The sequence below is a fragment of the Halosimplex yunnanense genome (assembly GCF_054504345.1).
In genome coordinates this window covers 57,672-115,342 of sequence record NZ_JBTJEL010000030.1, presented here as the reverse complement: position 1 = coordinate 115,342, position 57,671 = coordinate 57,672, and the positions used below count along the sequence as shown (strand labels likewise).

Below are 57,671 nucleotides of genomic sequence, written 5' to 3'. Positions count from 1 at the left end.
ACCCGAGAAGGGCCCCCTGCCCGTGTTCCGGTCGGGTCGTCTACCGTCGTTCGACATCGACCCGGCCCTCGTCGACCGCGAGGGCGAACCCCGCGTCGTCGAGCCACGCGCGGGCCGCCCCGTCGCCGTGCAGGAGTACCTCGACCAGATCCGCGGGCTCGTCGACGTCGGTCGAGAGCCGGAAGGAGTCGACGGTTGCGAGGTCGGCGCCGACCTCGCGAGCGATCTCGCGATGATCCCGAACGGAGGCGCCGTGGTAGTCGACGCGGAACTCGGGGTGGCGCGCGACCAGCGCGTTCGTCCCGCCGCCGCGACCGGGTGCGAGCACCACGTCGGCGCCGGGGGCGAACAGCCGAGCGAGCGCGTCGGGCGTCGCCAGCGCGAGGTCGGCCATAACGACCGCGACCGGCTCGTCGGTCGGGTCGGCAGGGAGTTCAGCGTTGACGGCCGCGGTGAGCGAGCGGTCGTCGACGGTCACCGGCACGTCGCAGTCGACCGGAGCCGTCGCGAGAACGAGGGGATCGATAGAGTGCGACCGCTCGGCGTCGAACGTCGAAAGAACGGAGAGTACGTCGTCCAGCATCGCCCGCGCGAACGCGGCCCGCTCGGCCTCCTCGAGCACCGGGGAAAGTCGCGTTTTCGGGTGCTCGGGCGCGAACGGGACGACAACGCGCATCTACTGGAGCTTCGTCGGCTCGTCCTGGTTCGCGCGCCAGTAGTAGATGCCGCCCGCGATGAGACCGAGGACGATCAGCGCACCGACGGCCATCAGGATGGTCTGGTTGCGCTGCTCTGACTGCTCGGCCTGTTCGGCCGCGTCGATCGCGTCCTGCGCGTTGGACTCGGCGTTGTCGAAGACTCCGTTTTCGTAGGAGGCGATCGCCTGGTCCAGGTCGTTCTGGCCCGTCCCGGACCCGTTGACCGCGGCGGCCGCCTCGTCGATGGCCTGGCGAGCGCTCTTGCTCGCGTTCGTGTAGTGGTGGACCGACGTGGCGTTCAGGCCGCTCGTCGAGCTTCCTTCGACGGCGTCGAAGTCGTAGAGCGTGTACGTCTCACGCGGCTCGTACGTGTAGTTCTGGATGGCCGGCGTGGTGCCGGTGAGCTCGACTTCGACGGTGTCGCCGCCGTTGCTGGCGTTCAGTCCCTGTTCGAAGGACTGGTCGCCGGAGTTGTACTGGTCGACTCGCTCGCCCTGCTGCAGGACGGTGATCGTCCAGCTGACGTTCTCCAGCTCGGTGTTGCCCTGCAGCGTCCACTGGTCGTTCATGTCGACGAACGGGTCCTCGATGGTGACCGTCGTCGTCACTGTCTCGCCGACGCGCGACTCCTGTGGGACGTCGCCGGCCTGGACGGAGATAGCACCGGCTGTCCCGGCCGCCGCCAGCGAAAGGGCGAGCAGTGCGATCAACGCGGCGCTCTTAGAAGAGCGGGTCCAACTCATCTTCGTCATCTTCCACCAACTCCTCTAAGTTATCTTCGCTTTGCTGCCGGATGTCGTCGATGTTGTCCTGGGCCTCGATGGCGACCTGCTGCAGTTCCTTGATCCGCGGAACGTTGTGGACGCCCGACAGCAGGATGGATGCGGCGACGTTGTTCTCGCGAACGGGGTAGTCGCCGCCGCGGACTTCCATCGAACCGGTCTGCTCCTCGAGCCACTTGCGGCCGCGCTCGATGCCTTTCCGGTTGAGGTGGTTCGAGGGGCCGCTCATGACGAGCAGCGCCCGCTCGGCGCCGTCGATCTCACAGGGCAGGGTCAGCCGCCCCAGCGCCGCCTTCCGCACCAGCGAGGTGATGCGGTTGGTGGTGTTGGCGGTGTCCATACCGCTGTCGTCGAGGCCGTCGTCGTCGCCCTTGAACCGCGAGAGCAGCCCGCCGGAGTCCTGCTCCTCGACGGTCTCGGCGGCGTACCCCACGGTGGAGACGCCCCCGCCGGAGAGCGTGTTGATGATCTCCGATGAGTCGACGACGGACTCGGCGACCTCGTCGCCGGTGCCGACCTCGCCGGCACCGAAGAGGACGCCGAACCGTCGGACGATCTCGTCGTTGATCTGCTCGTAGCCGCCCTCCATCGACTCGCCGGACTTGCGCCAGGCATCGTTGTCGAACACGAGGAGGTTGTCGACCTCGCGGACGAACGTCTGGAACGACCGGGCCGCGTTGAGCGTGTAGATGCCACCCTCGTCGCCGCCGGGCAGCACGCCAAGGCCGTACACCGGTTCGGTGTAGATGCGCTTGAGGTGCTTGGCCAGCACGGGCGAGCCGCCCGATCCGGTCCCGCCGCCGAGCCCGGCCACGATCATGAACGCGTCGATCTCGTGGACGGGGATGTTGTCGATGGCCCCCTGGATCTCGTCGATGTCTTCCTCGGCGATCTCCGCGCCGAGCTCGTTGTCGGCGCCCACGCCGTGACCTTTCACGCGCGCTTGGCCGATCAGTACTCGATTCTCCTCCGGTATTCGTTCTAGCCCGAGCAGGTCCGCCTTGGCAGTGTTGACCGCGACCGCAGAGCGGACGATACCGCTCTGGGTAGCCTCGTCGTATTCGAGGAACTTGTCAACGATCTTCCCGCCGGCCTGCCCGAAGCCGATCATCGCCAATTTCATAGCTGCCGTGTCCGTTGAGAAATAAACAGTCCCATCGCGGATATAAGCTTTTTGCCCAGCTATCGAACGTGAAAAAGTCAATCGCGTAACTTCTTTGGCCGAGATCGCCAGACAGCAGACCGGTAAGCGCTCCTTTCTCCCGGCTGTCGCCAGAGAGATGAAAACCGTATGAAACATGTCGCTGCCCGGGTTTTTCCACCAATCGATCGCCAAGAACCGACAGCGATCAAATCGAGGAAGCGCCAAAATTCAGCGCTTCAGGGGCGTTCGAAAACGGATCGGGACGTAGCCGGCCCGACCGATCGAGTGCGGGCTCGATCGGTCGGCGGCGGCCCAGTCACGCCGGGTCCGCGATGGTCGCGACTGGGACGCGGTCAGGCCGGCAGTCCGAGGTACGATCCGAACGTGGTCAACTCGCGCTCGTCGACGCCGAACGCATCGACATCGTTCGAATCGACCGTGTTGTCGAGGCGAAGCGACCGGGACTGGTCGCCGCCCATGGGGAACCCGACGGATCCGAGGACGGTGAGGCCGACGTTCGCTAGCGCCATCGGGAGCGGGACGATAGAGATCGACCGCCCCTCGGATTCGTAGACGAGTTCGGTCACTTCCCGCAGGGTCAGCACCTCCGGGCCGCCGATCTCGTAGGTCTCGCCGACGTGGTCGTCGTCCTCGACGGCGTCGGCGAGCATCGGGACGAACTCCTCGACCCAGATGGGCTGGAAGCGGGTCCGCTTCCCGCCGCCCGGGAGCGGATACACCGGCAGCCCGGGCGCGAACCACGACTTCAGCTTCTTCGTGAACTCGACGAACTCCCCGCCGTCGCCGAAGATGATCGACGGGCGGACGATCACCCACTCGCGGTCGGAGTCGCGGACGAGGTCCTCGGCGTGGCCCTTCGCACGCAGGTAGTGAGTCGGCCCGTTCGGGTCCGCGCCGAGCGCGCTCTGCTGGACGAACCGGTCGACGTCGTGCTCGGAGGCGGCGCGCAGACAGTGCTCGGTTCCGCCGCGGTGGACCCGATCGTGCATCTCGTCGCCGCCGGACGGCTTGAACAGCGGCGACAGCGCGACGAGGTTGACGACGGCGTCCTGCCCCTCGAAGGCGTCTTCGATGGTGTCGTACTCGGTAACGTCCCCCGCGTAGGTGTCCACTCCGGCAGGCAGGTCGCCGTCTTCGGGGTCGCGGGCGAGCACGGTCACGTCGTGCCCTCGCTCGACCAGCTCCCCACACAGGTGCGACCCGACGAAACCGTTCCCGCCGACGACGAGCACGTTCATGTCAGAACTGTTGGACGCCAACGCCCTAAACGTTCGCACCCGACTGGTGTGGATCCGGCCCCTGACACCGTCGAGGTTCGGATCGTCTCAACCTCCTGTCGTCTGTCGACCGTCTCCGACTCCGCCGGACTCAGTCGCCCGCGAGCTGGACAACCTGCGAGTCGCCCGCGGTGGTCGAGCGATTCGTCTGCGAGTCCCGAGGTCCGTCGACAAGCGCTCTTTCCATTCAATCGGCGTCGACGTCGTACCGACGACACGCGCCGCTCGTCGCCGTTGTGCGGTGGAAAAGTGGGCCGGCGCGACTCACAGGAAACCGCGATACCGCGTGCGGGAGTGCTGTCTTCCGGGCGATTCGACTGGTCGGATTTACTCGTCGTCATCATTGGTAACAGGCAGGTCGTTGACCAAGCCGCGGCGGCGGTCCTCCATCCGGTCGCGGAGCCGCTGGCGGCGCTCTTCGGTGTCGGCTTTGTCGTAGTGATTCTCGATCGTCTTGACGCTCGAATTGACTCGTTCGGCAACGTCCTCGGGCGGCCACCCGAGATTCAGGAGCCAGGTGATCGTCCCTGTTCGAATCCGGTGGGGCGACCGACTCGACGGGCATTTACTCGCGTGCTGGTACTCCGTCCAGTCGCACTTCTCCCGGTCCTTCCCGTGCGGACAGTCCGAATGCTGACACGGGAGCGTCGCGGTGTACGACCACACCCGGAGAGTGTTCGTGCTGGGTCGCCCGCGCATACTTGCCAGGAGTGGCTGACGGCCGTGGTCATCGTGTACGTCGAAGCGGTACTCATTGATGTACTCCTGTACCGCGTCGGCCGTCTCAGGAGGGAGCGCAACCGGGCGCTCGCCCCCGCGCTTGTTCTTCAGCGGGGTACCGGTATCCGATCGGTGGCGGAACTCGACATACGGATTCTCACCGAGTTCCACGTCCCGCAAGTCCAGCGCGCGGAGTCCCCCGATTCGCGCTCCGGTGATCCACGCCAGTTCGAGCAGCGCGTGTCGGCGTGAACCGTAGGCGACGGGGTCGTTCCGGTAGTATTCGAGTAGTGCTTTCGCGTCGTCGGTATCGAGCTTCTCGTCGTTCGCTCGCTCCTCGGCATCGAGGTCCGGGACCCGTACCGCGTTGGATAGTCCGTCTTCGACGGCACCCAGGTCTTCGAGGAACTCACAGAGGCTCTTGAGGGTGTGCATCTCGCCCTCAAGCGTAACGGGTTCGACCTTGGCGCTCCGCACCTCGTAGAACTCGTCAATGTCGTACGGCTGGAAGTCACCGACTTCGGTAATGCCGACCGACTCACACCACTCGACGAATATCTTCAGGCGATACTCCCAGCCGCTCACACTACTCTCCGTCGAGTCCGCACGGCGTCGGCGGAGATACCGGCGAGCGGCGTCACGGGGAGCCAATTCACTCGGGTCTTCGCGTCGTCTATTCCTATTGCTCATCGTTGGAGGAATCGAGTAGCCCAACGCGCAGGCTATCGGTCAGAAAACGGTACGCTTGGCTCGTACACCCTTGCTTTTCCCGGTGCGTGTCGTCTCCCACTGTACGGTCACCTTCCCGACCGACACGACACCCGTGCTGGTCCCACGGGCGTCGGCCATCGTTTTCCAGATGAACCACCCTGGAGAGCGTCGCGTCGGTCTTTCTGTCCAAATCTTTTCCCACGTGCATTATAATTTGGGGTAAAGATTGTACACACAGTCTAAGAAGATGGACACAATGGCGCACACCGAAGAGGGTTTTAGATGGCTCTTCGGGAGTGAATTCATGCCCAGGCACCGAGCGGAGTGGATGACTGGAAGCGACGATGTCATCCTGGAATTCTTGGAGGATTCGGGTGCTGGGCACAATCTGCAGGGAATCGCGAATAATTTCGAGGACAGAGGAATCTCGATTTCCTACAAGACTGTTACCCGAAGACTCCCGAAACTCTACGAGGCGGGGCTTGTCGATACCCTCCCTGGGAAGGGGAAATACTACGCTATCACCGAGAAGGGAGAAGCGTATCTGGAAGGGAACGCCGATCTCCGGGACGAACCGGAACCGGACGCTTGACTCAAGCATAGTAGACTCCCGGTGTCTCGAAGTCAAGCTCCACGTCTTCGCGGCTCAGTCGCTCACCAGTCTTCTTGTCGATGGCTTCCTCTATCTCCGGAGTAGCTTCGTTGTCCCATCTGCGGGCACACTGGCGGCAGTACCAGTGATTATTCGTCGGAGCGACCTTGTGCCCATTCGGGCAGCGGAGTCGCCAACTATCCTCCTGCGTCTCAATCGTCAACTTCGACATAGCCAGTCGGCGAATTTCGGGGGGTATGTAAAAGAGCCGAGTCTGAGGGTCAGAGTGAAAGTGAAGTTTCGAAAATGCGTATCATAGTCCAGTTCAGATAGCGGAACCCACAGTACAGTAGTAGTGAAAGTAATGAAACTGGTTAGTTAGCATAGTCACACTGCAGTGTCCATGAACCATTGAATATATTTATCAACCGAACTCTGACATTATCAGATATGCAGTCTGTTACAAGTTTATTTGACAGATTGATGGGATCTATTTGGAATTATTGGAAGAAGGTGTCAGATTGGATGGGGCGGCAAATGTTAAACATATTTGATGTAATTACCGACGATAGTAAAAAAGATGGTGAGCCTGATGAGGAAGCGGAGGAGATGTTTCTTACAGCCTTTCGCCACCGATCCTGGAAATATCTAATAGCAGCAGTTTTCTCACCGCTACTGATAATTGCGTATTTCGATGTCCAATCTTGTGGTACTCTGTCAAATCAAACATATGGACTTGGTTTAGATTTAGCAGGCGCAATTATTCTAGGGCGAGGCCTCATCAAAGGGAGATATAGTATTCAATCGGAGTCAGCGATGAAGATTGGCCAAAATGTAGCCCTGAAGAGATCTATGGCAAGAGATTCTGTAGACGGCGTCTGGGGTATCTCATTACTATTTGTGGGAATCCTTCTTCAATTCATGGCTGTATCTTCGGTGAGGTGGACAGCACCTTTAACGGCATCAGACATATGCACAAATCCTCCCTTTGGGAGTTCAGATCTTCTACTGGGAATTTCATTCGCGATCATTGGCGGACTCTATCTACTTCGAAGGAGAGAGAAGGTGATCAAAGCACAATATCACATCCGTAGACACACATTTGATGCTCTCTTCCCTATGCCCGACTTTTACACTAGTTCTACAGTTGATATCGCGTTGGACTCTACTGACTGGCCACTTTATAGAAAAGATCCTCAAAGGACTGGAAATCAGCAAGAGGAATCCGCCCCTCAAACATCTCTAGTTTCGAAGTGGAACAAAAACGTCGGAAATCTATCTTACTCCCCCATCGCAATTGATGATAGACTCTTTGTTGGAACCGCGGATCAGCGAGTTCTTTGTTTGGATTCATCAAGTGGAAATGTTAGAAACGAGTATCAGATAGATCATAAGCTACGTACGACACCGGCTGTGATTTCTGAAATCCAATCTCAACGTGGCGATAGCTATGATTCCGGATACCTGATTGTTGGAGCCAGTGATATAGAAAAGCAGTCCGGAAATGTAACTTGCTTTAATGTATCTTCTGGTGTTCGAATTTGGAGATTTACTACCGAGAACCCTATCAGAGGATCTCCAAATATACTCGGCCAAGAAGTAATAATCTCTGACACAGGGACGGTCTACGGATTAGACCCACTAACTGGAAAATGTACTAATTCAATAGACTTTGACGGCATAATTAGTGATTCTGTAGCTGTGCATGAAAGTCAGATAATCGTTCCGGTCGGTGGTAATCCAGCCAAAATCAAAGCAATTTCTTTCTACAATGAGAATAAACAATGGGAGATATCCCAATCAGATGGTCGGTTTTTCACACCAGCAATCTACGATGAAGTAACATATATCTCTTCACGGAACGGAACTGGACACATCTATGCAATTAATGTTGCTACCGGTACTGAGATTTGGAGTAGAGAATTAAAAAGGAGAGTCTTTACTGCTCCTGCCGTCAGTGATAATGCTGTTTTTGTAGGTACGGGAGGAGAAACCAATGGCTGCTTATATGCTCTTGATCGGGAAGATGGTACAATACTTTGGAAATTTGAATCTTCAGACACAATCAAGACATCACCAGTTATTATAGATGAAGCGGTCAGCTTCGGGTGCGATGATGGCTCTATTTACCTATTAGACATTCAGTCTGGTGCTGTTATTGACCGATTTGACACCAACGATCAGATCATCCACTCCGCTGCCTTAGATAATGAATCATTGTATTTCTGTAACAACAACTGTGTGTACTCATTAACGGAAGGAGCAAAATGAGGCATAATATATCTCTTCCTATGGGAGAGTATATGCCCATTTATTATTTTGTATTAATAATTTTATCAGTACTGGGATCTACTGGGATCCCCACCTTTCGCCCAAGTTCGAACGCACCGTCTTGGTACATCTTTCGGGCTGGATAGTTGACCGGACACATGAACGTGAACGCCAGTGTGCCGTCGTAGCAGAACAAATTCGTGAACGCGAAGTCGCCGAAGACGTACTCTTCGCGGTCGTCCGGGAACTCCGGCAGGTCGGCCATCAGGCAGATGACTTCGAGGAGATCCTTCTCCAGTGCCGCGTAGTCCTCGCCCAGCTCCGCGAGCGTCGAGAGCGGTTCCCCACTCTCGTGGTGGGGGCAGTCTATCGGCTCGTCGGTGACGAACGTCATTCCGTCCGGGTGGTCCACGAATAGGTCGAATTCGAGGATGTATTCCGGTGCGTACGAGATGTTGAGTTGATTTACTTCCAGCGGAAGGTCCTCGGTCAGTTCTTCGAGGTCGTCCTGCGGTTCCTTCAGAGTGAGAAGGCCCCGGATTGCGGACTTGATTCGCGCTCGCGTCTCGTCGTTTAGGACTCTCTCACCCGTCCACGTTTCGCCGATCTCGACGGCCTGGTTCGTTGCCATCGTCGCTCGAAGCCAGGGAAGGGTGGAAAAAAGAGGCCAGCCTAGTCCGGAGTGGAAGTGAAATATCCCTTTTAATTGGTTGGTCCGGTAAACAGAACTGAGAGATACTCCGATTTGGTGGTTTCCTCACCGGAATATTCTCGATATGCTTGCGGACGAAATGTCGCAACGAGATCTGATGGGCTGACACTGATAGACGCGGTAGAACTGCTGGTGAGTAGGTAGAGTTTCCACGGATCAATCTGTGTTGCAACCTCCCCTATAGCCAAGAAGATTCCTGTAGCGCTATTGATAGAGAATTCAGGGACATCTATCCAGAGGAGAGTGAGTAGGGTAACGAGGCCCCAAACAATATGCGGCGAGATGCCGCAAACACGGACACCAATATTGGGCATATTAGGGAGATTCTGATAGGACACCGCATATGGACGCGGAAGCGGACCAACTCGGTCGTAATGAACAATCGGCGACCCGTTGAACAGATATCCAGAAATGTAGTGAGTGTACTCGTGTAGGTAGAAGTAGGTGTAGCCACCTAAGAGTAGCACAACGATTGCTTCCGTAGCTGATCCCATTGTCTGTAACACTACCGACGAGATATAAGAAAGACTGGTTGGATTTGAATGATACTACGGTCCACTCGTGAACACAAGGCCGATATCGGGGCTTGATAGGGTAACTCGCTGGTCAATTCCTTTTATAGAAGCCCATGACCCACAGCCCACAGCGGCGGACATCTTCCACTCTGTGGGTCGATACCAGTTGAATATGCACACGGTCGGGATCGACTCGTGTGCATATCGTGTCGAACGGTTCTCTCGACGTACAACCGCCAGGGGTCCAGATTAAACTTGCACGCAGAGGTATCTAATCTCGATCCTCGGCAAATTGAAGCCGATAATGTGAACCAAGAACTCCAAGAGCCAGTAAACCCGCAATGAAGTAACTCCCGCCAACAAAAAGGGGTGAACTAATCATCTCGATCGAATTGGGGACATCAACTGTATCGACAACCGCGAATCCCGCAAACGAACTAATGATGTAAGCCGCTAAGAAAAATAACCCCAATGCGATATTTGGCATTGTTAAGCCAAACGGGTGGTCATCTGCGTGAAATCCATATTTTTGTTCGTAATTGAAGCCGTCCACATTCAGTTCTCTCTGTATATCTATAATATGACCCTCAATCCGGACAATCCAGTTCATCGATTGGATCTGTCTCACGAATAACACCCAGATTATGAACGGAATAATTGCAACCAGAACGAGAGCCTGTTTACTTACGAATATCGAGCCAATGACCACGGCGATCGCAGCCATGCCCCGAGTGAACCGCCGAGACTGGAACTGGTTCAACAAACGAGTTTCCTGGCGCATCTGTTCATAATGCGAGATCAGGACATCAGTCTTCTGTGCTTGATCCTTTGTATTCTCAGTCTCGTCTGAATTTGAGTCTGCCATATCCGGGTAGATGACACTGATTCTGATAGAGGTTGGTGAAGTGGTTTATTGAGAAAGAACTGTACAAGAAACCAAGTATCGGGCCAGGAGGAATGGTTTTCAACGAGTGTCGAATCAAATATCGGCGAAACCCTCGAATATCCGGTATAGAAGCTCTGTTTTGTATGGAGTGGAGCAAAAATTGATTCAGTTTCTCTGCTACTCGTCAAATCACTTTACAGTGTATTCCTCAAAATCGCAAGACTGCGGTACGATGGAAAGATGTAAACGGAAACCTCCCCCCTATAGTATACAGTGGACAGCCCATCGCGCCCGCTCGCCGTCGAGGCGAGTGATGCACGCCATGGGCCGCGTCGCGAAAGCGGCCGGAGAAGTGTATATATAAGACGCGCGTATCGAGTAGTCAGTTAGTGGAATAAATGATTGTCTTCCAATCTATAGACTTTAGAAGTGCTATAATGCTATCTCTGTGATCTTCAAATATCACAATAACATCAGCTAATAATAGTATAGCAAGCCAGACCAATGCTCCAAGTCTCACTGAAGCAGCTACTGATTGCGTAATTTCAGTTTCAGTGAAAACGAACACACCTGTATCGTTAACTTGCCATATGCGGACTAAAATCCCACAGATGATTGCGAGAGGGAGAATCCGAAATATCTGGAACCTCCAATATGGTAGTATCCCATCTTCAAGAATTGATGGTTTATTTTCTGATATTTTACCATCGATCCAATCAACTAGACCACTCGCGATTGCACCACCAATAGCGAAGGATACAATTTGCAGTAGATATCCGATCGCGGGCCTGACCTCAAGACTAATTGCTAAGAATGAGACGGCTAAGGCGGTGAACGGCACAACGAATAGTAGCAGTTCGTAGCTTCCATCCGTTCTATTAAGAACGCGTTCCAGAAATCCTGCTGGCCCTCCCACTGATTGACCAAGTCGTTTCACCAACGCCCAGAATGTAAGTAGAAATAACAAAACGGAAGCTGCGATTCCGAGTCTCAAGACTCGTGGCTGAGAATTGACTTCTAGATTTGAGAGGTAGACTATAAACGCTCCAAAAATGCTTAAAAGAGTGAATAGCTTGGAGTTTTCTTCAAAGAATTCTCCAATAACGAATGTCGAATCCTCAACAAATACCAGTTTATGATCTTCATTCATTCTACGGTTGGATGGTTGATATTGTCGGCTTGGCTTCCCTCTTGGCATGGGTTTCAGATATCCTTCTTAGTAGACTATTCTTTCGACCTAGGGATCGAGATGCGGTGCGGTGTATTTTGATGATGTGGCCTTAGCCACACCCCTAAGTGGAAACGCGACCCCCGCGGTCGCGTTTCCGCTCGGGCGGTGGTCTAAGCCCATCGCCCATAGCCCATCGCGCCCAGCTCGACGTCCTCGATCTCCCACCTCACCGTGGGGTGAAACCCGCGATAGAGACGAAAATACCCGGAAAATAGCGTGAACCGAGAGTGTCGCCACTACCCGCGGACCGGGATACTCCCAGCCCGCGGGCAGGCGACCGCTACGCCAGCAGCCTCCAGGCGTCCACCCGGCAGCGTTCGCCGTCCGGTCGTGACCACTTCACGACCGCAGAGCGGAACCGCTCGGCATCCTGTTTCGCGTCAGTCCACATCGAGAAAGCCCGCTTCGCCAGGAACGACGGCGACGGGTCCGCGTCCGGGTCGAGTTCGCCGAACCGCATTTTCATCCGTGCATCGCCCTTGTCCCGATAGTCGATGTTGTAGCGGTCGCAGAACGCCAACAGCGCGCTCGTCCGTTCATCCAGGCCGCGCTCGGCCGCCTCCAATGCCTTCGCACTCGCTGACGCGGCATCTCTCACCGCCTCCTCGGCGCGCTGTACAGCGTCGTGGACCAATTCAGCAACGTACGTAGAGCGGAGCGACACACTCCCGTACTCCCGCTGTACGAGATCGTCCATCCGGCGGAGCGCGTCGCGGACGCTATCGACGTGCCGGCCCTTCTCTTCCGCTATATCGGCCGGGGCTACGTCGCCCCCGTCGGTGACCAATACCTCCAGAGATTCCCACTCGACGGGCGAGAGACCGTCTTTGACGTGCTTGAGAACGACGCTCTCTTGTTCGTGGTGGATGTGCGCTATGTCCAGCGTCGGTGGCTCCTCGAAGCCCTCGGCTACCTCTGCCTCGAAGTACGCATCCTCGACGAACGGGCCGCTCCCGTGGTCTGGCGCTACGTCCAGGCCGGCGTCGATGAGTACCGCATGAAGTACCCGATCCAACTCGCGTTGCAGCTGGGCGAGCGCCTCCTGGTCAGCCCCGAGCGTGTCGTCCCATCGACTCACCTGATAGGACACACCAACCTTCGGATGCGCCAGCGGGTCATCCGGGTCCCTCGAAAGCGCCTCGCGGGAGTAGTAGTGCTTCACCTCCACGGGTAGCTCGTGCGAAGGGAACGCCTCACGGACGCGCTCAGGGCCAAGAGTAACCGTGTGGTAATAGCCCGGCAAGTTCCGACCGTGTTCGTCGTCGTCGTTCTGCACTACCTTCCGGTAGCCCGTCCGGTCGTCTTCGAGCAAGTGCCCCATCGTTGCCACCGGGCCGTCCCGAGCGTGAACAGGGCCGCTCTCGTCCTTGTGGACGCGGACGTACCGCTCGGCGTCCTGCGTATTCGAAAACTCCAGCGGGTTCTCGAAGTACCCCATCGAGATACCGACCGCCTCCGCAGCGCGCTTGAGCAGGCGAGCGTACCGAAGCGCGTTGATGTTGCTCCCCTGGATACGGACGTTGATCCCTTCGTCCATCTCCTCGGGAACGTCCATCTCGAAGCGCTGGCCGTCATCACTCTCGACCTCCATGCCCTGCCATCGGGGTGCTAAGTGCGCGTTGAAGCTTTGCTCCCCGACCGGGTCCTCGTCGCTGGCCCGCGAGACGTGCAGCCGGAACTCGCGGATCTCGTCCAGGCGGAACTCGGTTCCCGTGGGCGTAGATGGGCCGGGGTGGACGATGCCGGAATCTTGATAATAGAGCTTCACGACCCAACACTCGCCGGCAACTTCGAAGCGGGCTTGTTGGCTACCGCCACCCGCTTTCACCTGCGAATCCGCCGCGAAGTACGGCGCTAAGCCGTCTTCGGCGAACAGGAGATTCGCCGCGTACTCGTGCCAGGCCGGTTCGATTGCGCGCACCTTCACCCCTCCTGGTCGACTTCAGCGACGGCGCGCTGGACCCGCGCCTCGCTTTCTGCGACCGGTTGCTGACCACTCCAGTCCCAGCGGATGCGCTCGCCCGTCTCTATGTCGTAGAGACGGGACGCACGGACGAAGGTCACTGGAACACCTCCTGGCGCTCCACACGGTCAGAGCGCGCTATCAGGAACGACGCGAGACGGAGGCAAGAGTGACCTGCCAGCGCGATCGAAGCGGCCAACAGTACCCACTCGACGGGGGTCACGTCGCCCCACCTCCGTTCAGCCGGCGGCGCGCCCGGCGTAGCAGGTTCCCGACCGTGCCCGGCGAGCGGCCGGTCTTGCGGGCGTACTCCCGCATCCCGTAGCCGTCCTGTTCGACCGCCTCGTAGACTTCCCGCTCCGCCTCAGAGAGCGCCGACAGGTCCTCCTCGTACTCGAAGAGCGACGATTGGAACGTCACCACCACTCACTCCCGAAGCACTCCGGATTCTCGCAGAGCTTGTAGTGCGGGTACGCCGCTACCGGTACGTCGGTGAAATCAGCGTCACCGCGGTAGTCCGCCTCGACGCACGCCGGCTGCGGCTCGTCACTGTCCGGGTCCGGGCGATGAAGGGTGTCGGCGTACTGCGAGCGATTCCGCACGGCCGTCTCCGGCACGTCACGACCGTCCGCATCGGGATGCGAACGGCTCACAGCGACCACCCCGCATAGCGGCCGCTAAGTATCAGAGAACCCTGGAAAAAGGGTATAAGGGTAGTGGGCCGGCGCGAATTCGAATCGCGGTTACGGCCACCCGAAGGCCGAAGGATACCAAGCTACCCCACCGGCCCGTGCTGGTAGCAAGTGAACGAAGACACTGGCTGGTTTTAATCCTTCCGAACCGAGGTCATCGCCGGACTGCGGGCGGGACGGGGCGGCGGTAACTGATCAGTACCGCCCGAAACCGTCGGTGTCGAGGTAGTTATGTGCCACCGTGATCGCGTGGTCTGCGTGGAGCCGCTCCGGCCCGAGCCGGACGCGTTCGTCGGCTGCCTCGGCCAGTAGATCGGCTTCCGACGCCGCGAAGTCGTTGTGGTCCGAGAGGACGAAGACGGGGTCCTCGGGCGGTTCAACATCGACGACGGGGTCGCCGGCCTCGTGGAGCTGGACGACGGTGCCGTCGCGGGCGGCGTCGTCGAGCGTCGGCTCGAACCCGCGGCGGGTGAGCGAGACGCCGGGCGAGGTCTCGACGGGCTGGTGACCGATGGCCTCCTCGCGCTCGGCGAGGGCGTTGCGCACGAGCGCGGCCGTCGAGCGCTCGTCGGGATTGAGCCGACGGAGTCGGTCGCCGTCGAAGGTCACGGTGAACTCGTCGGCGAGGACGAGGTGAACCCGGACGTCCTCGCGGATGTCGTGTGAGAGGAAGAACGCGGAGGTGACGCAGCGACAGAGAACGTCGAGGCGGCCGGCGCCGCCGGCGATGTCGTCGAGCGCGAAGTCGTCCGTCGTCGGCGCTTCGTGCCCGAGGACGATGAACTGACGCATAGCCGGTCGGACGGTCGGTCGCGGTAAACCTCCGTCGAAGCCGGCCCGAGCGCGAAACCGTTATTTCGGCGGACCGCTCACACCGGAGCGTGCATCCGCTGGTACGAGTCGTCGGCGTCGTCGCGCTCCTCGGCGCGGTGGTCGGCCTCTGTGTCCACTACGACGCGACGGAGAGCGACAACGTCCCGTATCCGACGGAGGAAGAACTCGCGACCGACTACGAGACCCACGTCGGTGAGGTGGGGTTTCTGTCTGGGACGGTCGAGGGGAGCGACGCGGACGCCGACCGAGCGACGGTCACTGTTGAATCCGACGAGGGTGACTTCCGAATGACAGTGGACGGATTCACAGCGCAGGTTCGACCCGGCGGGGTCGTGCAGGTCCACGGGACGCTCGAAGCGGACCGGACGATCGCCGCCGAGAACGTCGCGGTCGTCAATCCGGCCGGCGGGTCGAAACCGTACAAGTACGCGGTCTCCGCCGTCGGGGCAACGCTCGCGGTCGCACTCTTCTTCAGGGAGTGGCGGTTCGACGCCGATTCGCTCGCCTTCGAGACGAGACCCAGCGAAGCGGGAACCGACGAGGTGAGTACAGATGGCTGACCTGCTGACGCACGTCCTCGCGGTGTACGTCCTGCTGACGGTGGCGAGTTGGCGCATCGAGGCGATCACGCCGCAGTGGGTCGCCGTCGGGATGTGCGGCGGCGCGATCCCGGACCTCGTGAAGACGGAACTCGTCCTCGATTCCGCGGTCGTCGAGGGTGTGTTGGGCACGCCTTTCGCCTATGACCCGGTGAGTACGCTGGGCGGAGTATTGGTGATCGCCGCGGCGATCACGCTCGCGTTCGCCCGCCGATACTGGTCCCGCGCCTACGCGTTTCTGGTTGCAGGTGGCATCACGTCGCTTGTCCTCGACGGCCTCCGTGTTTACGCGGACAGCCGTGCGGGGCCGTGGCTCTACCCGTTCTCGTGGTGGCGCCCCCCGACGCCGAGCCTCTACGTCACCTCCGACCCGCGAATTCTCGTCGTCGCACTCGCCGCCGCGAGTGCGGTGTTCGTCGTCGATCGGAAACTGGTAGGGCCGACGACCGCGGAAGCGGGAACAGCGCAGAGGTAGATCGCGGGTTAGTCGCTACTCACCACGTCAGACCTTCGTAGGTGATCCCTTCGCGGCGCTCGATGATGTGCCGGCCGTCGACGACGACTGGGTCGGCCATCGCGTCGAACTCCGTATCGAGCGCGGCGAACTCGTCCCAGTCGGTGACCGCGACCGCCGCGTGGGCGCCGTCGAGTGCCGCTGCGGCCGAGTCGGCGTACGCGATCTCGACGTCCTCGTAGTACTCGTCGAAGCTCTCGGTCGCCACGGGGTCGTAGGCGACGACCTCCGCGCCGCGGTCCTGCAGGCCCTCGATAACCGGGACTGCGCGCGTCCCGCGAACGTCGTCGGTCCCGGGCTTGAACGACAGGCCGAGGACGGCGACGCGCTTGCCGGCCACGTCGACGTGGTCGTCGAGCAGCGATAGGAGGCGCTCGGGTTGGCCGTCGTTCACCTCGACGGCAGCCTCCAGGACCGGGGGCTCGTACCCCGCGTCGCGGGCGGCGGCGATGATCGCGTTCGTATCCTTCGGGAAGCAGTTGTGAACTACCAGCCCGTCAGTCGTCACAAACGTGTGGTTGTCTTCGACCTCCAGCGAATAGACCTCCGTAGAAGTGTCTTCGACGGAGATATCGTTGACTTTGACCGATGTATGGGTACCTCCGTCAGCGTGACCAGTCGGTTTGACATCTCTGTCATAGCCGTCGAGTCGCTCCTGAATCTTTGCCTGTTCTGCCGGGAGGAACATCTCCTTCAAGAGAGCGATCTGTCGTTTCGAGCTTACTCGGAGGAAATGTGCTGGTTGAGTCGATTTGGCCGACTGTGATGTTTTGTAACTCGGAACGATCCCGAGACTGTGAAGGAGGAACTGCATACCCTGTATCAGTTCTTCGCTCACGGACCCGTAGTCGTACACGACAGCGTTGGAGTGGTTCGTGTATTCGATGTAACCGTCCCCTCGGAACAGCCCGGATAGGAGCGCCTTCCTGTGTTCCGGTGGTTCCTGAAACGCGAGATCAGGGATCCGGGCAGTATACGATCCTGTTCCACAGTCGAGCCAGTCGAGAAGATAGGCGAACACGCGGCTCGAAACCCCGATCTGGGTAGAGGTCTCCTGCGTCTCTGTTCGGTATCGAATTCCGAGGCGCTCGAAGTACGATTCGACCTCGGAGACGTATTCCTGCTCGTCGCTCGGATGGAAGCTCAAGAAGACGCGCTTTCGGATATTCGACCCGTGTCCCGAGTCGTCTTCATTGATGTGCCCTTCGCTGAGATAATATCCGATGAACCGCCAGAACTCTTCGTCGGCTTCGATAATTGCGGGGATATATGTCTGTCCGCCGCCGACGGTCGTGTAGAGTGAGAGGTCAGTGCGATCGATCGGCAATTCGTCTTCATATTTGAGAAAGACATCCAGCGGGAGGTAGTTACTTCGGACGAGATCGTGGAGCTTGGAGTAGCTAAACTGGCGATTGTATTCAGCCAGTACTTCGCGGAGTTCATCGTCAATGGCTTCCAGTTCGAACGACGGTTTCAGATAGACGCTCGAATTGTCGAATTGGTCCGAGGAATCGACGAGATCGATAAGGTCGATTTCACCGATCGGGTTTGCCGGCAGATCCGTCTGCACCGGGAGCTGATGGCCCGGAGATAATGTTTTTGCCTCACGGATGACTACATCACCGCGTTCAACGGTCACCATCGGATGGTCCGCAGTGACAGTGACCTCCTTGTTCATCTTCGTTTGAACGGTGTAGAGGTCGCCATCGTACGGACGTCGCGTCGCTGCCTGTACGGATTTGAACTCAAACTCTCCCTGTTCATCACAACTGAGAACGGACACATCGTCCACGATCCCATCGTGGACGTACCGGTCGAAAAACTCGGCTAGCGTCAAGAGTTTCGTCCCTTCTCCGTCTTTCGCCATCACTCGCTGGTCACCAGTTAGACATGACCCGCCCCATCCGAGACCGGAGCGGAGGAACTTCCCGCCGATGCGGTCGTCCAGTGCGATGGCGTCGGCCACCTCGTAGGCGTCGACGTCGAACTCCTTGCAGATATTCCCGATATCGTTGATCAGGGAAACCTTCGAAGCGAGGAAGCCGTTGTTGGCGTACTTGATCATCTCGGCCTCGCGGACGCCGGTCTCGACGACTGCCGCGTCGCTCGATTCGACCAGCGGCGCGAACAGGTCGCCGAGGGTCTCGTAGGCGTCGTCCTCGCGGGCGCCGAAGACGATCTTCTGGGGGCCCATGAAGTCCGCGACGGCGGTCCCCATCCGGAGGAATTCGGGGTTCATCGCCACGTGGAAGCCCTCGCCGGCCGCCTTCCCGGAGGTCTCCTCGATGGCCGGTGCGACGACATCCTCGGTCGATCCGGGGACGACCGTGCTCTTGACGACGACGAGGTGGTCGCCGTCCTTCTCGGCGAGCGCCTCACCGAGCGAAGCGGCGCCGGCCTCCATGTAGGTGAGGTCGATCGCGCCGTCGTCCTCGGAGGGAGTCGGGAGCGCGAGGAACGTCACGTCGGTTTCGCGGACGGCGTCGTAGTCGGTCGTCGCCCGGAGGCGCTCGCCGGCGTGTTCGGCGATTAACTCCGCCAATCCGGGTTCGTGGATCGGCGTGTCGCCGTCGTTGATGGTCGCGACGACGTCCTCGTCGACGTCGACGTTCGTCACGTCGTGCCCCAGGTCCGCAAGACAGGCGGCGACTGTCGTCCCGACGTAGCCGCTGCCCACGATGCTGACGTGCATTGACAGGACGGTTGGCGACCACCGGCCTTCAGGATTCGGATCACCTCGGAACAGCTGGGTAGGTCTCGGGTCAGTCGTCCTCCGGAGATCGGTCAGTCCCGTCCGGGCCGGCATCGCGGACGTCCGGCCCGCTGTTGCTCTCGCCCGACACGGATCCGTCGTCACCCGGGGCGGTGCCGCTCTTGCCCGCCTGATCGGTTGGAACCGGACCCTCGTCCTGCGGGTCGGCACCGACCGACTCGGCCATGGTAGCAGTATTCGTCAGCCGTTCGCCGTGGAGGAGTTCCGGCAGGGCGATCCGCACGGCTTCCAGCATCGCGATGAGGACGATCGGGAGCAGGAAAAAGCCGTACCAGCCGAACAGGATCGGTCCGAGGAGATAGGCGAACATGAGCATCATCCCGTCGAGTTTCCGTCCGGAGATGTACGGCTGCAGGAACGTCTGCGGGAGGAAATCGAGGACGAGGAAATACGAGACCGCGACGGCGGCGACGAGCGTCAACGACAGCTCTCCGACTCGCGTCGCCTGGTACGCGAGATACCCCAGGACCGGGACGTAGATGATCTTGCTGACGACGACCGGGATCAGGCTGGCGACGCCGCTGAGAAAGCCGAGGACGAGGACCATCGGGATCGCGGCCTCGGGCGGAACCAGCCAGTTCGTCACCGCGTACGCCGCGCTCGCGAGGACGAACATGACGGCGACGAACAGGAAGTTCCCGAAGAAGACCGACTCGAGGTCGGCGTCGAGTGCGGTCGCGTATGCGTAGGCCGTCGTGTCGCGGCCGCCGAACAGTCGCTCGAGCGCCGCCGACAGCGTGTCGTCGTTCTCCAGCAGGAAAAACGACAGCGTGATCGACATCGCGACGAACAACAGCGTCTGCGCGACCAGAGTGATCACCGTCGTCCCCCGCTGGAAGATGGTCCGCGCCGTCTGCTGGGGGTTCTCGACGAACTCGTCTGGGTTCTGTAACGCGGTCCGCAGTGCCTCCTGTTCGTCGACGGGGATCTCGCCGAGACCGACGTACCGCGCGGCCATCGAGAGTGGGTCGACACTGTCACCGAGCAGTCCCGCCAGTCCCGTGACGAACTGGAATCCGGCGTAGAGCGTGAGGGCCACGATGGGGACCAGTACGATCAGGACCGTGATCCCGGCCGCGACGGCGTCGGCGTCTATCACCTGATCAGCGCGGTCGTTTATCGGACGCGTCGCGTAGTAGCCGAACACGCCCGCGACTAGGAGGCCGACGAACGCGTAGGCGAGATAGGCCGCTGCGATGCCGAGCAGACCGATGAACAGCCACCATCCGACTCGCGCGCGATCGGTCGGCCACAGGCGGTCGGAATCAGCCATGCGTAACAACCGACGGTTTCGCCACCGAAACGGTTGGTGCCGGCAACTTCCAGCGTAGCACGATCAGCGGCCCCAAGATCCGGCCGGCTCCTATCGACAGGGCCTCGAAACCACGCGCCTGCTGACACCATACGAACGGGGATCGACGACCTTCGACAAGAGTTATACCTCAGGGTACACGATTCGGACGTATGCAAGCCGTCGTACTCGCCGCCGGTGAGGGGACCCGGCTACGGCCCCTCACCGAGGACAAGCCGAAGGGGATGGTCGAAGTCGCAGGCAAGCCCATCCTCACGCACTGCTTCGAGCAACTGGTCGAGCTGGGTGCCGACGAACTGCTGGTCGTCGTCGGCTACAAGAAACAGGCGATCATCAACCACTTCGAGGACGAATTCGAAGGCGTCCCGATCACCTACGCGCACCAGCGCGAGCAGAAGGGGCTGGCACACGCACTGTTGACCGTCGAGGAGCACATCGACGACGACTTCATGCTGATGCTCGGCGACAACATCTTCCAGGCGAACCTGGAGGACGTCGTCAACCGACAGGCCGAGTCCCGTGCCGACGCCGCCTTCCTCGTTGAGGAAGTCCCCTGGGAAGAGGCGAGCCGCTACGGCGTCTGTAACACCAACAAGTACGGCGAGATCACCGAAGTCGTCGAGAAGCCCGACGACCCGCCGTCGAACCTCGTGATGACCGGCTTCTACACGTTCACCCCGGAGATCCTCCACGCTTGCCACCTCGTCCAGCCGTCTAACCGCGGCGAGTACGAGATCAGCGACGCCATCGACCTGCTCATCCACTCCGGCCGCACCATCGACGCCATCCGTATGGACGGCTGGCGCACCGACGTCGGCTATCCCGAGGACCGAGACGCCGCCGAACAGCGGCTCCAGGAAGCGGGCGTCGTCGACGTGGACGACGAGGCCGACCAGGCCGACGCGACTGCGGAATAACACTCCGATCGGCATCCCGCGTCCGGGCGACGGACGTACCGTTGCGATGGCTTTTTCTCCCGTTGGGTAAGTGATACGATTAATGGATATTCTGGTCACGGGTGGCGCCGGGTTCATCGGCGGCCACCTCGCGGAGACGTTCGCCCGCGACGGCCACGACGTGGTCGTGCTGGATAACTTCGATCCGTACTACGACCAGCGGATCAAAGAGCACAACGTCGAGGCCGGTCGTGCGGCCGCAGAGAGCAGTGACGGGAGCTACGAACTCGTCGAGGGCGACGTGCGCGATGCCGACCTCGTCGACGAACTCGTCGCGAACGCCGACTACGTGTACCACCAGGCCGCCCAGGCCGGCGTGCGGGCGGACATCAGCCCCCGCAAGTACGACGAGGTCAACGTCGACGGGACGCTAAACGCCCTCGACGCCGCCCGCGAACACGGCGTCGAGCGGTTCGTCCTCGCGAGTTCGTCGTCGGTGTACGGCAAACCCCGCTATCTCCCCTACGACGAGGACCACCTGACCACGCCGGTCAGTCCCTACGGTGCCTCGAAGCTCGCCTCCGAGCGCTATACGATGGTCTACGGCGAGCGATACGACATCCCGGCGGTCGCCCTCCGCTATTTCACCGTGTACGGACCGCGGATGCGGCCGAACATGGCCATCTCGAACTTCGTTTCGCGGTGTATCAACGGCGAGCCGCCGGTCATCTACGGCGACGGCCAGCAGACGCGCGATTTCACCTTCGTCGAGGACATCCTCGCGGCGAACCGGACGCTACTCGATACGGACGCCGCGGACGGCGAAGTGATGAACGTCGGGAGCACGGACAACATCGCCATCGAGACGCTGGCCGAGGAGATCCGCGACCAGCTCGCTCCCGACCTCGAACTGGAGTACACCGAAGGCTACGATGTCGACGCCGACCACACCCACGCCAGTATCGAGAAGGCGGCCGAACTGATCGACTACGAACCGACCTACACTATCCGCGAGGGAGTCAGTGCGTTCATCGAGTGGTACCGTGAGAACCGCGAGTGGTACGAACCGCTCGTTCGCGAGTAACGGCTGCCGCAGCGAGCCGACGGACGGAGCAGTCGCTGTTTCTGCAGTCGGTCGCGGAGAAAGATTCGGTAGACAGAACCGGAAGCGGTAGACCCGCCGATCAGACCCAGAGATAGAACGCGACGCCCGCGAGCGCGGCGCCGACGACGACGACACCGAGGACGACCAGCGGGAAGCCACCCCCGCTCGCGCCGTCGGTATCGGTCGTGTCATTCATGTTTTCCTCCTGGAAACCGGGTGCAGTCGTCGCCGGCGGTTCGGTCGCAGGAGTGTCCGTCTCATCGTCCGGTGCGTCCGTCAGCGTCGCCGTCCCGTCGTCCGACACGTCGTCGGTGTCAGTCTGCACCGAAGCGTCGGTCGACGTGGGCGTCGGACTGACGTCCGTAGACTCGGGCGTCGTCGTCACGGTCGGCGTCTCGGTATCGTCTGCTGCGCCGCCATCGCCGACCCCGCTCGCGTTGTTCTCGTTGTCGTCGGCATCGTCTCCGTTGTCATCGTCGGCATCGTCTCCGTTGTCATCGCCGGCATCGTCTCCGTTGTCATCGCCAGCGTCGTCTCCGTTGTCGCCGTCGTTACCGTCGTCGCCGTTCTCACCGTCTTTACCGTCCTTCCCGTCGTCACCGTCTTTGCTGTCTTTGCCGTCGTCACCTTCGTCACCGTCTTTACCGTCCTTCCCGTCGTCACCGTCTTTACCGTCTTTGCCGTCGTCGCCCTTGTCCTTGCCTTTCTTGGTGATCTCCAGGTTGCCGGTCTGCATGGCCATCTCCTGGCTACCGTTGCCGACGGCGACGTACGTCCAGCGGTAGTCACCGGTCGACCAGTTCTTGAACGTCTGGACCTCGATGGTCGTGTCCCCGTTCGCCCGGCTCACCGCCGTCATGGACGCGTCGAGAACCACGTCGTCGCTCGAGATGTCGACCGTCTCCGCGGACCCAGAACCGGCTTCTTCGCCGACGAAGTCCATCACCGACTCGACGCTAGCCGTCCGCGCGACCTGTCCGTCGCCGATCGAGACGCCCATCACGCTGATGGAGTCTTCGAGGGAAGCGACCCCGTTGACCCCGTCGATGGTCGTCTCCAGAGCGGTGTCCGAATTGACGTCGAAATCCGAGCCGACGTTGTCCTCGACGTCGACGACGAAGCTCTGCCTGACGAACTTCTCCTCGTCGTAGAGGACGATGGCCTGTCGCACCGTCTCCCCCTCGATGGACGTGGCGTTGACGTCGAAGGTCACCGTCTTCCCGCGTTTCACCTTCTTGGGGTGGGAGACGGATCCCGCCGACTTCCGGACCGCAACGTGCTCCATCCCGACGACGGTCACGTTGCCGTCGACCGTCAGCTCGCCGTTCGCGCCGTCGCTCACCGTGAACCCGTCGCCCGAGTTCTTCAGCGCGACGACGTAGAAGTAGTGACCGCTCTCGGAAGTCGTGTCTTCGAAGGAGAGGTCACCGTTCGCGTCGAGGGTCGCCGAGTCGTCGATCTCCGTGAAATCCGCGTTCTCGCTCGCGTTCTCCCGCGTGATCGTATCGAGCGCGTCCGAGAAAGTGTTCGGAACGGACTGGTCGCGGTCCTCGTCGAGGTGCACGCGCAGTATCTCCACCTCCTGGTTCCCGAACGTCTCCGAGTTGCCGTTGGCGTCCGAGAGGTCGAACGTCAGGGCGACCGACGATCCGGGCTCGTAGACCCCGATCGGGTCGCGGTTGAGGTTGGTTTCCTGTCCGTCGGGCGAGCGCGCACGCCAGTCGGCGTTCGGGATCGTCTCAACTGCGTCTTCGGTGTCGGCCCGGAGCGGGAGGAACGAACGCTCCCACGCACTCACCTGATCGGTGACTTCGAACGTCTCGTCTTCCGGGGGCGGTGCTTGCTGGCCACTCGCCGCTGCGAGGGGCACTTGGAATAACGAGACGACAACTAACAGCGCCAGGATGCTGGCACCGAGTCGTTGTCTGTTTCTCGATATCATAGTTCCCAATTCATGTAACAGTAACTTAATTTTTCGGCCGGCATCTGAGATCAGCAGTTTTGTTACGGCAAGGCAAGCGAAAATACGGTGTTCGTTACAACGGTACTGGCGAGCACAGATCGAGGTACAATGAGAGCCAACCCGACACATTCGACGAGTTCGATCGAGTCGCAGACCAAGTCGCTTCGCCCGTGTCTCGAAACATGAAGCAGTTGATTGGGACGATATCGGTCTTCGTCGCGTTCGCCGTTGCGCTCCTGTTCATCAACGTCTGGTTCGTCGCCTCTTCCGGCGCGTGTAACATCGGGTTCACCGTGAACGCGTTCGGCGAACAGTGGCTCGAGTACATCCTGTGGCTCTTCGTTACGCCCCTCCTCGTACTCGGGTTTCATTACACGCTCGAAGCGGCCGGGTACATGAACTCGTAACGGCGACTGTAACTACCGAATAGACGCCACCACCGATCGTTTCCTTCCGCTCATTCGTCCGGTTATCCGTTCGAACGGCAGTTTACGGGGAGTCGATTGATCGTCCCGACAGCACCGTGGCGGGGTTGTGACTGCTACCCCACTCGTTACACCGTGTAACAGCGACGGTGCAACGACCGACGGCAGCGCTTCAAGAGCGACGGAGTAATTGCAAAGGCGATGGCTGCCCACGTCGGCGCGCTCCCGGTTTGAAACGGGTATCAATCCGACGCACGCCGACACCAAACAGACGTAACTGGCACGTAAAACGATACAAGGCTATTCAGTTGGTAATTAATACATTCCAGTTGGTACGAAAGACGTATACGGACAGCGGGAGCACAGACGCCAATCCATGGCTGAGCCGGACGCGAGCAGGACCGAGGTGGCCGGACCAGCCGCCGTCGTCCGGGGAGTCGACCTCGTCCGGGAGTACGACCGGGGAGGCGGAGGGCTCCTGAGTCGCGGGGTGACCCCGACCGTGCGAGCGCTCGACGGCGTCTCTATCGAGATCCAGCCCGGCGAGTTCGTGGGGATCGCCGGGCCGAGCGGGAGCGGGAAGTCGACGCTGTTGCACCTGCTTGCGGGCCTCGACGTCCCGACGGCCGGCACGGTCGAACTCGCCGGCGAGGACGTCGAGTCGTACGGCGAGCGGGGCCGAGCGCGACTCCGGCTCGAACACGTCGGCATCGTCTTCCAGCGCTTTCACCTGTTGCCGGCGCTCTCTGCACGGGCGAACGTCGCGCTACCGCTCGTCGAGGTCGGTCGCCCGAAATCCGAGCGCCGCGAGCGGGCGAGCGCGCTCCTAGCGGAGGTCGGACTCGGCGACCGGACGACCCACAAGCCCGGACAGCTCTCCGGGGGCGAACAGCAACGGGTCGCCATCGCACGCGCGCTCGTGACCGAACCCGAACTCCTCATCGCCGACGAACCCACGGGCGAACTGGACTCGGAGACGAGTTCGCAGGTCCTCTCGGCGCTCAGCGAGCTCGCCGACGAGCGGGCGGTCGTACTGGCTTCTCACGACCCGCAGGCGCTGGAAACCTGTGATCGACTGGTCCGCCTCCACGACGGGAGCCGGCGCCGCGAACGGGCGGAAACGGAGTTACGCTGACGGATGGCCGCGATCCGCCGCACACTGGCGCTCTCTGGCCTCGCCGTCCGTCGGACGGTCGGACGGTTTCGAACGTCGCCCCAACGGCTGGTGTTGAGCGTACTCGGTGTCGTCCTCGCGGTCGGGCTGATGGTCGCGGTGACCGGGATCGCCGTCGGACTCGCCTCGGAGTCGGTCATCGCGAGCGACGAGACGGACTACTGGATCGTCCCCGAGGAGTCGAACGTGCAGTCGGTCGTCGTCTCGACCGGGGGCGTCCAGCTGAGCGAGGTCCACGACACGAGCGGACGGATCGCGACCGACGAGCGAGTCGACCATTCGATCCCCGTCTTACTCGAGTTGCTGCCCGTTCGGGACCCGGCCACCGGAGAGCGAACGTACGTCCTCGCGGTCGGCGTCGTCGCGAACCCCGACGCGGAGATCCTCGGGCTGTCGACGGACGGGCTGACGCCGGGCGACCCGCATTACGCCAACGGAAGTTACGACGGCCCGTGGACCGGGGAAGCGGTGCTGAACGACGCCGCAATCCAGACGCTCAACGTCTCGACGGGGGCGACGCTCGACTCGGGGCGGACGAGGGACAACCAGTCACTGACGGTTGCGAACGTGACGAGCGGCGACTCCGCGACCGCGTTCGGGCAGGTTCCGGTCGCCGTCGTCCACCTGAGTGAACTGCAGGCGATCACGGGTGCCCAGAACGGCGACCAGGCCGACCAGATCCTCGTCTCGACGAACGACCCGGCCGTGAAAGAGCGGCTACAGGGGATCTACCCGCGGACGACCGTCGTCGAGCGAAACGGGCTGGCCGCCCAGCAGGTGTCCACGTCGAACCTGCCGCTCGCGATCGCCGTGAGCGCGGTCGTGACGGCCGTCGTCGTCGGCGTGCTCTTCGTCACGACGCTGATGGGGCTGGAGGTGACCGCCGACCGCGAACACCTCGGGACGCTCGCCGCCATCGGCGTCAGTCGGCGCTCGCAGTCTGTCATCGTCGCCGTCGAGACGGTCACTGTCGCCGTCGTCGGCGGCCTCGGCGGACTGCTCCTCGGACTGGCCGGAATCGCCGGTCTCAACGCCGCCGGTCAGGAGTTCCTCGGTATCGACGACATCGCGGCGTTCGACCCGCTACTGGTCGGCTACGCGCTGGTGATCGCCGTCGTGATCGGGTTGCTCGGCGCGGTGTATCCCGTGCTGTTGAGCCGGCGGACGGACGCGCTGGAGGCGGTACTGTGAGAGTGCTCTCCCGGTTCCGGGCGCTGGTCGGGGTGGCCGTCGCCCATCTGCGACACGAGCGCCTCCGGACTGTGATCACCATCTTCGGCGTGGCGATGGCCGTCCTCGCGGCCATCATGCTCGCGAGCGTCGGCCTCGGCGTGATCGACACCGGCCAGCAGAAGTTCGCGGAGTCCCAGCAGGATCTGTGGATGACCGGCGGGCCGATCGAACTCCAGCCCGGAACCGTCGGCGGGTTCCAGAACTCGGTGGTCGATTCACACCGGATATCCAACGATATCAGCCGACGGGACGACGTCATCACCGCGGCGCCGATGATATTCCAGTCCGTGTACGCGGGGCGGAACACCTCGGAGTTCGAGACGATCGTCGGCGTCGGAGCCCCCGACAGCGGGGAACTCATCTCCCTGTCCGCCGGGCGGATGTTCAGCCGGGGAGACGTCCACTACGCGAACGGGAGCTACGACGGACCGATGAACCGGGAGGTGATCATCGACAGCCGGACCGCGGAGTTGCTCGGCGTCGGGGTGAACGACACGATCCACCTCGGGGGGACGCTCGCCACGGCCCGCCAGCAGGAGTTCACGGTGGTCGGCATCTCGCCGACGTACTCCCAGTTCGTCGGCGCGCCCACGATCGTCCTGCAGCCGAGCGAACTCCAGGAGATCACCGGGACGACCGCGAGCGACCGGGCGTCGTTCGTGCTGATCCGCGCCACGGACGGCGCGGAGGTCCCGCAACTCGAATCGGAGCTCTCTGAGACCTACCCCGGGTACACGATCCGGACGAACGAGGAACAGATGCGCTCGATGCTGGAGGACCAGGCGGTCGTCCTCGCGAGCGGCGCGAGCCTGCTCGTCCTCGCCGTGGTCGCGGGCGTCCTCCTCGTGATGAACATCCAGCTCTCCTTCGTGTTCCGCCTCCGGGAGTCGTTCGCGGCGATCACCGCGCTCGGCTTCTCGCGGCGGTCGCTCACGACGATCGTGTTCCTCTACACGCTCTGTGTGGGCGTTCTGGGTGGGCTCCTGGGCGGTGGGCTGGCCGTCTTCGGTGTCCGCCTCGTCAACGCGGTCACCGAGGCGCTGACTGGATTCGAAGACGTCGCCTCCCTCTCGCCGCGACTCGTCGGCGGTGGGCTGGTCCTCGCCATCGTCGTGAGCAGTGTCGGTGGCATCGCGGCCAGCCTCTACCTCGCCAGGCTCAACCCGCTCGACAGTCTGCGGTGAACCGCACCTCGATTCCCTCCTTCGTGTTCTGCACTGGTCGAGCGAGGGCCGGTCGACGTGGACGTAACACTACGCAAAACAGTAGAGCACGACATCGCATTCGTACGGCACGTTTCATCCCATGTACATCGTTCGAACACCCGTCTTTCGCGGTCGTTTCGTTCCCCCGTAGGACATCCATACTTATCCAAGAGGCCACCACAAGTCGCACTATGCGCCTCCAGTCGACAGCGGTGGTCGCGATAGTCGCGATAACCGTCCTCGCAGTCGTCCCGTCGTCGCTCGTCGCTGCCAACGGCTACCAGATCAGCTCGGGCGACGCCGATTCGATGCCGGAACGGACGGTCGAGTTCCAGGACAGCACGTTCACCATCGACTCGCTGATCACGGCCGATCCCGGTGACGAGGTCAGCGTCGACGTCTCGGCGCCGGACGAGGTGTATCGCGTCTACATCTACAACTCCGAGGAACAGATCGTCGATTCCAAACGGGGCGATGGGGGCGACCAGAGCTTCACCTTCGACCTCAGCGGCTACGACCCCGGTTCGTACCCCATCACCGTCTACCACGACGGTGACTACATGGCGGTCCAGCCGCTCGTCGTCGAGGGCTACGACGTGAGCGTCGACGCGCCGTCGAGCGTCGAGCAGGGCGAGACGGCGACGGTCGAGATCGAAGTCGACCAGACCGCCGCGAGTTCGTCGCCGGCGCACGTGCGCGCCGTCGTCGCGAACGACGACGAGGAGCTGGTCGTCGACGCCTCCGAGTCGGGCGGCACCTACGAGGCGACGTTCAACGGGAGCGAGCTGAACACCGGATCGTACACCGTCTACGGCGCCGCACAGGGCAGCACCACGATCATGGACCGCAACGAACTGCTCGGCGTGAGTGGCAAGTCGTCACTATCGGTCGACGAAGCATCGACTGCAACGCCGACCGCCACGCCAACCCCCAGCAACGACGGAGGGGGCGATGGCGGTGACGGCGGTGACGGCGGCGCCGGCGGTGGCGGCGGTGGCGGCGGTGGCGGCGACGGCGGAGCGGCCGAGGACACCGAGACGCCGACGCCGACCGCGACTGCGGAACCGAATTCGACCGACGCGAGCCCGACGCCCACGGCGACTGCCACGCCGACGGCGACGGATGCCTCGAACGACGAGACGCCGACGGATACGCCGGTCGAGACGACGACGACCGACACGCCGACCGAGACTGCGACGGTCGAGCCCACCGACACCAGTACTGACGTCGTGGAGACGACCGAACCGCAGACGCCCACGGACACGTCGACGGCCACACAGACCGACGACGGAATCGAGCCGGCGAGTCCGGAGTCGCCCGCCAACACGGCGGAAGAGGCGCAGACGGGGACCGCGGACTCCGGTCCCGGCTTCACGATGGTCGGCACCGGACTGGCCGTCCTCGCGGGCGCCATCCTGCTGATCAGGCGGGACTGAATCGAGTCGACTCATCACATTGACCTGTCGGGTGGGGGCCGCTGATCGCATTTTTTCGATTCGTTCACGGCACCGGGATCGAACAGATAATTCCGCCGATTTCTGAGCCGAGAGCGCCGACATCGCCGGGTCGGTGGGGGACTTGATCGGACGATTCACGCATCGATGGCGAGTTGGCTAGCGAGGAGGGATCGATGGCGTCGGTCCGTCGCCGACGGCGACCAACCGCTCGACGGGTTCGACTTCGGCGACGCACGACGCCGGGTACTCGCCTCCGAAGCCGGGAGAGACCGGCTTCCTCCGGGATACGTAGATTTATGGACACGAGCGCGAAACAGTGACGTAATCCGGTTACATGAGTTCGATCACCGAACGGGCCGGGGCGTCGATCCACCCGGGCGACAATCTGCTCGTCATGTGCCCGTCGTTCAGGGGCGACGAGCCGCGAGCCTGTCTGGAGTTGCTGACGCCGGCGCCGCCGGCCGACGTGTACGCGCTCTCGGTCCTGTTCACGCAGTCTCCCGGCGACCACCTCGACGCCTGGCAGCGCCAGGTCGGTTCGTTGCCGGCCCGCAGCCGCATCGTCAGCGTCGACGCCGATGCGCGTTCGAGCGCGTCGGAGCCGGATGCGGGCGACCCGGCTGTCGAGCGCGTCACGTCGCCCCAGAACCTGACACGGCTGGGCGTCAGGATCACCGACTGCCTCGACGAGTGGGGAGAGACGGCGCCCGACCAGCAGGTGTCGGTCTGTTTCCAGTCGGTCTCTACCCTGTTGCAGTACGTCGAACTCGACAAGGTGTACAAGTTCCTCGACGTGCTCACCGAGCGCTGTCGCGCAAGCGGAGCCGTGTCTCACTACCATCTGGACCCCCACGCACACGACGACGAGACCACCGAGCGTCTCGTCGGGCTGTTCGACGGGGTGTTCGAGTACGCGGACGGCGAGTGGTCGTATCGCCAGCCCGCCGGGAAGTGAAATCCTCCGGGACGGGTGAGACTCCCCGATTACGGGCCCGTATGGGGCGCTGCGGGGCGGCCGTGAGGAGGGGATTTATTGTCATCAGCCGAACTATCCACTACCGTGGACGAAACGCCGACCGCGATCGACGAGGACCTCAGCCCGCTGACGCGGGCCGTCCTGCGGCTGCGCTGGGGACTCGGAAACCTCCCCGCCGACCTCGCCGCGGTCGTGGCCATCGTGTTCGTGACCGACGTCGCCGCGCTCGCACCCGTGATCCGCGACACGCCGGTTCGAACCGCCGTCGGTCTCGCCTTCGCCATCTTCGTGCCCGGCTACGCGTTCATCGCCGCGCTCTTTCCGGAGCGTGGCGTCTCGCCGCTGCTTTTCAGGGACAGTGAACTGGACGGCGATACTGACGAGACAGGGAACGGTGACGAGGCGCACCGCGAGTCCGTCGGCGAGAACGCCGAAGACGCGGTCGCGGGTGCCGACCGCGGCATCGACGGCCTCGAACGCGTCGCGCTCTCCTTCGGTCTGAGCATCGCGATCACGCCGCTGATCGGCCTCGCGCTCAACTTCACGCCGTGGGGGATCCGGCTGGTGCCCATCCTCGCGAGTCTCAGCGGATTTAGCCTCTTTGCGGCCGGCATCGCCGCCTACCGCCGGTGGAAACTTCCGGCAGAAGAGCGGTTCCGGGTGCCCTACCGCGAGTGGGCCGCCACAGCCCACGCGGAACTGTTCGAACCCGCCACGCGGACCGACGCCGTGTTGAACGTCGCGCTCGTCGTAAGCATTCTCCTCGCTACGTCGAGCGTGGGATACGCAGTGCTTGTCCCGCAGAACGGCGAGCGCTTCACCGAATTATACCTGCTGACCGAGACCGACGACGGGGAACTGGTCGCAGACAACTACCCGACGGAGTTCACCGTCGGCGAAGGCCAGCCGCTCGTCGTCGGCCTCAGTAACGAGGAACACGAACGGACCGACTACACCGTCGTCTCGCAACTCCAGCGCGTCGCGGTGGCGAACAACTCCTCGACGGTGATGCGATCCGAACGGCTGTCCACGTTCGAGCGGACGCTCAGCCACAACGAGACGTGGCACGCCAACCGGACCGTGACGCCAACCTTCGAGGGACAGAACCTGCGAGTGCTCTTCCTGCTGTACCGCGGCTCGCCGCCGGACGATCCCACCATCGACAACGCCCACCGCGAGACGCACCTCTGGATCAACGTCACCGCCTGACCGGACGAGTGCGGATCACGGCGGTCGCCGCCGCGATGACGAAACGTGTACGAAACGTTCGCCCCGGAAAGCGCCGGGCGTAGTCTGTTTCGGACAACACGATCACGTAACGGCCTATCCACACTCTCCTCGCCGTTCGAGATCGGACGTGGGCGCGGGAAGGAACGGGCGACGTTCAGTCGGCCGTGCTCGACGACCACTGCGCGTCGACGGTTGCAATGAGGTCCTCCGCGTGGGAGGTGGTAGCCTGCGGCCCGAATTCGACCGCCTCGTAGGCCTCGACGAGGGCGCGGACGGCGTCGAGTCGTTCGCCGTTCATCCCGTCGGCACGGCAGCGCTCGAAGAACTCCCAGTGGGTGTCCGATTCGGCAGCGCCGACGTCGGTCGCCACGTGACCGCGGAAGTGCTGGTACGCGAAGCGGACGGCTGCCGCCCGGTCGCCCGCCGCGAGAAGGGACTGTGCCGGCGCGAGGTCGAGTTGGTCGTCTACCACCGGGTCGCCGCCGTTGCTCGCTACCATGGCTGCATCAGCCGCCGGACTCGGGTCGGGATCTGCGCTGTCGTCCAGTCCCGTCGGGTCGGCGGTGACCATTGCCGACTGATCGACGCCGCTCCCACCCGTGTACCGTCGCCTGACCACGAGTAACACGGCGAGCAGCACCACGAGGGCTCCGAGCCCGACGAGCGCGGCGGACGGGAGGTCGTTGATCGGTAGATAGCCCAACAGAAGCGAGCGAATCGATCCGGCGTTTCCGGCGGCGACCGACTGTGCCCGGTACTCGACGGTCGCCGTCGCAGACGATCCGTCGAGGTTCGTTTCGCTCCCGTCGAAAGATGCGCTGACGGAAACGGTCTCCTTGCCCGTTACATTGAGCTGGCTGCCGTCGGTTTCGAGGCTGTACGAGCCATTCGGCCCCGTAGTGACCGTCTCAGCGACGGCGTCGCCAACGGATATCTCGACGGGCTGTCCGCCAGTGGCCGGCCCATCTGCGGTCGCCAAGGTGCCGTTGACTGCAATCGTGCTGCCAGTCGTCTGCGCGGCGTCGACAGTCAGATCCGTCGCGGTCGAGCGAACAGTCAGCGATTCCGAGACCGGGTCGGCCGTGACGGCCCTGTTCGGCCCGCCCGCCGAGAGCGTCAACGACCGGTCCCCATCCGAGACGTTCGCTGGAAGCCGACCGCGGGCCGTTGTCGTCCCCGATCCGTCAGTGATCGCGTGGCCGAGTTGCACGTCGTCGGCAGCGGCGTAGATAGTGACGCCCTGAACTGCTCTCTCGTCGACGGTGAGTCGGGCAGTCGCGTTCACCCGGTCGCCGAACGCCGCCTCGTCCGTCGCCTGCTCGACCGACAACGTCCCCATCACTTGCTCGACGTCGACGGCGACGGTGTCGTTTGAAGCGAGGTATTCAGCGGTGTTCTCCGGGTCGTAGCGGATCTGGAGCGCGGGGCGGTCGGTCCGGATCGTCCGCGGGCGGTAGGTGATCTGGAAGCGACCGTCGGCGTCAGTCTCCGCGGTGTAGGTCCGGTTCGCGATCCGGAACGGGACGGTCCGGTCGGCGACGGGCTGGCCCTCCTCGGTGGTGAGCCGTCCGGTCGCGCGCAACGGGTCGGTGTAGGAGATGGTGGCCGACTCGGGTGACACCTCGAGCTGGGTTCCGGTGAACAGCCGCTCGTCGACTTCCTCCTGGCGTTCGGTGACGTTTTCGGTGACGTTCTCGATGCTCGTGACCGCGGGCGTCATGTCGGTCCCGGTCCGGTTTGCGAGGGTACCGTACTGCCCGACGACCGTCCGATTGAGTCGCTGGACGTCCGAGGCGAGGTCCTGAAGCTGGCGGGCGTGCTCGCGCGCCGCTGCCTCGTCGCCTTCCTCGACGGCCTCCTGGTACTCGTCGTAGGTCTCCTCGTAGCTGCGGACGCGGTCGGTGAGGTTGCGCTGGCTCCGCTGGGCCTGGCGGAACGAGTCGTCGCTGTCGTCGTCGCTCTCGCCGTCTGTCTCGCCGATCACGTCGACGTACTGTTCGAGCCGGGAGTCGTACTCGTCGCCGACGAGCGAACTGGCCTGTTCGTATTCACCCTGGTCGAGTTCGACGGCGCCGGTCGATAGCCGTTCGACCATCCGGTTCGACAGCCACTCGCGGACGCCCAGCAGGTCGCCCTCCCCCGAGACGTTCTCGGGGTTGTCGTGCTGGCGCGTCGAGTTGTTCTCCTGGACGGCGAGCGGCGCTGATCCCGCATCGACGCCGAGAGTCGACGGACCGCTGGGTGAGGTCACCCCATCACTCGGTTGCGGAGCGGTCACGACCGCTCCGGTTGCGGGAACGCCGCCGGCGACGACGAGGAGAACGAAGCCAAGCGCGGCCAGCGTTCGGTGTCGACCGACCATTTTCCGATCTGAACAGTGTCAATAGATGGATAAAACAGTTCCGCTTATTACGCACGGAACGGCGTAACTACGCTGCGTACCGGTGACGTACGGGTACAATGCACCGGTACCCTCAACTACGCGGGCGCCGAGAACCGAACCAATGCGACCTACGAAGCGGTTCTGGGTGCTCGCGGCCCTCGCAGTCGCAGCCGGCGGCTGGGCGGTCACCATTGACCGGCCAGTCCTGCTCGCCGGCGTCTGCGGCGTCTGCGCGTGGCTGCTCGCCCAGCAGTACCGCTTTGTCGCCGCACTTCGGGAGACAGCGGCGTCGCTGGAGGTGTCCCAGCGCAGTTCGACCGCGCGGACGGTGACCGACGCGGCGACGTACCTCACCGTCACCGCGCAGTCGGAATCGGCGAGTTCGCTCGCGCTGACCGTCGACCCGGACCCACCCGTCGCTGCCGATGGAACCGTCGAGACGCTGCGGCTGAAGCCGGGAGGGACGGACGTGGAGGGCACCTACGAGTTCACCTGGCCCGTCGCCGGCACGTTCCGCATCGGGGCGCCGACGGTGACGGCTCGCGACCCCCTCGGTCTGTTCGAACAGCGGCTTCGGCCGTCCACCGAGCAGCCGGCAGTGACCGTCGAGGCGCGACGCCCCCAGACCGTCCACGTCGGCGAGGGCGGCGATCCCATCACCGCCGGCTTCGGTGAGCACGAGAGCGGGCAAGCGGGCCGGGGACTTGAACCTGCGGAGGTCCGGAAGTACGTCGCCGGCGACGCCGCCCGCCGGATCGACTGGAAGGCGACCGCGCGGCTCAACGAGACGCACGTCCGGGAGTTCACCAGCCAGACCGACCGCGAAACGCACCTGGTCGTCGACCACCGCGCGGGGACGGCCGGTGGCCCGCCCGGCGAGTCGAAACTCGACTACGCCCGCCACGTCGCGCTGGCGTTCGTCGACCACGCCGAGGAGGCCTCCGAGCGGATCGGCTGCCAGACCGTCGGCGACGAAGGCCTCACTGGCCTGTTCGAACCGCGTACCGGCCTGGAACACCTGCGCCAGATCCGGCGGCACCTGAACGCCATCACGCCGACGGGACCAGCCGAGACGGGGGATGCGGGCAGCGACCGGAGTGCACGGCGCGTCCGCGAATCGTCGACGCCGACAGCCCCCGAGCGCGTGCGAGTCACCGGTCAGCGCCTCGCGGGAGACGATTCGGCGTTCGCATCCGGGGTGGGTCCGTTCTTCGACCGCCCGGATGCGTACGTGAGGACGATCAGCGACCGGCCGCTGTTCCGTGCTGTCGAGACCGCGCCGCCGCGGGTGGCCGGCTCGCAGTGGACTATCATCGTCACCGACGACGAACGCCGGACGGAACTCCGGGAAGCGGTCAAGCTGGCGAGCGACCGCGGCCCCGTCCTCGTGTTCATGACGCCGACGGCGCTGTTCCGGCCGGGCGGTCTCGAGAATCTCGACGCCGCCTACGACGCGTACCTCGACTTCGAGGAGTTCCGCCGCGACCTCACGTCGCTGCCCGGCGTGACCGCCTTCGAAGTCGGACCCGCCGACCGGCTCTCGACCGTCCTCGCGAACGCGCCCGACCGACGAACGGTGAGACAGCGATGAGCCGAGCAACCACTCGAACGACCGACGACCGAGGGGAATCGGAGGCGACGAACATCGATTGGACCGACGGCCGCTGGCGCTCCGGAGTGGACGCTCTCGTCCTTATCGCGGTCGGCGCCGCGTTCTGGTGGGTCGCGGGGATCCCGGGCGTGGTCGCGACGGCTGCGCTCGCGGTCGCCTGGTTCGTCCTGCCGAACGTCGCCGTGTTCGTCGCCGGCGTGGTTGCGACGGCCGCACTCGTTCCCGAGGAAACGCCCCGGTTATCGGTAGCGCTACCGCTCGTCGCGCTGGGTGGACTCCTGCTGACGTCGACGATAACCGGCGATCGACTGCGCGACCCGCTGACAGTGCTTCTCGCACTCGCGCTCGTGGGCGCGGTCGCCGTCGCCGCGTATACGCTCACGAACGTCCTCTGGATGGCAGTGGTCGCGGTGCTGGTCGCGAGCGCCGCCGGGTTCGTATCCCTGGATTTAATCGCCCTCTCCGAGTTCGGTGAGAACAGATGAGCGGCGACGACGTACGCGACGGCGCCGATCCCGCGGCCGGGAGCACCAGCGTCCGCGAGAACGGCTCGCACCCGACGGCTGACGGCACGCCGACGACGGCGGATGCAGAGAGACCGTCGACAGCCGCCAACGGGTCGAACGGTTCGACGGCCTCGTCCGGATCCGGCGGGTCGGCCGAACGCTCCCGGGACGAACTGGTCGTCGAACTGGAGCGATTGCGTGAGCGAAATCGTCGACTACAGGCCACCTACGAGCGGGCGCGGACGGCACAGTACCGACGTACTGCGGTCGGACTGGCCGCGCTCGGCTTCATCGGCGTGGTCTGGGCCGCGCTGATACCGAGCCTCCGGGATATACTGCTGGTGCTCGGTTCGATCGGACTGTTCGGCGGCTTGCTGACGTTCTACCTCACCCCCGAGCGCTTCGTCGCCGCGGACGTCGGTCGGGGCGTCTTCGAGACGATGGCCGACGACCGGGCGGCGCTGGTCGCCGAACTCGGACTCACCGACCAGCGCGTCTACACACCAGTCGGCGACGCTAGCGAGCGAGTCCGACTGTTCGTCCCGCAGTACGAGGACTACGAGTTGCCCGGCAGAGACGCCCTGGCGGACTCGCTGGTCGTCCCCGCAGCGGAAGCGGGTCGCGGGGCGACCTTTGCGCCAGCGGGACGACCGCTCTACGAATCGTTCGCGGAGGCGCTCCCCGACGAGCCACCGGAGCAACCCGGCCCGCTGGCCCAGCAGGTGGGCGACGCGCTGGTCGAGCAGTTCGAACTGCTCGACCGGACGCGCGTCGACGCGAGTGAAGCGGGGCGGCTCACCGTCGGCGTGAGCGAGACGGTCTACGGTCCCGCCGACCGCTTCGACAACCCCGTCGTTTCGCTGTACGCCGTGGCGCTGGCGCGTGCGCTGGACCGACCGGTGAGCGTCGAGGTCGACGCTGTCGAGGACGGTCGCGACGCGCATCTGCTAACCGTCCGGTGGGACGGCGTGGAGTACTGAGGGGGTACTGGCGACCGGATGTTGAGCTGTGCGGACTGCGGGAAGATCCTCGTCCGAGATCCCGAACGTTCGAATTGAGAACAGTGCTGGTTTTGCAACAGGGGAGAGCGCTCGTCCGGAAATTCCCGAGCGCCGTTCAGTCCTGTTCGACGGGCTCGGCCGCGGATTGTTCCTCGCCGCCGGGCGGGACGACGGAGTCGAGGACGTCGGCGACGACTTCCGCGCGGTCTGCCTCGCCGAGTTCCGCCTCGGTGCTCAGGATGAGTCGGTGGACGAGGATGGGTTCGGCCATCGCCTTCACGTCGTCGGGGATGACGTAGTTACGGCCGGAGATCGCCGCGCGGGCCTTGGCAGTGTTGAGGAACGCGAGCGTGGCACGGGGCGACGCGCCGTGGGACACGTCCGGGTGGTCGCGCGTCGCACCGACGACGTCGACGATGTACTCCTCGACGCTCTCGTCGACGTGGACGTCCGCGACGATTTCGCGAGCGCGCTGGAGATCACCGCGACCGACGACCTGCTCGACGTCGTCCGGCGTCAGCGTCGGATCGTCGTGGAACCGTTCGATGAGCGAGAGCTCGTCGTCGCGGGAGGGGAGATCGACCCGGACCTTTAACTGGAATCGATCGCGCTGGGCTTCCGGGAGTTCGAACACACCCTCCATTTCGATGGGGTTCTGCGTCGCAACGACCATGAACAGGTTCGGAAGGGGATAGGTGTCGCCCTCGATGGTCACCTGGTTCTCCTCCATGGCTTCCAGCAGCGCCGACTGGGTCTTCGGCGTCGCGCGATTGATCTCGTCGGCGACGACGATGTTAGCGAACACGGGGCCGCGCTGGGCCTCGAAGTGGCCCGTCTCTTCGCGGTAGACCTTCGTGCCCGTGATATCCGCAGGTAGCGTATCGGGCGTCATCTGGATGCGGTTGTAATCCAGGCCGGTCGCCGTCGCGAAGACGTTGGCCAGCGAGGTCTTCGCGACCCCCGGAACCCCCTCGAGGAGAACGTGGCCGCGTGTCAGCGCCGCGATCGTCAGCAACTCGATCTGCTCCTCCATGCCGATGAGAAGCGTCCCGATTTCGGCTTCGACGTCGGCGTACAGCTCCGACGGGTCAGTCATTGGTTTCCCCTTCCGCTGTCTCGTTGATAACGCTGTCCGTCACCGTACGGACGCGCTCGGGGTCCCAGTCGGGATGGCGCTCGCGGATCCACCGCTCGAGTGCCGACCGGTCGGTGTACTCTGATTCCCCCGCCAGCGTGGTTCGATCGAGTTCGTTCGCGGGCCCTCCGGGAGCGATCCACTGCCGGATCGCACTCGCCAGACTCGTCACCTGCGTCAGATACACGACGATGACGACCAGCGAGAGGCCGACGGCAGTCTGCAGGAGAGGAGAGTCCCGGAGGACGAACTGCGCGCGGACGAGCGGTGGCAGGGAATCGAGGTGTGAGGTGTCGACGAGTCGGGTGCCGTGTGCGGCGAGCAGGTTGCGCGCGAACTGCCGATTGCCCGGTCGTTCGAGCATCGCATTGATGAACAGGCTCGGGTCTCCGACGGCGACGACTTCCCCGTCGCCGAGCTGTTCGATCGTTACGACCGGGTACTGTTGCATCGTTTCGCTCTCGTCAAGCTCGCCGTTCCGGTTTACGTCGATGTAACTGTAGTTCGTCGTCGTCGCGAGGGCGGTCGCGTTCCCGGGTTCGACCGGCGTCCCGCGGTTGAGCGTCAGCCGGTCGGCGCCTGCCGTGTAGGGGTGATCGGTGAGATTTGGGGCGAGCGGGAGCGGCGGCGTAACGTCGTAATGGTGTTCGTCGCGGAGCAGGTCACCGTCGAAACGCGCCTGTGCGCCGATGTCAGCGAGGAGCGCGTTCGACTCGGGGCCGAAGTCCTCGGCCACGACGAGCGTGCCGCCAGCGCGGACGAACGACTCGACGCGCCGGGCCTCTCGCGTGTCGTACTGGTCGTCGGGTGAAAGGACGAAACTGACCGACCCGTTCGGCGGGTGATCCGCGTAGTTGCTCGTGTTCCGTATCAGGGTTGTCTCGCCGCCCCACTCCCCGGGGATGTCGCGGAGTTCACTCGCGCCGTCCCACGCCGAGTTGTAGGCACCGAACGCCGTCGTCGAGGTGAGTCCGCCATAGAGGAGCGTGATCGCAAGGACGACCGCAAGGGAGACAGCGATCAGGCGTGGGTAGGAGATACGGCGCCACGGTCGAGTCATTTATATCACCCCCGGCGGCAAGGTAGCGAGGAGCCGCCGAACCACAAGGTAGCCGAAGACGAGCAACCCGAGGGCGACGACCCACCTGAGTCGGCGCCGCCACCGCGGTGTGACTGCGACCGGTGTCGCGAGGTCGATCGTGGCGAAAAAACCCATGAGCGAAACGATGAAGAACAATTTGAGCGTGAGGGCGTCGAGGAGAACGAGCACCAGTGCTGTCGCGAGCATCCAAGCGAGGTTTCCGTGGATAAAGCGGCGACGGTGACGATTCATCCGATTTAGAGAGGAGAACGGCTAAATAAAATAGTCTTGCATCGTTCGAAGGGTACGTCGCTCGTCCCCGGCTCACCGCTTCCGTATTTCGCGCCCCTGGGTCAGAGAGCGCGCTCTCGAAGGCGTCCTCAGTCTACGGCATTCGAGACCGTGAACCGACCCGAATCGTAGACGATCTGAACCCCCTTCCCGTGCCTGTATTTGTCGGCCTGGTACGGGGAATAGAGTTTGGCTCTCGCCGTGAGATGAGGTCTCGACCAGCGATGCTTTTTGTAATCGTACTCCTTCAGAACGTAATACTCCCCCGCTCCCGAACTCAATGTCCCGCGAGCACCGCCGGATCTGATGTACGCGAGCTCTTCGCGGGAGTAGTCGCTGAAGACGTCGGCCCCCTCGATACTCGAAGTCAGATACATGTACATCTTCGACGAAGAGTCCTGATTCGTGATGGTCGCATTCCCCGTATCCAAATGTTCGATCACCCAAGTGTCACCCTGTTCCTCCGCCTCTGTGAAGTGATACTGGCTGTTGAACGTATTTACGACGGCCAACGTCGACGAAACGACAATCCCGGCCAAGAGGAAGGCAAAACAGATGCGAAAGAGGAGGCTACGTTCGTAGTTTCGATAGAGCGTCCACAACGAGTTACCGACGATTATCACAGAGGCGAAAATGAGATACCGAGCCGCACGGATCGGATTCCCGACGATCAGGTCGAAGAGGAGGAAAGCGACCGCAAAAAACAGTCCGATCACGAAGTGCAAGGACACCTCGACTCTGGAGCTAGTCGGGACGTTCGGATCCCGATTTACCAGATAGTCGACGAAGTATGTACCTATCCACAGGACGGAGACTACGGCAAACAGGAAAATAGGGCCATATCGATTCACGAACCCGATGCTAACTTGCACGTAGTTGACCGCTTCGACGACAGTTTCCGACTGGCTCTCCGCAATAGAGGTAGTGCTGCCGTAGAGGTACGACGAAATGATCCCCGAGATCTTCCCAGACGTACTCGAATATATCATATGCCAAGTGAGGAAAGACACCAGTAGGAACAAAATCGGGGTCAGGGCCTGTCTACCAGTGTTCGAGAAGACGTACCTCGACAGGATTACAACGACGAGAGAGACAAACAATATCAGCGCCGTCATCGGGTGGAAAAACACGATATAGACGGAGAGCACCGACAGGATGAGCGTGTATCGTTTCCCCCATTCGGTAATCGTACTATTTTTATACACGTATAGAACGAGGGGAACGAACATAAACGAGAGTAACGCGGGATGAGTCGTCGTATGGAACGAGAGAAAGATCAGCGTAAGAGCCGGCAAGAATCTGAACAACTGCCCGGACCCGTACGACCGCTTTATATATAGATAGACTGAAGAGAGATAGACGATCAGGAACACCAGAGAGAGAACGACAGTTACAGATCGGACAGACAGATCCGACAGATAATGGAAGGTGGATATGAGGATATGGACGATCGGATAAAAGTTCGTTTCGTGGATGAACCCGGACTCCACGATCGTGTTCGTATACGCGAGATGAGCTAACACGTCCGCCCTGTCTCGCCCGTAGAGCCAGTACCCCCTGAAAAGTGGTAGCAGTAGCAAGATGGAGTACGAGAGGAGACAATTGACCACTAAAACGACCAGTCTTGTCTTCGATATTTTGGTGAAAGCATACGAATATAGAGGGTAAGCCGGCATGAGAGCAATCAGGATCCATAGAGCTACAGGATAGGCGTTGTAGAGTGACGCTTCATACGATGGCGCTGGACCGGTTATCAAAACGATGCCGGAGATGACCGCTAACGAGATGGAGCTCAAGAAGGAGACAAAGTGTGACCGTCTCATAGGTAGCCGTGGCGCCCCCCGAAAGAGAGACAGAAAGTCATAGAGGGAGGTGCGGAGGGGGAGACCTTAAATATTTTCGAGGAAATGTAATTATCTACATAATTTCTCTCTCGACGGAATGTCCGACAAGAGAGGCATGCCTGATTCCAAAAAACTAATCTTCCGGGCCAGATAAGTCTTAATTAAATGAAAGAAAGGAGAATCTGTTTTATCTCTCCGAATGCGTACGGTTACTTCGTCGACGACTACGAGATGGCAGGTGGGGGTGCCGAACGGCAATTTTATTACATTTCGGAGTACCTCTCCACCGACTTCGACGTGCGATTCATCGTCGCCGATTTCGGCCAGGCAAAACGAGAGGAGTTCGATGGGATCACGCTGCATCGGTCCCATTCGCCGGACGATCCGAGGTACAAAGTGCTGATGCGGTATTGGCGGGTAATAAACGAGATCGATGCGGACGTGTATATATATCGCGGGGCTCCTCAGGGTGCGAGTATTCTCTATCCGATCGTAAAGATGCAGGGAAAACAATGGATATACCATATCGCGAACGATCAGAATATTTCCGGCAGGCCGGAGAAACTCAATCCGGTCTTCCAGCGGTTGTTCCATCGATGCATGGAGAACGCTGACGAAGTGATCGCCCAAACTGACAAACAATCGCGGATGATAAATACTCGGTACAGCACCGAACCCACGGTAATCGAGAATGGGTATCCCAGCGTTTCTGGGCGGTGTACGAGGGGCCAACGGGACTCATTCATCTGGGTGGGGAGAATGGAGAGAGAACAGAAGCAACCCCATAAATTTGTAGAACTGGCGGACCAAGTGCCCGGCTACGATTTCAAATTGATCGGGCCGCCTTCCAGTTCGAAGGAATATCAGTCACAAGTGGAAGAAGCAGTCGCCGAACATGCGAACATCGAGTATCTGGGCGCGATAGATCCGGACAATATTCACGAGTATTTCAAGAGTGCCATCGCGTTCGTGAATACGTCCCAGTACGAGGGGTTCCCGAACACGTTCCTCGAGTCCTGGAGATACGGGACACCGGTTCTAAGCCTCGAGATCGACCCAGAGAGGTTCCTGCCTCAGGACGGGTACAGCGATTCAGATGGGGACGTTGACCAATTGGCTACCGACGTAAAGGCCATCGCCGAAGACAGCTCCTACGATACGATTTCGACCCGCATCCAGAGCAGATTCGAAGAGAGCTACACTATCTCGCAGATCGGCGAGAAATACCAGGAGCTGCTCGAGCGGAGTCTCTAGGATCACTTATACAGCCCGCAACAGGGCAGTACACAGGAAAATCACGACCCCGCCCGCAATAAATAGGAGCAAACCAGGGAGTGGATAGACGAAGTTCAGCGAGTACGACAATACTGCCAACAGGGAGACAGGCACCACTAGAGCGACGACGAGAGGAAATCCCCAAGATCTTGGGCTCAGCCCGATCTCTTCCATGTGTGTGGGAGTGATTGTACATGACTCAGAACCATCAAACTTCTGAACAGGGAGAACCGAATTTACTCGGCAGACACGGATCTAAATCAAACGGGTGGATGGGTGACTCCACCAGGACTACACGACCGACGATGATGTTACATTTCGTCGACGACGAACGGCCAGAACCCTCAACACGTATTTCGGGCAGCGCCCATTCGATGCCTCATCAATAGAGTGCGATGACGGGACCGAGGCCGAGAAAGTGAAGCGCGGTTGTAGCACACACGGAAGGATTATGACAACGGTGACTCCGGAGGAGTTACCTCGATAGGCCGGGGTGCCCCTCGAACCGCTTCACCGATCGTAACGAGGAGATGCTGTCTACCGGGGGTAACTCTGTCGCCACGACACCGCGCGGAGACCGAACGTGAGTTGGAACAAGGCTGTACCCGATAGAATCGGACTTTCGTTTCGCTGTCGGTTCCCGTCGAAGACTTCGCTCCGCAGATAGCGAACGACGTAGGGGTCTAACTCCGAATTCGAGACGCGTCGAATCGTCCCGCGATCGTCGAGGTGAGTGGCTACCGTCGACGCTAGTTCAGGCCGTCTGCAACAGTTCGATAACTATCCGCCGGATCGACGTGAGGCTACGGTCGAAGTAGCCCTCGTTACGTCCGACCAGACCACGGCATCGACATCGGAAGGTCCCCGCCGAGACAGTAAAACGCGATATCCAGTGCGGTAACGCTCCGATCTGCGAGACTGAGCGGAACGAGAACGAAAGAGAAGGGCAAATTATTCATTTGAGTGGGATGATCTTCGACTATCGCAATGTTCAGTATTTCCAAGTTGTATCGTGGGCTACGAAATCCTCGCACCGCAGCCTGGGAATTATCGAGTATCTATCATCGCCAAGTCCGCGGACGAACGGGGATTGACGTCGTAGAGGCGGACTGGGACAATCTTCTCATATTAGACGCCTGTCGATACGATATGTTCGAAGAGATGAACACTATCGATGGAACCCTTCGAGCGGTCACGTCCCGGGGTTCCGATACAGCCGAGTTTCTGATGGAGAACTTCAAATCGGATTCGAGTAAATACGACGAGATAGTCTATATCTCCGGAAATCCGCAGACGAAAGCCCAAGACGTGGACGGGCTGTTCCACGAGATGATCCCCGTTTGGGCGACGGACTGGGACGACGAATTACGAACGGTGCACCCATCGGTGATGGAAGACCGCATCCTCGAGATACACGAAGAATATCCACAGAAGCGACTTATCGGCCACTTTATTCAGCCCCACTACCCATTTATCGGAGAGACCGGCTCGCAGTTAGCCCATCGAACTCTCCACGGGGAGGGAGAGATCGAGGACCCCGGCGACACCAGTGAATCGATCTGGGCGCGTCTCCAGAAAGGAGAGGTAGAGGAAGACAAAGTGTGGGAAGCCTACAGGGAAAATCTGGAGTTGGTAATCCCTCACCTGCAATCGCTGGTGGAGGAACTGGACGGGAAGACAGTTATCACGTCGGACCACGGAAACGCTTTCGGCAGATTCGGACAGTACGGTCATCCGACTCGCCGCTTCCTCGAAGAGCTGGTGAAGGTACCGTGGTTAGAAATCGAATGCGAGACCCGGAAGACGATCTCAGCCGGTGAAGTGACAGAGAGCGATATTTCGGACTCGAAAGTCGAAGACCGGTTAAGTCATCTCGGGTACAAATGAGTGTCGTCCGTAAAGTATTCTCAGATTCAGCATTTACTGCGGTTCGGTCTATCGTTTCCCTCGCCCGCGGACTCGTCGTCGTCCCTCTAATTACGAACTTGCTCGGAGTAGACAGTTATGGGATCTGGGTAACGATATTCTCAGCTGTCGGCTTGGTCAGTTCCACGGCGGGACTTCACCTCCACGGGTCGTTGATCCGGTTTACAGACTCAGAGGTCACAGAACATCAGACATATAGCGACGTGATATTCATGTCGACCGTCATCGGATTTCTCGTCGCAGCGTTGCTGCTCGGACTCGGGCAGGTCGTCGATCTAGCGCAACTCATCGGAGAGGGGCTTCCGAGTCAGGCGACCCTGATCGTATTAGTAGCGTTTCTCGTTCCGATGCGGATCCTTTTTCGGATTAACATCAATTTCCCACGAGCGATAGGCCACGTCAAGGTATACGACTCCGCACGGCTGTTCCGTGACTTCCTGGAGACGATAGTGTTAGTCGCTGTTTTCATGCTTGGAAGGGGTATTATCTGGGCGATCGGGGCCCTGCTGGCTCTCTTGGTAGTGATCAATGTCTCCCTGACACTGTTCATAGCGTACCGCTTCAGCCTGCCGTCCCCCGACCCGTCGAACTTCCGCCGGTATCTCTCCTACGGCGTCCCGATGATACCAAAGCAATTTTCGACGAAGTTACTCAAGCACACCGACAAGTATCTGTTACTCTATTTTCTGGGTTCGTCGACAGTGGGGGTATACGCTATCGCTCAGGCAATAAGTAAGCCCCTCGTGAAGTTCATCAGTATTTTCAACCCCACTCTCTACCCGACGATCTCGAAAGAATGGGATGCGGGAAATCTACAGACGGTTTCCGACGTCTACGAGAATATCTTCCGATACTATACTATCTTCGGGATTCCGGCCATGGTCGGGATCGTCGTCCTCTCCGATCCGATCATCTCGTTACTATCCACTTCCTCGGCCGCTCAAGACGCGTCCCATCTCGTTCCGATATTCCTCATCGGCTATTTCATCCACGGATACGACAACTCGATCAGATACGTCCTAACTTCCGCTAAGCGGACCGAAGTGCTCGGGGCCACCGTGATACTCGCCGTTGGATCGAATATCATTCTGAACCTCTCTCTTATCCCGAGGATCGGGATGAACGGCGCGGCCATTGCGACCGTCCTCTCTTATCTGTTCATGTTCTCGGTCGTGATGTACTATTCGAAGTCGGAAGTCCCGATTACGTTCCCGAAAGCGACTATTTTACGGAGCATCTCTTCAGCCGTTATCATGGGTGCGGTGCTTTCGAACCTCAACGCTGGCTTGTCCGACATCCTGAAGATAGCCACGTATCCACTGCTCGGCGTCGTAATTTATTTCTCTATCCTGCTCCTGACCGGCGAATTTTCGGGCGAAGAAGTCCGGAAGATCAAAGGAGTCGTCCAATCGAATAAATTCCGCCAATTGTACAAGTGAACCACCCCATCATTGGGATATCTCGTCCATCGGAGTCGGTCTATTGGCCACATATCTTTTCCCCGTCTCAGACACAGTCGGACCGACGTGATCGAGATAGAACCCGGATCATCCGAATAGAAACGCGCCCCCGTCCGCGCTTGGAAGGTGGTCCGGTCACAGCATCGAATGCAGACGGGTAGTTGAACGCCCTACCTTTCGATTTCACTGTACACAGGGTCTGGTTCGATCCGTCCGCCCCGGAAGATATCTACCGGTATTCGGGTCTCAATGCAGTACTGCAAGCTCGTGCGATCCGGACACTCTAGGGTAACGATCGGAGGTTGTGATCGAGTTACTACAACACCGATACCAATTCACACTGGTGTTCGAAATAGGACACATATTTATAACAGGTATGGCCGTCTATTCGCTATGAACCTCCCCATCCGCCGCGGTGTGGAGATCGTTCGGGAAGAGGGGGTTAAACCGCTCGTAGCCAAGGGAATGCTAAACGCAGTCAGACCGATCGTGAATACGTCTACGTCCCGCTTCCCAACGGGGACAAACATCTTCGACAGAGAGTGGGACGTTCTCGTGATCTTGGACGCGTGTCGAAGCGACGTCTTTCACGAGGTCTCTCAGACCACGCCCTGGCTGGACGATGTCGGTGAGATAAAATCAGTCGGGAGCATGTCTCCCGAGTGGATTCTCAAGACCTTCACTCCGGAGTACCGAGATGAGATTTCAGATACGGCATTGCTATCGGGTAACGTGTGGACAGATAGGATCTTCGAAGACCGGCTGCATGAACAGACGGATCACGGGTATCCGACGCTAAACCAGGGGGCTCCGAAATGGGAGGTCGCCACTGCCGACGATTTCGCGTATTACGAGCGCGTACTCCCGATCGCCAATCAGGACATTCGCCTCCTTCCGGAGAGCACCCATTTACCGCACGTGATGACCGACCGCGCGATCGCCTTATCGCGCGAAAACGACTTCGATCGATTGATAGTCTGGTACGAGATCCCGCACCTGAAACTGATCGCCGACGCGCTCGACTGGAAATCAGGAGAGCTATCGGTATCTGAATTGATGTCGGGGCCCGAACAGACTCGAGATCTGCGGGCAACAGAGAAATCGTTCGATCCCGCCAGGAGAGGCGAGGTCTCGATCCGGGAGATGCACGAGCTGTACGAAAGGAACGTACAATTCGTTCTGGATTACGTCAAAATCCTCGCAGAGAATGTAGAAGCCGAACGACTCGCTATCTCCGCGGACCACGGCGAAACCCTGGGTGAATTCGGAGTATGGGGTCATCCGTTCGGATCCCCGCTGTCCGCGGTCCGGTCTGTCCCGTGGGCGACCGTGACCGCGACGGACGAACGGACATACGAACCGAAGTTCGACGCGCTCGAACGGGAGCCGGCTGAGGAAGAAGTCGAAGAGATCCTCGCCGATATGGGTTATATTTGAGACTGACAGACCCCGGCAGGCAAAGTGCTACAAGGCTCCGAGAATGCAGACCAACGCGTGGAGCCGACTGCGGAGACTAACTACAGGTTGGGTCGCGGACCGTCGAATGCCGTCGATAGATCCCCGCTGCGGTCACTGCGGGGTCACTCGCGTTCGTCCGGGACGACGTCCCATCCGAAACTATCGAGGTAATCCAGTAATTCGTCGGTGACTGCCTCAGCACTATACTGCTCCGAAATTTCGAACGCATTCTGCTGCATCGCCCTCAGTTCCGAATCGTGTGACGATACGTACTGGAGTTTTTCCGCGAGCTTCTCATGATCACGCGGCTCGAATAGATAGCCATTCGTTCCAGTCTCGATCAACTCGCTGTTGAAGTTCCAGTCCGTCGCGATGATCGGGCAACCGGCCATGAAGGCTTCGATGAAGACACCCGGAAACCCTTCGCCCGGATAATATGACGGGAAGACGAAAACATCGTACTCCTTCAACGTCTCTATGACGCCCCCGTCGGGGATTTTCCCTTTGTATTCCGCTCCGGTCGTCTTCGCGCACGTTTCGCGGAACGAATCCTCGTATGGATCATCCTCCAGAAAGTGACCGTAGATATCGAGTTTCACGTCCGCCCCGTTCGAACGGGCGAGCGAATAGGCGGCCAAGAGATCGTCCAGCCCCTTCGTCTCCTTGATCCGGCCGACGTACACGATCCTGAGCGGACCGTCAGAGGTCGTACAGGCCTCGAGTTCGTATTCCCGGGGGCGTTCTCGGAGATTTGGAAGTGTCTCAACGAGAGTCCTGTGATCCGTCGTCCTCCGGATTGGCGTCGACAGTGAGTCGGTTTCCGGGAAAATGCCATCGAACGAACCGAACATTCGAACGGCCATCTGCCGCAACCCAGGGGGGAACGATTCGAGTTCCTCGGCGAATTGACCACCCATCGGGAGCAATACCCCCTGGGCCGAAGAGGTCCGGAGCCGTGGGAAAAGAACCAGTCCGACAGCTAATCTCACTTTCGTCGACGCGGAGAGGATGTAGTAATCGTATTCCGTAGATGCGCTGACGATCTCTTTGACGGTATCCGCCCCGAATTCGAGGGTATTTACCCAATCGACCGTTACTCCGGCGTTTTCGAGACCGCTCTTCAAGTCACGATTTTTGATCCCGGGTCCTGTAATTGGTGGTGAAAGCGGACCGATCCCACACACCGGGCTGGTTTCCCCCTGTCTCATATCCAACAGAATCACGAGAGTATACAATAAAATCATCTATCTATCTCCCGTTCTGAAATATCGTCAAAAGAATATTACGGCCGGCTCTCGTCGGTCACCGGCAGTATCGTCACTACCGTTCAGAATATTATCAAGATTAAAATATCAGTAAGCCGATTTCCGGATCAACACGATGAACATAGACTCGCTCAGTTTCGTCTATGCTTACGGATGCCGGAACGCCGGCGACTTCGCGATCAATCAGGGATCGGTAACACTCCTGGAACGCACCCTGCCGGACACGACCGTCACAGCGATTTCACGCTTCGACGAGGAGTCCGAAGAGTACAGCGAGATAGAGGAGAAGATGGACTCTTTCGAAAAAGAGATCCAGTTGTTCGGCGGACCGATCACGTACGACCCGAAATCACAATCCCGATCCGAGCAGTTCCTCTCGCTCACCAAAAGCGGGTTGCAGTACCTGTACGATATTGCCGGGTTCAGTGAGGAATCCCGGTTCTACTCGCGGATGTACGACCAGATTACTGGTTCCGACGCGATGATATACAATGGGGGCAACGCCATCCACTACTCGCCAAGCCACCAGAGTTTCACTTATCTGCTTGCGGTACTGTATCCGCTCCATGTCGCTCGGCGAAACGACGTTCCGTACGCGCTTCTGCCACAGACAATATTCGGGCTAGAGGGCATTGCTAAAGAGCTGGTCGTCCCGATCCTAAACGACGCGGAGTTCGTGATGACGCGCGATATGGAGACGTTCCGATATCTGTCTCAGTTTGGCCTCTCCACGCAACTCATTAATGCAGTCGATACGGCATTTTTGAACGGCGATCCCTCTCCTGCTACTGCCTCGTCCGAGCAGAGGGAGATCGCGGTCGTCCCCCGATTCTCGACGCTGGGGGATACCGGTGAACGAGCGAAGAAAGATAGCGAGATGGAGGAGACCTTCTTCGAATACCTCCGAACGCTCGTTGCGAGAGGTCACCGAGTCACGCTAACTCTCCAGACGGAGATAGACAAAGAGTGGGCGGAGGCGAACCGAGAGCGACTGAAGTCGATCGGTGTAGAATTCTTCGTGAACTTCGATCCAGCAGCGCTGCGAGAGCATTACGACGACGTCGATCTCCTCGTGACGATGCGGCTCCACGCCGCGATCTTCGCCCTGTCCGTTGGAACGCCGACGATCAGCGCATACAAACCCGGCTGGGGTCCGAAGATCCGGGGAACGTTCGAAACGCTCGACATCAGCGAGTACGTGTTGACCTGGGACGAAGCGACGCTCGAAGCGCTCACGTCCGTAACTGACGACGCCCTCAGAAACCTCGAAACGCTCTCGGAGGAGATTACTTCGAGTGTAACCACGCGGAATCGACAGATGTCCAGCGACTTCAGGAGCGCACTAAGGGTGGCAGACGGGTTCTCCAGCGAACGGCCCTGATGGAATAGCTGTACTTCCAGCCGCCACATCTTCACCATGTTCAGTGTCTCTTCTCTCGAACCGACTTCGATCGGTAGGCGATTATCTGGCTTACTGACTGCGAGGCAGAGGCGGTCTATCGGGGTGGAAAGACTAACCGACCGAGTCGAGATCAGACAGGTCAAACGATTCACCCGCGACGGTGAGAACGCCTTGATCGCTGCGGTACTCGACCTCTCCAAGTTTATCGGTCGAGATGACGTAGCCCGCGGGAGTCGTGCCGTAATCGATCTCGAGAGCCGTTCGTGTGATCTCCGTTCCGAACTCGGGGAAGTACGGACTCGATTTCAGAACGCAGTCCGCACAGTTCACGAGACGGATTTCACCGAGCGACTCGCCGGACTCGGTCGATATCTGGAATCGGCCTTCGGTTCTCCGCTCGACAGTGATTGATGGGTGGAAGTGAAGTCTCGACGTCGTCGGAGCGTCGCCGGCTTTCGAGACCCTATCGACGACGACCCACATCTCTTCGTCTGTCAGAATTCGTCGCGCGTGTGTATACGATGGTCCGGGTCCCCGTGGAGTACTGTACCGGCCTTCAACTGCCTCGAACGACCTATCGCGACGGACGGATATCTTCGGTTCCGTACGGCGGCCTAGAAGATATTGCCCTCCGACGGTAATGGGGTTCGAATCGCCGACCTGCACGGAATTGTGACTCCGGATGCCTCTCGCGTATTGGCGGCGGGTATCGGCCGTATATTGATACACTCCCGTGTCAGTGAGCACGCGTTGACCATCGAGCCACAGCAAGATACTGAGCAGATCGACGTGTGAGTGACCCGGCAGATGGGGTGGGCCGACCGGCCCACCGTCGACGAGCATTCGATCGACACCACTTCCCAACCAGTAATACCCAGACGACTCGAGGGCCGGTGAATCGCTCGTCGCCGAGACGCCTACTGCGGTAGCATACGCAGTTACCTCTGCGATCGATAGCACCTCGTCAAATTGAGAGTCGTTTAACAACGGGATGCGACCGTCCGGCGGGGTCAACCCATCGATGAACTGTGTGGCCCGCCGAGCCGTCCGCTCCACTTCCGGGGGGATCGGGTGTCCGTATTCTGCCAGAAGGTCAGCAGCCGTCAGAAACCGCGTGAGGACCATAATATGATACATTGGGCTCCGTTCGAAGTGTCCACCGTCGCCGAGGAACTGGCTCGTCGCAGTCTCTTCGAACAACTCCGTTCCTAACTCCGCCCAACTGTGATCCTGCTCGAAAACCAATCCAGCCATGAGCAGGGCGAGCGCGTTCTCGATGAGATGGTTCCCCCCGACGTCCCGCTCCACGTGGTTGCGCAAGAATAAAGCGTTCTTGTAGAGGAACTCCAGGGCAAATTGCCGGTCAGCGAGCATTTCGTGCTCGTCGAGCCACGCACAGTATCGGCTAAGGTTCATCACTCGGAGCGAAACTGCGTGCGGGATCCAGTCTCGCCGAAGATATTCCGGCGCCCCGATCGTCGTGGTCGAAGCCATGGCTCGCAACCACGGATCAAGTACCTTCACTACGAGTTCGTCACTCCGGGCCGGTTTTTCGTCCCCAAAGACGAACCATTCGAGCGGTTCCAGAGACTGGAACTTGAGCCACCAAAGGAGGGGCACGTCCGAAAGCTGGTCGTCGTCCCACGCGATCGTCCGGTCGGTATCGAGCGAGACGTCGTGGCCGAGAAACTCGATCCGATTCGATTCGAATCGCTCGAGGTCGGTCCGGTGAGAACGCCTCGTGTCGGCGTCGAGACAGCCGCGGAGCGTCGCGGTATTACGACAGAGCGGAGAGAGTGAAGCGCACGGTTCGGCCGGGATCTGACGTTCGTACCGGGCGTCGAAATCGAATGGGAGCCGGGGCAAAACCGTCTGGCGAATTTTGCGTTCTACGATACCAACGAATTGCTCCCGTTGGAGCCGTGATGCCGTGAAGATGCCGAGTTTCGCCTGTTCAACCGGGCTCATATTCCGAACTTCCCGGTCGAGTTCAGTCAAGAGGCTGGCCCTCCGGGAAAGAATTCGTCTTCGATCCGGACGCAGACATCTGAGTGACTAGATCGGCGAACTCCTTGGCGATGGCTTCCCGCTCGTATTGCGAGATGACGAACTCCCGGCCCCTTTCTGCGAGTTGCTGGCGGTGCGTATCCTCCGATAGCAGTTCGTCAAGCGCGTCTGCAACCGCCTCCGGCGATCCGGGCGGAACGACACCAGCCTCTGACTCCTGTACGATATCTTCTATCTTTCCACGCCCGAGCGCGAGCACGGGCAGTTCACAGGCCCAGTATTCGTAGAGTTTCGTCGGGACTGCATACTCTAGCGACTCGCGTTCTTTCAAGGGAGCGACCCCGACTCGGGCCTCACTCAGCAACATCGGGATCTCCTCCCGTGAAACGATCCCTGTGAATTCGACCTGGTCGCCGACATCGACCTCGTCTGCAAGCCGGTTCAGTTTTGGACGTAAGTCACCGTCCCCGACGATCCGGAATGTGACGTCGTGGTCGGTGTACTGAAGCGCGCGGACGCAGGTTTCTAGGTCTTGACCGTACCCGACGTTCCCCGTGTAGATTAGATCTACCGTAGTTTCGCGATCGCGGGGTTTGAACGAACTCGTATCGACACCGTTCGGGAGGACACGGACCTCCGTGTCGAAGGTATACTGATCTCGGAGTTGTTCGGTGGTCCCGTCAGTCGTGACGGTGATCAGATCGGCTGTCCGAAGTTCGAGTTCACGATACCATCGACTCGTCTTCGTGACGAGACCTCCTTCCGATATAAAGCCGAGATCGGAAGAGACGTCGATCCAGAGGTCCCGAATGTCGAGAACCCATTTCGTCGATCCGGTCAGGCTAAACGGGAGGGCTATCATCCCCGTGAAGATCGGCGGCGACGTTGTGATGATGACGTCGAACTCCTTGCGTCGCCAGAGCAGCCAGAACAACGCGTGGACGACGAAGGTGAAATAGTAAAGCATCCGTTCGAGAAAGGAGGGATCGACTTCACGCAACTGCCACGCCCAGAGCCGGACGACCTCGTGACCGTTTTGATACTCGGTTCTCTCCCAGTCCCACGACCAATCGAAATCGGTCGCGGGATAACACGGAGGGGGAGCGATGACAGTCAGATCGATCTCATCGGACATATGCTCCGTCAGATCGCCGATTCGCGATGCGTTCCCCCCTTTTTCTGGCGGGAACTTTTGGCTCACGACGAGTGTCCGGGGCTTAGATTCGCTCATTGAACCCTAAATACGAATTATATCGAATCCGGCGGCTTCCCACGCCGACCGCTCGAAGATATCTTTCGAATCGACGAGAAGGGTTCCGTCCATCTGTGAGGAGACGAGTTCTGGGTCGAGTTCTTCGTATTCGCTGTGATCCGTGGCGACGATCGTCGCGTCTGCGCCAGAAACTGCCTCATCAATGGGGCACAGATCCAGCGTCTGATCGTCGACGTGTGGATCGTTCAGTCTGATATCGAGGCTCCCTAGCTCGCCCCCATCGGTCGAAACGGCGGTTTCTGCACTACTCGCCTCCCCTTGGAGTTGCCGGGCGATCCGCAGCCCCGGACTGTTCCGAACGTCGTCGACGTTACCTTTGTAGGCGACCCCGAGGATCGCGACGCGTTTTCCATCTAACTCCCCGAGTTCCGATTCGACAATGTCGATAATGTAATCCGTCATTCCGTCATTTATCTCCCGAGCAGTCGAGATGAGATCCAGTTCATCCGAATTGTGTCCCAAAAACCAGGGATCGATCGGCAAGCAGTGACCGCCCACGCCGGGACCCGGCTGGTGGATCTCGACGCGCGGATGTTCGTTCGCGAGTTCGATCGCTTCCCGAGAGTCGATCTCGTAATCGCGGGCCAGTTTCGCGAGTTCGTTCGCGAGGGCGATATTCGTGTCCCGGTAGGTGTTCTGGATGAGTTTGACGAACTCCGCTGTCGTCGCGTTCGCCGTGGTGTGGATCTCCCCTTCGACGAACGAGTCATAGAGGCGCACGGCTGCCTCCGTCGAGACGCCGTTGACACCACCGATTATTCTGTCGTTCTCCCGGAGCTCAGTGATAATATTGCCAGGTAGGACCGTTTCCGGACAGTGAATGAGGGCGAAGTCCCTCCCTGCGACGTACCCGGACTCCTCGAGTACTGGCTGTAAGGTGTTCACTGTCGTTCCCGGGGGAACGGTCGATTCGAGGATAACCGAGTCACCGGGACGCAGATGAGGTTTGATCGCCGCTCCCGCTTCCTCAACGTACTGGAGATCGGCGACTTTCGTCTCGTGATCGAACGGCGTCGGGACGGAGATAATGTGGTACTTCGATGCCGCGACCTCGTTTGCGACTTCCAGATTGCCGGAGTCGAGAGCCTCGGTGACGAACGCCCGCAATCCGGGCTCGTCGATCGATATCTGCCCGGCAGACAACTGTTCGACGAGTTCCTCGTCCACGTCGTAGCCAACGACCTGATGGCCGTAATTAGCCAGCATCGCTGCCGTCGGAAGTCCGATGTACCCCAATCCGTGAACGTATACGGAACTCATCGTTCGGCCTCCACAGAGCTAGGGCTTACTGTTTCGACGATCTGTTCCGCTGCATCCCCCTCACCGAATGGGTTACGCCACGATTGATTCGTGCTGAGCATGTCTCTTGTGTTCTCGAGTATTCGTTCTGGATCGGTTCCGGCTAGTCGATTGGCGCCCACTTCTAGCGTTTCTGGCCGCTCGGTGTTCTCTCTGAGCGTGACACACGGAGTGCCTAAAATACATGCCTCTTCCTGAACGCCCCCTGAGTCAGTGAGGATGATCGTCGCTTCTTGCTGGAGCCGAAGGAAATCGAGATAATCCTGCGGGTCGACCAGTTCGACTGCATCGGAGACGGTCAACTCGAACTCGTTCAGCCGTTCCCTCGCTCGGGGATGGATTGGATAGATCATCTGCAATCCGAGTTCCGCCGCGACCCTCTCAACACCACGCAGGATGCCCCGGAACTCGTCGCGATGATCGACGTTTTCGGCTCTGTGGGCGGTTACAAGGCCGAACGGTTCCCCAGAGACGGCTAATTCGGACAGGATCCTGCTCTTGCTCTCGGCTAACTTCTTGTTTTGGTCGACTGCATCTACGACGGTATTCCCCGTCTCGAAGATCTTCTCGTCGGGGATACCCTCATCACGGAGTAGTTCGGTGGAAGTGGCAGTCGGTGAAAAGAGATAATCTGCAGCATGGTCTGTGAGAACGCGATTCGTCTCCTCCGGCATCCCGTCGTCGAAGCTTCGAAGCCCTGCTTCGACGTGGCCTAGCTCGATGTCGAGTTTACTGGTCGCGACCGCGCCTGCGAGGACCGAATTGGTATCACCCTGAACGAGAACGACATCGGGGCTTTCCTCGAGCAAGATCGCCTCGATCTTTTCTATCATCTCGCCGGTCTGTTTCCCGTGCGTGTTGGATCCGACCCCCAGGTGGTGATCAGGCCGCGGGAGTTCGAGCTGGTCAAAGAACACCGTATCGAGAGAATCGGAATAGTGCTGCCCGGTGTGGACGATCGTGAAGGGCAGTCCCCGATTCTCACAGGCTCGGATCACCGGGGATAGTTTGATGATCTCCGGCCGAGTTCCGAGGACAATAGTGACGGAACACTCGTCGTCTGCATTCCCATCCATTGATTAACACTTCGAGGGAGTATGCTTATTAGTTACGACAGATGGGAGAGATCCGGAAGGCCACAGGAACCGGGTCAATCGAGATGCTGATTTAGCGAGTGGAGGATGATCCCCGTGAAGGCCGAGAAGATGCCGACAAGCGCGAAAAATACCGACACCACGGCGAGGCCGAGCGGAAAGGTCCCACTGTTGATGAAGTTAGAGAAGGTCCAGTAGCCGAATCCGATACCGATTATCGTACTGACGAACCCGGGTACGCCGAGCACCGAGATCGGACGCTGGCGTTCGACGGTCTTCAGTATATTATTAACCAGATTGAGTCCGTGTGAAACAGGGTTATGTGAACTCGCGTCTTCTACCTCGTAATCTATGGTCGTCCCGACCTCTTCGATTTCGAAGTCGTTCTCGTGGGTGTGGTAGAGGATATCCGTGCTGGCACTCATCTGGTCGCCGATCTCACCGCCGCTGGCGAGCGACTCCAGTAGCTCCGAGTCGTATGCCCTGAACCCGCTTTGAGTATCCCGTACACGGGAACGTGAACGCACAATTCCCATGCTCAGATTCGTCAGCGTGTTCACGACCCACAGCCCGAAGCGCCGATAGACGGGCGCGTTGGTGTCGCCGTCGACCGCGAACCGGCTCCCGATCACCAAGTTAGCCTCGTCTTCCAGCTCTTGAGCTAACCGGGGAATGTCCGTAGCATCGTGCTGCCCGTCGGCGTCAATGATCACCAGGGCACCGACGTCGCGTTCGTCGGCCTCGGTGAACAGTGTCTTGAGCGCCTGCCCGTAGCCCTGGTTGCGTTCGTGTTCGATGACGACGGCGCCAGCCTCACGAGCCAGTTCGGAAGTTTCGTCGGACGAACCGTCATCGACGACCAGCACGGAGTCGGCGTGGCGCCGCGCCTCGTAGACGACGTCGGCGATCGACTGAGCCTCGTTGTACGCCGGGATGCCGACAACGGTCTCGCCGGAGAGTTCGGCGGTCCGCGTTGTCACCGGCTCAATCTGGACTTCCGTCTCGTCGATCTCCGAGAGCGTCTCGTCGTAGTGGATCCGCCGACAGTCAGGCGAAGGAACGATAACGGCCTCATAGTCTTTCACCGAGGCCGCGATGCCCAGTTCCTCTTTGTACCGCTCCAGATCGTCGGTCGCCCGCGTTTGTACGATCTCGACGTCGAACTGCCTCGCGAGCCTCACTGTCTCCGTCTCTGCTTCCCCCGGCTGGAGGACGAAGACGTCGTGGCCGCGCCCCCGTGCGCGAACGATCGTCCGGAGTGCGTTCTCGGTGTTTTCTTCGGTCGCGATCACGCCAATGGCGACCTCTTGCGGCTGTACCTCCCGATGCTGCTCACTGCCCACCCGTTCGAGTTGGTCACTACTCATAGATATCCCGGATTTCGTCGTCATGACTCCGAAGACCCGGTGTCGCTCCATTCCGACCCATGATCCAGCACCTCTCTCGGT

The 57,671-nt window shown here is 60.5% G+C and carries 49 protein-coding genes and 1 tRNA gene; 21 read left to right on the top strand and 29 right to left on the bottom strand.

Going from position 1 to position 57,671, the window contains the following annotated elements:
• Positions 1–40: 40 nt before the first annotated feature.
• The 5 genes from cofC to AB2U09_RS04915 all read right to left on the bottom strand — a co-directional run bounded on the left by cofC (position 41) and on the right by AB2U09_RS04915 (position 5,332).
• Positions 41–676, bottom strand: a complete 636-nt coding sequence (gene cofC / locus AB2U09_RS04935; RefSeq protein WP_459191579.1) for a 2-phospho-L-lactate guanylyltransferase — start codon at positions 674–676, stop codon at positions 41–43.
• A complete protein-coding gene (locus AB2U09_RS04930) occupies positions 677–1,441 on the bottom strand; it encodes a hypothetical protein (RefSeq protein WP_459191578.1) in 765 nt (254 codons plus the stop codon).
• Positions 1,419–2,603: a tubulin/FtsZ family protein gene (locus AB2U09_RS04925; RefSeq protein ID WP_459191577.1), complete on the bottom strand. Its 1,185-nt coding sequence runs from the start codon at positions 2,601–2,603 to the stop codon at positions 1,419–1,421. Before AB2U09_RS04925 ends, AB2U09_RS04930 begins: the two co-directional genes overlap by 23 nt.
• Positions 2,604–2,977: 374 nt before the next feature.
• Complete coding sequence (locus AB2U09_RS04920) at positions 2,978–3,883, bottom strand: complex I NDUFA9 subunit family protein (protein ID WP_459191576.1); 906 nt, start codon at positions 3,881–3,883, stop codon at positions 2,978–2,980.
• A 366-nt stretch (positions 3,884–4,249) separates the two neighbouring features.
• The gene (locus AB2U09_RS04915) at positions 4,250–5,332 is read right to left on the bottom strand and encodes a tyrosine-type recombinase/integrase (RefSeq protein WP_459191575.1); all 1,083 of its coding nucleotides are present in this window, start codon (positions 5,330–5,332) and stop codon (positions 4,250–4,252) included.
• A gap of 277 nt (positions 5,333–5,609) precedes the next feature.
• Here AB2U09_RS04915 and AB2U09_RS04910 point away from each other — a divergent pair, with 277 nt between their 5' ends.
• Entirely contained in the window at positions 5,610–5,945 is a 336-nt protein-coding gene (locus AB2U09_RS04910) for a winged helix-turn-helix domain-containing protein (protein WP_459191574.1), read from the top strand.
• A 1-nt stretch (position 5,946) separates the two neighbouring features.
• Here the strand turns inward: AB2U09_RS04910 and AB2U09_RS04905 are convergent, their stop codons facing one another.
• Positions 5,947–6,177, bottom strand: a complete 231-nt coding sequence (locus AB2U09_RS04905; protein WP_459191573.1) for a hypothetical protein — start codon at positions 6,175–6,177, stop codon at positions 5,947–5,949.
• Positions 6,178–6,395: 218 nt separating this feature from the next.
• On the opposite strand from AB2U09_RS04905, the gene AB2U09_RS04900 reads away from it, so the two are divergent.
• Positions 6,396–8,216, top strand: coding sequence for an outer membrane protein assembly factor BamB family protein (locus AB2U09_RS04900; RefSeq protein WP_459191572.1), 1,821 nt, complete (start codon positions 6,396–6,398; stop codon positions 8,214–8,216).
• A 43-nt stretch (positions 8,217–8,259) separates the two neighbouring features.
• Here AB2U09_RS04900 and AB2U09_RS04895 read toward each other — a convergent pair whose 3' ends face one another.
• From AB2U09_RS04895 to trmY, 9 genes are all read right to left on the bottom strand, one after another.
• Entirely contained in the window at positions 8,260–8,847 is a 588-nt protein-coding gene (locus AB2U09_RS04895) for a hypothetical protein (RefSeq protein ID WP_459191571.1), read from the bottom strand.
• Positions 8,848–9,714: 867 nt separating this feature from the next.
• Entirely contained in the window at positions 9,715–10,308 is a 594-nt protein-coding gene (locus AB2U09_RS04890) for a hypothetical protein (protein ID WP_459191570.1), read from the bottom strand.
• A 403-nt stretch (positions 10,309–10,711) separates the two neighbouring features.
• A complete protein-coding gene (locus tag AB2U09_RS04885) occupies positions 10,712–11,527 on the bottom strand; it encodes a hypothetical protein (protein WP_459191569.1) in 816 nt (271 codons plus the stop codon).
• 313 nt (positions 11,528–11,840) lie between these two features.
• On the bottom strand, positions 11,841–13,481 hold the full coding sequence (locus tag AB2U09_RS04880) for a DUF7845 domain-containing protein (protein ID WP_459191568.1): 1,641 nt from the start codon (positions 13,479–13,481) through the stop codon (positions 11,841–11,843).
• A 2-nt stretch (positions 13,482–13,483) separates the two neighbouring features.
• Positions 13,484–13,624, bottom strand: coding sequence for a hypothetical protein (locus AB2U09_RS04875; protein WP_459191567.1), 141 nt, complete (start codon positions 13,622–13,624; stop codon positions 13,484–13,486).
• A 118-nt stretch (positions 13,625–13,742) separates the two neighbouring features.
• Positions 13,743–13,943: a sigma factor-like helix-turn-helix DNA-binding protein gene (locus AB2U09_RS04870; protein ID WP_459191566.1), complete on the bottom strand. Its 201-nt coding sequence runs from the start codon at positions 13,941–13,943 to the stop codon at positions 13,743–13,745.
• Positions 13,940–14,176, bottom strand: coding sequence for a hypothetical protein (locus AB2U09_RS04865; RefSeq protein ID WP_459191565.1), 237 nt, complete (start codon positions 14,174–14,176; stop codon positions 13,940–13,942). The genes AB2U09_RS04870 and AB2U09_RS04865 overlap by 4 nt, the downstream gene beginning before the upstream one ends.
• A 64-nt stretch (positions 14,177–14,240) precedes the next feature.
• Positions 14,241–14,313: transfer RNA gene (locus AB2U09_RS04860), tRNA-Pro, on the bottom strand.
• Positions 14,314–14,410: 97 nt separating this feature from the next.
• On the bottom strand, positions 14,411–15,007 hold the full coding sequence (gene trmY, locus AB2U09_RS04855) for a tRNA (pseudouridine(54)-N(1))-methyltransferase TrmY (protein ID WP_459191564.1): 597 nt from the start codon (positions 15,005–15,007) through the stop codon (positions 14,411–14,413).
• A gap of 89 nt (positions 15,008–15,096) precedes the next feature.
• On the opposite strand from trmY, the gene AB2U09_RS04850 reads away from it, so the two are divergent.
• Both AB2U09_RS04850 and AB2U09_RS04845 read left to right on the top strand, forming a co-directional pair.
• Positions 15,097–15,609, top strand: a complete 513-nt coding sequence (locus AB2U09_RS04850) for an OB-like fold-containing membrane protein (RefSeq protein ID WP_459191563.1) — start codon at positions 15,097–15,099, stop codon at positions 15,607–15,609.
• On the top strand, positions 15,602–16,123 hold the full coding sequence (locus AB2U09_RS04845; RefSeq protein WP_459191562.1) for a metal-dependent hydrolase: 522 nt from the start codon (positions 15,602–15,604) through the stop codon (positions 16,121–16,123). Before AB2U09_RS04850 ends, AB2U09_RS04845 begins: the two co-directional genes overlap by 8 nt.
• A gap of 19 nt (positions 16,124–16,142) precedes the next feature.
• On the opposite strand, the gene AB2U09_RS04840 is transcribed toward AB2U09_RS04845, so the two are convergent.
• Both AB2U09_RS04840 and AB2U09_RS04835 read right to left on the bottom strand, forming a co-directional pair.
• Positions 16,143–18,854, bottom strand: coding sequence for a nucleotide sugar dehydrogenase (locus tag AB2U09_RS04840; protein WP_459191561.1), 2,712 nt, complete (start codon positions 18,852–18,854; stop codon positions 16,143–16,145).
• 70 nt (positions 18,855–18,924) lie between these two features.
• A complete protein-coding gene (locus tag AB2U09_RS04835; protein ID WP_459191560.1) occupies positions 18,925–20,208 on the bottom strand; it encodes an AI-2E family transporter in 1,284 nt (427 codons plus the stop codon).
• Positions 20,209–20,399: 191 nt separating this feature from the next.
• Between AB2U09_RS04835 and aglF the strand changes: the two genes are divergently transcribed.
• Together aglF and AB2U09_RS04825 are read left to right on the top strand one after the other, a co-directional pair.
• The gene (gene aglF / locus AB2U09_RS04830) at positions 20,400–21,164 is read left to right on the top strand and encodes a UTP--glucose-1-phosphate uridylyltransferase AglF (RefSeq protein ID WP_459191559.1); all 765 of its coding nucleotides are present in this window, start codon (positions 20,400–20,402) and stop codon (positions 21,162–21,164) included.
• An 82-nt stretch (positions 21,165–21,246) separates the two neighbouring features.
• Positions 21,247–22,227, top strand: coding sequence for an NAD-dependent epimerase/dehydratase family protein (locus AB2U09_RS04825; protein ID WP_459191558.1), 981 nt, complete (start codon positions 21,247–21,249; stop codon positions 22,225–22,227).
• A 100-nt stretch (positions 22,228–22,327) separates the two neighbouring features.
• Here AB2U09_RS04825 and AB2U09_RS04820 read toward each other — a convergent pair whose 3' ends face one another.
• On the bottom strand, positions 22,328–24,190 hold the full coding sequence (locus AB2U09_RS04820) for a hypothetical protein (protein ID WP_459191557.1): 1,863 nt from the start codon (positions 24,188–24,190) through the stop codon (positions 22,328–22,330).
• Between the two features lie 203 nt (positions 24,191–24,393).
• Between AB2U09_RS04820 and AB2U09_RS04815 the strand changes: the two genes are divergently transcribed.
• The 7 genes from AB2U09_RS04815 (at position 24,394) to AB2U09_RS04785 (ending at position 31,890) form a co-directional block, all read left to right on the top strand.
• Positions 24,394–24,618, top strand: coding sequence for a hypothetical protein (locus tag AB2U09_RS04815; protein WP_459191556.1), 225 nt, complete (start codon positions 24,394–24,396; stop codon positions 24,616–24,618).
• A gap of 394 nt (positions 24,619–25,012) precedes the next feature.
• Entirely contained in the window at positions 25,013–25,771 is a 759-nt protein-coding gene (locus AB2U09_RS04810; protein WP_459191555.1) for an ABC transporter ATP-binding protein, read from the top strand.
• Positions 25,772–25,861: 90 nt separating this feature from the next.
• Positions 25,862–27,001 carry an FtsX-like permease family protein gene (locus AB2U09_RS04805; RefSeq protein ID WP_459191733.1) on the top strand — a complete coding sequence of 380 codons (1,140 nt, stop codon included), beginning with the start codon at positions 25,862–25,864 and terminating at the stop codon, positions 26,999–27,001.
• Entirely contained in the window at positions 26,998–28,227 is a 1,230-nt protein-coding gene (locus tag AB2U09_RS04800; RefSeq protein ID WP_459191554.1) for an ABC transporter permease, read from the top strand. Before AB2U09_RS04805 ends, AB2U09_RS04800 begins: the two co-directional genes overlap by 4 nt.
• A 212-nt stretch (positions 28,228–28,439) precedes the next feature.
• Positions 28,440–29,684 (top strand): hypothetical protein, encoded by a 1,245-nt coding sequence (locus tag AB2U09_RS04795; RefSeq protein ID WP_459191553.1) that lies wholly within the window; start codon positions 28,440–28,442, stop codon positions 29,682–29,684.
• 355 nt (positions 29,685–30,039) lie between these two features.
• A complete protein-coding gene (locus AB2U09_RS04790; protein WP_459191552.1) occupies positions 30,040–30,660 on the top strand; it encodes a DUF7504 family protein in 621 nt (206 codons plus the stop codon).
• Between the two features lie 147 nt (positions 30,661–30,807).
• Positions 30,808–31,890: a DUF8471 domain-containing protein gene (locus AB2U09_RS04785; RefSeq protein ID WP_459191732.1), complete on the top strand. Its 1,083-nt coding sequence runs from the start codon at positions 30,808–30,810 to the stop codon at positions 31,888–31,890.
• A 175-nt stretch (positions 31,891–32,065) separates the two neighbouring features.
• Here AB2U09_RS04785 and AB2U09_RS04780 read toward each other — a convergent pair whose 3' ends face one another.
• Entirely contained in the window at positions 32,066–34,273 is a 2,208-nt protein-coding gene (locus AB2U09_RS04780) for a hypothetical protein (protein WP_459191551.1), read from the bottom strand.
• A gap of 142 nt (positions 34,274–34,415) precedes the next feature.
• Between AB2U09_RS04780 and AB2U09_RS04775 the strand changes: the two genes are divergently transcribed.
• From AB2U09_RS04775 to AB2U09_RS04765, 3 genes are read left to right on the top strand one after another with little or no spacing between them, the layout of a single operon-like run.
• Positions 34,416–35,885, top strand: a complete 1,470-nt coding sequence (locus tag AB2U09_RS04775) for a DUF58 domain-containing protein (protein ID WP_459191550.1) — start codon at positions 34,416–34,418, stop codon at positions 35,883–35,885.
• Positions 35,882–36,391 carry a DUF8163 family membrane protein gene (locus AB2U09_RS04770; protein WP_459191549.1) on the top strand — a complete coding sequence of 170 codons (510 nt, stop codon included), beginning with the start codon at positions 35,882–35,884 and terminating at the stop codon, positions 36,389–36,391. Before AB2U09_RS04775 ends, AB2U09_RS04770 begins: the two co-directional genes overlap by 4 nt.
• Complete coding sequence (locus AB2U09_RS04765) at positions 36,388–37,392, top strand: DUF7982 domain-containing protein (RefSeq protein WP_459191548.1); 1,005 nt, start codon at positions 36,388–36,390, stop codon at positions 37,390–37,392. The genes AB2U09_RS04770 and AB2U09_RS04765 overlap by 4 nt, the downstream gene beginning before the upstream one ends.
• A 136-nt stretch (positions 37,393–37,528) precedes the next feature.
• On the opposite strand, the gene AB2U09_RS04760 is transcribed toward AB2U09_RS04765, so the two are convergent.
• The 4 genes from AB2U09_RS04760 to AB2U09_RS04745 all read right to left on the bottom strand — a co-directional run bounded on the left by AB2U09_RS04760 (position 37,529) and on the right by AB2U09_RS04745 (position 41,716).
• A complete protein-coding gene (locus tag AB2U09_RS04760; protein WP_459191547.1) occupies positions 37,529–38,509 on the bottom strand; it encodes an AAA family ATPase in 981 nt (326 codons plus the stop codon).
• Complete coding sequence (locus AB2U09_RS04755; RefSeq protein WP_459191546.1) at positions 38,502–39,608, bottom strand: DUF4350 domain-containing protein; 1,107 nt, start codon at positions 39,606–39,608, stop codon at positions 38,502–38,504. The genes AB2U09_RS04760 and AB2U09_RS04755 overlap by 8 nt, the downstream gene beginning before the upstream one ends.
• Positions 39,609–39,881, bottom strand: coding sequence for a DUF8044 family membrane protein (locus AB2U09_RS04750; RefSeq protein WP_459191545.1), 273 nt, complete (start codon positions 39,879–39,881; stop codon positions 39,609–39,611). It lies immediately after the preceding gene.
• Between the two features lie 128 nt (positions 39,882–40,009).
• Positions 40,010–41,716 (bottom strand): hypothetical protein, encoded by a 1,707-nt coding sequence (locus tag AB2U09_RS04745; protein ID WP_459191544.1) that lies wholly within the window; start codon positions 41,714–41,716, stop codon positions 40,010–40,012.
• Between the two features lie 213 nt (positions 41,717–41,929).
• On the opposite strand from AB2U09_RS04745, the gene AB2U09_RS04740 reads away from it, so the two are divergent.
• The 4 genes from AB2U09_RS04740 to AB2U09_RS04725 all read left to right on the top strand — a co-directional run bounded on the left by AB2U09_RS04740 (position 41,930) and on the right by AB2U09_RS04725 (position 47,862).
• Entirely contained in the window at positions 41,930–43,018 is a 1,089-nt protein-coding gene (locus AB2U09_RS04740; protein WP_459191543.1) for a glycosyltransferase family 4 protein, read from the top strand.
• A 1,170-nt stretch (positions 43,019–44,188) separates the two neighbouring features.
• A complete protein-coding gene (locus AB2U09_RS04735) occupies positions 44,189–44,926 on the top strand; it encodes a hypothetical protein (protein ID WP_459191542.1) in 738 nt (245 codons plus the stop codon).
• Positions 44,923–46,404 (top strand): oligosaccharide flippase family protein, encoded by a 1,482-nt coding sequence (locus AB2U09_RS04730; RefSeq protein ID WP_459191541.1) that lies wholly within the window; start codon positions 44,923–44,925, stop codon positions 46,402–46,404. Before AB2U09_RS04735 ends, AB2U09_RS04730 begins: the two co-directional genes overlap by 4 nt.
• 414 nt (positions 46,405–46,818) lie before the next feature.
• Positions 46,819–47,862, top strand: coding sequence for a hypothetical protein (locus AB2U09_RS04725; protein WP_459191540.1), 1,044 nt, complete (start codon positions 46,819–46,821; stop codon positions 47,860–47,862).
• A 143-nt stretch (positions 47,863–48,005) separates the two neighbouring features.
• Here AB2U09_RS04725 and AB2U09_RS04720 read toward each other — a convergent pair whose 3' ends face one another.
• Entirely contained in the window at positions 48,006–49,091 is a 1,086-nt protein-coding gene (locus AB2U09_RS04720) for a glycosyltransferase family 4 protein (protein ID WP_459191539.1), read from the bottom strand.
• A 172-nt stretch (positions 49,092–49,263) separates the two neighbouring features.
• Here AB2U09_RS04720 and AB2U09_RS04715 point away from each other — a divergent pair, with 172 nt between their 5' ends.
• A complete protein-coding gene (locus AB2U09_RS04715; protein WP_459191538.1) occupies positions 49,264–50,529 on the top strand; it encodes a polysaccharide pyruvyl transferase family protein in 1,266 nt (421 codons plus the stop codon).
• A gap of 132 nt (positions 50,530–50,661) precedes the next feature.
• Here the strand turns inward: AB2U09_RS04715 and AB2U09_RS04710 are convergent, their stop codons facing one another.
• From AB2U09_RS04710 to AB2U09_RS04690, 5 genes are all read right to left on the bottom strand, one after another.
• A complete protein-coding gene (locus AB2U09_RS04710; protein ID WP_459191537.1) occupies positions 50,662–52,548 on the bottom strand; it encodes a heparinase II/III family protein in 1,887 nt (628 codons plus the stop codon).
• Entirely contained in the window at positions 52,541–53,788 is a 1,248-nt protein-coding gene (locus AB2U09_RS04705) for a glycosyltransferase family 4 protein (protein WP_459191536.1), read from the bottom strand. Before AB2U09_RS04705 ends, AB2U09_RS04710 begins: the two co-directional genes overlap by 8 nt.
• 6 nt (positions 53,789–53,794) lie before the next feature.
• Entirely contained in the window at positions 53,795–55,090 is a 1,296-nt protein-coding gene (locus AB2U09_RS04700) for a nucleotide sugar dehydrogenase (RefSeq protein WP_459191535.1), read from the bottom strand.
• Positions 55,087–56,205 (bottom strand): non-hydrolyzing UDP-N-acetylglucosamine 2-epimerase, encoded by a 1,119-nt coding sequence (wecB, locus tag AB2U09_RS04695; RefSeq protein WP_459191534.1) that lies wholly within the window; start codon positions 56,203–56,205, stop codon positions 55,087–55,089. Before wecB ends, AB2U09_RS04700 begins: the two co-directional genes overlap by 4 nt.
• Before the next feature lie 74 nt (positions 56,206–56,279).
• Complete coding sequence (locus AB2U09_RS04690; protein ID WP_459191533.1) at positions 56,280–57,590, bottom strand: glycosyltransferase family 2 protein; 1,311 nt, start codon at positions 57,588–57,590, stop codon at positions 56,280–56,282.
• Positions 57,591–57,671: the final 81 nt, after the last annotated feature.

Bases quoted from the DNA above. Each gene is read 5' to 3' on its own strand.
- cofC (WP_459191579.1), bottom strand. From the start codon at position 676: ATGCGCGTTGTCGTCCCGTTCGCGCCCGAGCACCCGAAAACGCGACTT.
- AB2U09_RS04930 (WP_459191578.1), bottom strand. From the start codon at position 1,441: ATGAGTTGGACCCGCTCTTCTAAGAGCGCCGCGTTGATCGCACTGCTC.
- AB2U09_RS04925 (WP_459191577.1), bottom strand. From the start codon at position 2,603: ATGAAATTGGCGATGATCGGCTTCGGGCAGGCCGGCGGGAAGATCGTT.
- AB2U09_RS04920 (WP_459191576.1), bottom strand. From the start codon at position 3,883: ATGAACGTGCTCGTCGTCGGCGGGAACGGTTTCGTCGGGTCGCACCTG.
- AB2U09_RS04915 (WP_459191575.1), bottom strand. From the start codon at position 5,332: ATGAGCAATAGGAATAGACGACGCGAAGACCCGAGTGAATTGGCTCCC.
- AB2U09_RS04910 (WP_459191574.1), top strand. From the start codon at position 5,610: ATGGCGCACACCGAAGAGGGTTTTAGATGGCTCTTCGGGAGTGAATTC.
- AB2U09_RS04905 (WP_459191573.1), bottom strand. From the start codon at position 6,177: ATGTCGAAGTTGACGATTGAGACGCAGGAGGATAGTTGGCGACTCCGC.
- AB2U09_RS04900 (WP_459191572.1), top strand. From the start codon at position 6,396: ATGCAGTCTGTTACAAGTTTATTTGACAGATTGATGGGATCTATTTGG.
- AB2U09_RS04895 (WP_459191571.1), bottom strand. From the start codon at position 8,847: ATGGCAACGAACCAGGCCGTCGAGATCGGCGAAACGTGGACGGGTGAG.
- AB2U09_RS04890 (WP_459191570.1), bottom strand. From the start codon at position 10,308: ATGGCAGACTCAAATTCAGACGAGACTGAGAATACAAAGGATCAAGCA.
- AB2U09_RS04885 (WP_459191569.1), bottom strand. From the start codon at position 11,527: ATGCCAAGAGGGAAGCCAAGCCGACAATATCAACCATCCAACCGTAGA.
- trmY (WP_459191564.1), bottom strand. From the start codon at position 15,007: ATGCGTCAGTTCATCGTCCTCGGGCACGAAGCGCCGACGACGGACGAC.
- AB2U09_RS04845 (WP_459191562.1), top strand. From the start codon at position 15,602: ATGGCTGACCTGCTGACGCACGTCCTCGCGGTGTACGTCCTGCTGACG.
- AB2U09_RS04840 (WP_459191561.1), bottom strand. From the start codon at position 18,854: ATGCACGTCAGCATCGTGGGCAGCGGCTACGTCGGGACGACAGTCGCC.
- AB2U09_RS04835 (WP_459191560.1), bottom strand. From the start codon at position 20,208: ATGGCTGATTCCGACCGCCTGTGGCCGACCGATCGCGCGCGAGTCGGA.
- aglF (WP_459191559.1), top strand. From the start codon at position 20,400: ATGCAAGCCGTCGTACTCGCCGCCGGTGAGGGGACCCGGCTACGGCCC.
- AB2U09_RS04825 (WP_459191558.1), top strand. From the start codon at position 21,247: ATGGATATTCTGGTCACGGGTGGCGCCGGGTTCATCGGCGGCCACCTC.
- AB2U09_RS04820 (WP_459191557.1), bottom strand. From the start codon at position 24,190: ATGATATCGAGAAACAGACAACGACTCGGTGCCAGCATCCTGGCGCTG.
- AB2U09_RS04815 (WP_459191556.1), top strand. From the start codon at position 24,394: ATGAAGCAGTTGATTGGGACGATATCGGTCTTCGTCGCGTTCGCCGTT.
- AB2U09_RS04810 (WP_459191555.1), top strand. From the start codon at position 25,013: ATGGCTGAGCCGGACGCGAGCAGGACCGAGGTGGCCGGACCAGCCGCC.
- AB2U09_RS04795 (WP_459191553.1), top strand. From the start codon at position 28,440: ATGCGCCTCCAGTCGACAGCGGTGGTCGCGATAGTCGCGATAACCGTC.
- AB2U09_RS04790 (WP_459191552.1), top strand. From the start codon at position 30,040: ATGAGTTCGATCACCGAACGGGCCGGGGCGTCGATCCACCCGGGCGAC.
- AB2U09_RS04780 (WP_459191551.1), bottom strand. From the start codon at position 34,273: ATGGTCGGTCGACACCGAACGCTGGCCGCGCTTGGCTTCGTTCTCCTC.
- AB2U09_RS04775 (WP_459191550.1), top strand. From the start codon at position 34,416: ATGCGACCTACGAAGCGGTTCTGGGTGCTCGCGGCCCTCGCAGTCGCA.
- AB2U09_RS04770 (WP_459191549.1), top strand. From the start codon at position 35,882: ATGAGCCGAGCAACCACTCGAACGACCGACGACCGAGGGGAATCGGAG.
- AB2U09_RS04765 (WP_459191548.1), top strand. From the start codon at position 36,388: ATGAGCGGCGACGACGTACGCGACGGCGCCGATCCCGCGGCCGGGAGC.
- AB2U09_RS04760 (WP_459191547.1), bottom strand. From the start codon at position 38,509: ATGACTGACCCGTCGGAGCTGTACGCCGACGTCGAAGCCGAAATCGGG.
- AB2U09_RS04755 (WP_459191546.1), bottom strand. From the start codon at position 39,608: ATGACTCGACCGTGGCGCCGTATCTCCTACCCACGCCTGATCGCTGTC.
- AB2U09_RS04750 (WP_459191545.1), bottom strand. From the start codon at position 39,881: ATGAATCGTCACCGTCGCCGCTTTATCCACGGAAACCTCGCTTGGATG.
- AB2U09_RS04740 (WP_459191543.1), top strand. From the start codon at position 41,930: ATGAAAGAAAGGAGAATCTGTTTTATCTCTCCGAATGCGTACGGTTAC.
- AB2U09_RS04735 (WP_459191542.1), top strand. From the start codon at position 44,189: ATGTTCGAAGAGATGAACACTATCGATGGAACCCTTCGAGCGGTCACG.
- AB2U09_RS04730 (WP_459191541.1), top strand. From the start codon at position 44,923: ATGAGTGTCGTCCGTAAAGTATTCTCAGATTCAGCATTTACTGCGGTT.
- AB2U09_RS04725 (WP_459191540.1), top strand. From the start codon at position 46,819: ATGAACCTCCCCATCCGCCGCGGTGTGGAGATCGTTCGGGAAGAGGGG.
- AB2U09_RS04720 (WP_459191539.1), bottom strand. From the start codon at position 49,091: ATGAGACAGGGGGAAACCAGCCCGGTGTGTGGGATCGGTCCGCTTTCA.
- AB2U09_RS04715 (WP_459191538.1), top strand. From the start codon at position 49,264: ATGAACATAGACTCGCTCAGTTTCGTCTATGCTTACGGATGCCGGAAC.
- AB2U09_RS04705 (WP_459191536.1), bottom strand. From the start codon at position 53,788: ATGAGCGAATCTAAGCCCCGGACACTCGTCGTGAGCCAAAAGTTCCCG.
- AB2U09_RS04700 (WP_459191535.1), bottom strand. From the start codon at position 55,090: ATGAGTTCCGTATACGTTCACGGATTGGGGTACATCGGACTTCCGACG.
- wecB (WP_459191534.1), bottom strand. From the start codon at position 56,205: ATGGATGGGAATGCAGACGACGAGTGTTCCGTCACTATTGTCCTCGGA.
- AB2U09_RS04690 (WP_459191533.1), bottom strand. From the start codon at position 57,590: ATGAGTAGTGACCAACTCGAACGGGTGGGCAGTGAGCAGCATCGGGAG.